This window comes from Bacillus sp. FSL L8-0528 (assembly GCF_038593085.1).
Taxonomy (GTDB): domain Bacteria; phylum Bacillota; class Bacilli; order Bacillales; family Bacillaceae; genus Bacillus; species Bacillus paralicheniformis.
In genome coordinates this window covers 1,371,049-1,428,719 of sequence record NZ_CP151961.1, presented here as the reverse complement: position 1 = coordinate 1,428,719, position 57,671 = coordinate 1,371,049, and the positions used below count along the sequence as shown (strand labels likewise).

Here is a 57,671-nt window from a genome sequence, read left to right as displayed (position 1 = left end):
TACTCTTCAAGCCATTTCAGCTGCTGTTTTTCCACTTCCTCACGGATGTCTTTGTTCGCTTTCATATAAAGGAACGGGATATTCAACGATTCAACGGTTTCTCTTGCCTCTTCATGATTGCTGATAACCGCGGCAATTTCCGCCATCAAATTGCCGCTCTGCCATTCCCATAGCAGTTCATGCAGGCAGTGAAGCTCTTTTGAAACGAAGATAGCGACGCGTTTCAGCTCGCTCGCCAAATTCATGCTCCACGTCATTTGGAAGGACTCCGCCACAGCGGCGAATGTCGCTTTCATCTGTTCGATCTTTTCGCGGATGCCTTCGGCTTCAAACTCAATCCTCAGAAAGAACCGGCCTCCTTCGGGGTCTGTCGTATACTGGCTCGATTCAATAATATTCGCGCCGTTTTCAAATAAAAATGAAGATACGGCGGCGACGATTCCAGGTTGATCCGGACAGCTGACCAGAAGGCGGGCCTTATCGTTATTGATTTCCTGATATTGCGATAACTGCTGTTTCATATATGCATTCATTTTCGTAAAACCCTCTTTGCTTGTAATTCGTAAACTATCTTTTCATTATACTGGAGTTTATTGAAAAATCAATTTACGGACGACCATTTGCATCAACCAGACTCTAGCTAATGAGTTTCAGACCGACGGCAGATCCCAAAATGAGCGCGATGAAAAAGATGCGTTTTCCGTCTTTCGGCTCTCCGTAAAACAGGATGCCGACAAGCGCACCTCCAACCGTTCCGATCCCTGTCCAAACTGCATACGCCGTCCCCATCGGCAGCGTCTCCATCGCAAGGGAAAGCAAGAAAAACGAAGCGGCAAAACCGATGATCAACAATAAGATCCATCTCATTCGCTTGTCTTTATGAAACTGGTTCATCATCGTCACGCCGAGCATTTCCAGCAAGCCGGCGGCGATTAGGCAGATCCATTCCATTATGACGCCTCCCCTTTCTCTTCATTTGTTACAAGCTTCAAGCCGATCACGCCGCATAGCAAAACACCGATCAAGGCAAGCTTGGCGATATTTGCCGGCTCATGAAACAAGACGATTTCACAGACGACCGTTCCCGCCGTACCGAGTCCGGTAAATACGGCATATACGGTTCCGACCGGCAGCTTCTCTCCCGCCTTCACCAGTATATAAAAGCTCATCACGACGGCCGCCGCCGTGCCGATCCATTCAAGAGCCGAATCAGCGTGTTTCAGCCCCATGACCCAGCCAATTTCAAACAAGGCTGCAAGTATGACACTGCCCCATCTCATCAAAATCCCTCCAATTCATTTTCAGCAAAAGAAAAAACCCGGGTTATCGATGAAAACGATACTCCCGGGCTTTTATCCCTCCGTGTGCATATGAACAAATCATATGTGTTTTCTCTCGGACCAGACCACATCCGAATGTGCGGAACCCTAGAAAACTTTAACGCTATGAAGTTTGCTAATTAGCATCATACCAAATCATTCGAAAAAATCAACTGTTTTGCTTGCGGTACTCCCCTAAGCAGGCCTGGATATGCGCCTGGTGATAGCGGTTATGATCAGACATATGCCAGATTCCCCAGCGGATCGTCGCAAATCCTCCCTCATACGGAACCTTCTTCAGCAAGTCTGTTTCCGAAAAGCCTTTAACGGTGCGTTTCAACATCTTCAGCACCTCATCATACCACTCGATTAACACGGATAAGGGTAAGCCTTTTACCTCCGGCAAACGTCCGTTTTCATCTGTCATCGGCCCGTATTTCTCTTCCAGCTCTTTTGGAAATTCTCTTCCCTTCAGCCTGTATACCCAGCGAATATCGACATTGATTAAATGATAGATCAGCTGGGCGATGCTGTTTTTGTCGCCATGCTCCCCCTTATATTCCAGCTCCTCCCGGCTGATGCCGGAGACGATTGATTTCAGCCGTTCGATGTTTTCATTGACCGCCGAAAAAAGCACCCCGACTGTCGGCGCCATCTCTTCAACTGGAGATAAATCCTTCAAAAACTGCATGTCTTCACTCCTCCTGTTTAAAGATATTTTTCAGCAGCCCTTCATTTTCAGGAGCGAGGAAACTGAAACCATAGTAGGCAGCGACAGCCGACACCGCTGTCCATACCGTGAGACTCCCCGTCATCCAGAGCGCCGTTTGCCTGCGCTTGGCCCCGAAGCCCATGCACATAAACGCGGTTAAGTGGGAGCCGATAAAGAAAGGTCCGACGAAAGAAAGGCCCGGGATGCCGTAGGTCAGCCATATTTTTTTCGCCCTGCTTTTCCTTTTTGAGAGCTTGTCGGTCTCCGTTCCCCGGTCCCCGCGTCTTCTTTCAAGCCACGCCTTCACTTTGTCAATTAAAAAAATAAGCAGCAGTAAGGTTAATAGATTTCCGAATAGTGCGATAATAGCGGACGGAACCGGTTTAAGCCCGGCAATGATCGCTAGCGGCACGACACCGATCACTTCAAACCACGGAATCGCAGCCAAAATAAAGACGAGTACATAGCCCCACATCATATCCATATATCGGCCACCTTTCATGCTCTGATCATAAACGTTGTGATCGCCAAAAGGCAAGAGTCTTTACCTTAAAAAATATAATGCTCTTCCGTATTTCATTCATATTGAGCCGTATTTTTGGCACGCTTTGTCTCAATGAACATGACGAGCAACAGCCCGATATAGGGAATATAAGTTTCTGCCATCATGGCTCCGGCTGAATCCCACTTCATATACTGAAACAAAAAATGCGTTCCGGCTAAAAACAGCGGCAATATGGACAAGGCTGCAGCTTTCAACCTGAAAGACAAAATGACGATCACGAGAAACGACAGAGCCATAATCAGCCAGCGGCTTCCCCCGTCAAACGAAAGAACAGGCGTCCCGAATTGCCGATCAATAAAAATAATCGCCAAAATCGGAAAAAACGTCAAAGCGGTGTACATCATCGTATACATGAAGGCCGTTTTCTTCCCTTTAAACGCTGAAACGCGGCCCAACAGCGGTAACATAGCCGCTGCCAGCAAAATATAAAGCGGATAGCCTGCCAGTACATAGACCGAATAATTGAGGCTGTCGTTCACCGCGTCACTGAATATAAAATAGGATATCGCGCCGATCAAAATGGCAAAGAACAACTTGGCGATCTCCCCCGGCCTTGATGAAAGCTCTTTTGACAGCGCTTGAACATATGACTTGGGAGAATCCCCAAAAATTTGCCGGACGGTTTTTCCTTCCTTTTCCCCTTCCAAGGCATGAACAGTCAGCTCATTCATGATCCCCTCAATTTCTTTGTCGCTTTTTCCTACAGACATTAAATACAATCTCATGTCGTCCAATACGTTTTGCATGTCCTTTGAAATCACGATTTCACTTCTCCTTCAGTTTTTTTTCGAGCAGCGCATTGACGTTCCCGGATAATGCTTTCCAACGCCCGATGAACGATTGAAGCTCCGCTTCGCCAAGGGGTGTAAGTCTGTAATATTTTCTCTTCGGGCCGCTCGCCGACCGTTTTAGTTCGGTCTCCACCCATTTTTCCTTTTGCATGCGGAGGAGAATCGGATAGATGCTTCCTTCGCTGATATCCGAAAAACCGTATCCCGCAAGCACCTTTGTCATTTCATAGCCGTATATCTCCCCTTCGGATATGACGGCAAGCAGACATCCTTCTAAAATCCCTTTCAGCATTTGCGTTGAACTCATAAGCCACCTCTTTTATGTATCTTGCAATACAAGATACAAGAATCATAACATACACTATTTTGCATTACAAGATACCTGAACAAAAAAAGCGGACATCCCATGTCCGCTTTGCGTGTGTTACTTCAGTTTTCCTGCGCCTGCCTGCGCTTCAACGATTGCCGGCACATCTTCTGCATCGTCGATTTTTTCAAACAGCGTCGGCTTCCAGCCGGCCGATTTTTTGACAGACGCATTGTTTGCTTCGTTGTATGTGCTGACAACGTCAATTTTTGCGACGCTTTTTTGGTCGTTTACGAGCGTATCTTTTTCATATAAAGCGTCACCTTTAAAGACCTTCATCAGTTTTTGAGGCTTCGTTCCTTCCGGCAGGTCGAAGTAGTTGTCCTCAGCATAAATTTTTGAAGAATAGCCTACACCCCATGAATAATTGTAGCTGTCTTTCGTGCTTTTAAAATAGTTGTTGTAAATGTGCACTTTTCCGTAGCGGACGCGCGGAGCCCGCTCTTTAATATTTTCGTAGAGGTTATGGTGGAATGTCACCCTTAAATGACCGTTGTCTGCTTTGTAGCTGTCGCTTGATCCGATAATCGTGTTTTTAGCATGTCCTGAAAATATGCTGTAGGATACCGTAATAAAATCCGACTGTTTTTTGATATCCAGCAGTCCGTCATGATGCTGGAATTCGCGGTCGAAATATGTTTCAGTCAGTTCATCAGGCTGATCTCCGTCATTGAATGAGCAGTGGTCGATCCAAATGTATTTGGACGTTTCAATCAAAATGTTGTCATATTCTGAATTCCAGTTTCCGCTGCTTCCGTCGGTCGGATCCCAGCCAGGAAAGAAATCGTACGCGTTTTCGAATTCGATATTACGAATAATAACGTTTTCCGCGTTTTTGACATAAAAGCCTCCACCGGTAATTTTCGCATCATCTCCGAGTCCGATAATCGTCGTGTTCGAACCGACTCTGATCAATACCCTTTCCCTCTGATTGTCTTTGGAGCGGAGCCTTGCCTCTTCAAGCTTTCCTGACGGCTCCTTTTCCCCCCATTTCTTCGGATCATAAGCTTTGAGATACGCTTCGATCGAGTATTCAGGGTCTTTATAATCTTCATAGCCTAAAGGATTGTTGTCATCATCAACACTAAGATTGATTGTTCCCTTCACATAGATGATCTTCGGCGTATCATTTTCGCCGTTCTTTTTGTTGTCTCCCCCTAACGCCTCAACAAGCTGCTTGCGGTTTTCGACCGTATATACCTGATCGGAAGAAGCGTCAGCACCTCCGGTCGTTCCTTTTCCGTAAGCGCCCCAGCCGTCTTTTGAGCCGAGAACGTCGCGTCCGTAGTCTGCCGCTTCGATTGGCACAGAAGTGCCGAGCAGCAGCAGGGCACCCAAAATCATTACATTAAAAAACCTTTTCATCAATTGCACCTACCATCAAAATTTTTTCACAAAAACTAATATATGCTATAAAAATACAGAAAACAACATATTTTCCTCCTATTTTTTGTGACACCATTTTCAACTTTTATGACATATGCCCTGTTTCATTTTACAGGCGAAGAAAAGAACAGACTCTTAATATTTTTCTGAAATAACACAAAATAAAAAAATCGCCTATTCGGCGAAAATTAATGGTCTTGCCCCGGTTTATAAAGATAGGGATCATCGGTTAACGGGCTGCCGGGATCTTCCGTATCAATCATAATTTCATTTTTTTCGTTCAGGGTGCCGAGTGTAATGGTTGGCACCCTCGCTTGCTCAATCCCTTGATCCTCTAATTTTTGAAACAGCCATTCTTTCGTTTTTTTCAAGTATTTTAAATTGTGTTCGATGATTTCGCCGTCTAAAATGAGCGGAATCGGCACGAAATTCCGCTTCGTCTCCAAGCTGAGGTCCCGCGGCTGCACAGGCCTCGCTTCCGATTTGGGAATCACGCTGATCTGGCCCGATTCTTCAATCAGGGCGATGTCGATATCTTTCGGGTCGGCATAGCCTTTTTCGCGCAATTTGCCGAGCAGTTCATTGACGGTCAGCCGCTCTCTTTTTAATCCCCCTTCATCAATATTGCCGTTTCGAATCAGCACAGTCGGGCTGACGACAAGAAACCATCGCCATTTATTGTGTAATGACAGCTTTTCAATCAACAAATAGAAGATCAGAAAAGTAAGTGCATAATAAATGGACATTGAAATTTTAGAAGTAAGAATCGGTTCGCTGATGATCGTTCCGATCGCAAATGTCAGCAAAAGATCGAAGTTCGTCATTTGCGAAACGGCTTTCTTCCCTGCGATTCGAAAAAGAATATAGGCTATAGAGAACACTAAAGCTGGCTTGGCTAAAAAAGTCCATACAAATTCAAGCATTTCACCCAAAACTTCTTTCCGTTTTTTGTCATTTATTTTGAACAGATATTGGTTTGTGTATTCATTACACAGCAAAACCCCGGCAACTGATACCTGAGCCGGGGTTTGATCGTATATTTACCAAGGTTTGTCCACAGCCAGCGCCTGAGCCAGCGCTTTGCTGTGTTTGCGGTGGTTTTTCCGTTCTTCGGCACGCTGACGGGCGGTCTGGTGCAGCATGATTTCTTCTTCAGACTGCGGTACAACTTGAGGAACGGCTTGAGGGTTGCCGTCTTGATCAAGCGCAACGAAGGTTAAAAAAGAAGTCGCCGCAAGCTTTCGTTCGCCTGTCAGCAAATGCTCTTTAATGACTTTGACGAATACCTCCATCGATGTTCTGCCAACCCATGTCACATAAGATTCAAGGCAGACGGAATCTTCCTGGCGGATCGGTTCGAGAAAATCGACGGAATCCATGGAAGCCGTCACGGTTTCACACCTCGAGTGTCTCGCTGCCGAAATCGAGGCGATATCGTCGATATAGCTCATCAGCTTGCCGCCGAACAAGGTGTTGTGGTTGTTCGTATCAAGCGGAAACACCCTGCTTGTTTTGACAACTTTTGATTCTTTGCAGTATCTTTTCTCAGGTCCATTCATCATCCATTACTCCTTTGATGTCTACTAAGATGCGTTTGTAAAGTGGATTTTTTCTTTATTAAACACTATTAGAATTCATTTGTCTAAACTTTTTTATCCGGGTGACTTGTCAGATTTTCTGGCTAAAATGTTTATTTTCCGTTGCAGCAAGGGAATAATGAAATGACTAAAGAGAGGACGGGGGAATGAAAATGGACTCAGCAATCTCGAAAGAAAACCGCGGCGCGGGCTGTGCAAGCGAATACGATGTCTTAAAAAAAGTGGTATTATGCAGACCGGAGTATATGGAGATCGCCGAAGTGATCAACGAAACACAAAAGTATTTCCAAAAAGATAATATCGATAAAGCGCTGGCCGTCCGCCAGCATGAAACATTGATAAAAGAATTGGAGAACCGGGGGATTGAAGTCGCGATTCTGCCTGCTTTAAGCCAATTTCCGGAACAGGTCTTCACGCGCGATATCGGGTTTACGATCGGAGACACCGTGTTTTCCGCTCAGCTATCAGCCGACATCCGCCAAGGCGAAGAAAACGTCCTCCAGGAATGGCTGGCAGAAGAACAGATCGCCTGGGCCACATTTAATGAAGGCTATCAAATCGAGGGCGGCGACATCCTCGTCGACCAAAATACCGTATATGCCGGCATCAGCCACAGAACGACGTTTTCGGCCGTCCAAGAGCTGAAGCGCAGGCTTCCCTCTTATGAAGTCGTACCGGTTCCGTTTGAAGAGACTTTCCTTCATTTGGACTGCGTCTTCAACATTCTTTCGCCGACAGAAGCGCTCGTCTATCCAAAAGCCCTGGGAGAAGGAGAATACGATGTCTTGAAAAAACGCTATGACATGATCGAAATTACGGATGATGAACAGTTCAGACTCGGCACAAACGTCTTGTCTATCGGCAATAAAACCGTCATCAGCCTCCCGGATAACCGCCACGTGAATCAGGAGCTCAGAGAAAGGGGCTATACGGTAATCGAAATCGACTTATCCGAGATCATAAAATCCGGCGGATCTTTCAGATGCTGTACATTGCCGATTGAACGTACTTCGACTGGATGTCACGAAGGCGGCGTCTGATCCTTGTTTCATTTGGCATGAGCGGCTTAGTGAATCCTGAAAAGCTGCCGGCAAACTGAGGAGCCCTGTAAAAAGGGCTCCTTTTTTTATATTCACCTCGCCTGCAGCGTCACCTTCAGGCTGTCCTCCTCTTTTCTCGCGTCGCCGTCATACAGATGGCAGGCGACAAAATGACCGTCATCGGCTTCTTTTAAGAGCGGTTTTTTGGCGGCGCAAATGTCCGTCGCGGCGGGACACCTCGTTCTGAAAACGCAGCCGCTCGGCGGATCGATCGGACTTGGCAGCTCGCCTTTCAGTATGATTCGTTTCCGCTTATCTTCCACATCCGGATCGGGAATCGGGATAGCCGATAAAAGGGCCTGGGTGTAAGGATGCAGCGGTTCTTGATAAAGCCGGCCGCTGTCGGTGATCTCGACCATGTGCCCGAGATACATGACGCCGATCCGGTCGCTGATGTGCTTCACCATGGAAAGGTCGTGGGCGATAAATAAAAACGTGAGCCCTTTTTCCTTTTGCAGCTTTTTCAAAAGGTTGACGACTTGCGCCTGGACGGAGACATCAAGTGCGGATATCGGCTCATCAGCGACGATAAATTCAGGCTCAAGCGCAAGCGCCCTGGCGATGCCGATTCTTTGCCTCTGTCCGCCGCTGAACTCATGGGGATAGCGATTGGCAAAGCTTTTGTGCAGGCCGACTGCTTCCAGGAGCTCGTCCGCTTTTTCAAGACGCGCCTTTTTCCCTCCGTACAGGCCGTGGATTTCCATGGGCTCTGTCATAATCTCCCTGACCGTTAGCCGCGGATTTAGTGAAGCATAGGGGTCTTGAAAAATCATTTGAATTTTCCGGTTATACTGGAATGATTCATCATCGCTCAAATTGTGGATGTTTTTCCCCCGATATGTAACCTCGCCCTCTGTCGGCTGATAAAGGCGCATCAGCACCCTTCCGGAAGTCGACTTGCCGCAGCCCGATTCTCCGACGAGCCCGAACGTCTCTCCTTCTTTAATATCAAATGAAATGCCGTCGACCGCTTTGACCGTTTTGCCCCTTCCGGCGTCAAAGTGCATTTTCAGACGGCTGACTTTCAATAAAGCGCCCGTTTGCATGCCAATCCCCCCGTTTGAATTAAAAATAGCGCCTGATGGCACACAGCTCTTTTTCATAAATTGTGCCTTTAAGAGGTATGACCTCAATCGATTTTCCCGTTTTTGGAGAGTGAAGCATCTCTCCGTTTCCGCAGTAAATGCCGACATGGTGAACTCGCCCTTTGCCTTCTTCATATGCGAAAAACAGTAGATCGCCCCGCTTCGGGCTGCTGAAGGACACCTCTTTTCCGCCGTTCGCCTGGTCGCCGGCATCGCGCGGCGCTGAGCGGCCGTTCGCCTTCAGCATATTGAAGACAAATCCTGAGCAGTCGTAGCCAAAACCGCTCATTCCTCCCCAAAGATAGGGCAGGTTCAAAAACGCCTCACCGGTTTGAACGATGTCGTCTCCACTGCCTTTTACAGGTGTTTCGATATCCGCATCTTCTTTTTTCAGCCATCTGCGGCCGAGCGGTGTATCGACCTCAAACCAAATGCCGTCCGAAGACAAAACGGGCAGCTTAGTGAGAAAGCTCAGCTCAAGAACTTTCATTTTCTTGTCATCATATAGAAAAGCCGTCGGTTTTTGAATGACGGCGCTTGTCTCAGACTTCGCCGGGCTTTTTTCGACCAGGCATTCCTTTGGTATCCAGCCCGGGTAGCCGCGTTCGTCTTTTGCAGACGGCTGCCCGGGAATGATGACGAAAGCCCAGTCTTCCCGCTCTTTTATAAGCTGCACATCTTCTCCGAAAAGCACCTGTGTTTGAACAAGGTTTGCCGTACACAGCTCAAGACGCTCATCGAAGGACAATGCGTCAAGCCAGCTTCTCACATGTACGGGATTTGACAGCATCAACCGATCAATGCGGCGCGGTGCTTCCGGACTGGTCCAGACGTTGGCGACCGAGACGGCTGTCGTATAAAGGCTCATTCGTCTTCCCCCTCTCAATGGTTGACTTTCGTGATACCGAGTCCGGGAGCATCCGGTATCGTGATCGTTCCTCCATGATAGCGGATGCCGCCTTCAACAATATCCTCCTTCAGCATGAGCGGCGCATCAAAATCGAATTTTGTCACATTTTTCTGGCTTGCTGCGAAGTGGACGGCTGCTGTGATGCCGATCCTTGTCTCGATCATGCTTCCGGCCATGCATTCCACTCCGCACGCTTCTGCCATGGCGTTGATTTTCAGCGCCTGGCGGATGCCGCCCGCTTTCATCAGTTTAATATTGATGAGATCGGCGCTTCTCGTTTTCAGCACGTGAAAAGCATCCCTTGGGGTAAACACGCTTTCGTCCGCCATAATCGGCGTATCGACGGCATCTGTCACCTGTTTCAAGCCTTCGAGATCGCACCGGTGGACCGGCTGTTCGACAAGCTCGATCGAAAGCCCCTCATCCTCCATTTTCCGAATCGCTTTGACAGCCTGTTTCGCAGTCCAGCCTTGATTGGCGTCCACGCGGATCCGGACAGCGGACCCCGCTTGTTTGCGGATTTCCCTGATCCGTTCGAGGTCTGTTGCCATGTCGTTTTTTCCTACTTTAATTTTGAGCGTACGAAACCCTTCTTTTACATAACGGGCCGCGTCTTTCCCCATTTCTTCCGGGTCATTGACGCTGACGGTAAAATCCGTCTCGATCTCCCGCCTGTATCCGCCCAGCAATTGATACAGGGGAAGACCGCAAAGCTGAGCCAAACAATCGTAGACGGCTGTTTCTACAGCGGCCTTTGCGCTTGTATTTCCAACAATCAGCTTGTCGATGTCATGAAATATCGCCTCCGCCATTCGCAAGTTGCGCCCGGAGAGCGCCGGTGCGAATATCGTGTTGACTGCCCCCTCAATACTGTCAAGCGTCTCACCGGTAATAACGGCAGTCGGAGGCGCTTCGCCCCAGCCTGTCATCCCGTTTTCAGCCGTTAGTTTGACAATGACAGCTTCCGCGGTGCGGACGGTTCGAAGCGCCGTTTTAAACGGCTTTTTCAGCGGCACGGCGATGCGGTTTGTCGTCATTTCGGCAATCTTCATGGCAGCCTCCTTTTTCCATCAAGAAATTCCCGGATTGATAGTAAGCTGTTTTTTGTCGGCGTCAAGGACGGCTTGCACCCCCACCGGAACAGCAATATTCGGTGAACAATGGCCGATGTTAAAGCCTGACAGCGCCGGTTTTCCTGCAGCGGCGATATAATCTTGGAAAACTTCTTTTAATGTGAGCGACTCACCGCGTTTTTTCGGAATGCAGTTATGAAAATCGCACAGCAAGATGCCGGCGGCGTCCGATAATTTCCCGGCCATTTTCAATTGATTCAGCATCCGGTCAATTCGGTAAGGCTCTTCATCGACATCCTCGATAAACAAAAGCTTTCCTTTCGTATCAATTTCATAAGGCGTACCGAGCGTCGTCACCAGAAGAGCAAGGTTTCCGCCGACGAGCTCCCCTTTCGCCGCACCGTTTCCGAGCGTTTCCAAAGGCGACAGCTCCTCTGTATAGGTGAGCGTCATTTTTTGAAACAGCTGCCGGAAGGAGCGCCGGGTGAGCGGATGCACGTCTTCTTTGCCGATGTCCGAACTGAGCATCGGACCGTGAAATGTAATAAGTCCGGTGTTTTGCCTGATCGCTGTATGTAAAAAAGTGATATCTGAATAGCCCCAAAAAATTTTCGGACGGCTTTTGATGAGACGGTAGTCAATTTTCTCGGCAATCCGCGCCGTGCCATAACCTCCGCAGGCACAGATGACAGCTTTGACCGAACGGTCTTCAAACATGTCGTGCAGATCCTCCAAGCGCTCTTCATCGCTCCCCGCCAAATAGCCGTGTCTTTCAATGGCTGAGCGTCCCACTTTGACTTCAAGCCCGAGTTCTTTTAAAAACCGGACGGCGCGGTCAAGCTTTTCGGGGACGGGCGGACTGGCCGGCGCAATCACACCGACCGTATCTCCCTGCATTAATCTTTGAGGCGCAATATTCAACTGAGACATCCCCCTTTATGAAAAGTCCGCCCGCCTCTGTGCGGTGGCGGGCACAAAGAAAGTGCAGACGGACAAGTTTGATCATGACGTTTTTTCGGCCCATTTCAGTTCAATGTAGCCGACCGGATGACGGACGATGCCTTTCACATTCTCCTTTTCCAAATGGACTTGATTGTAGAAGTGGATCGGTATGATCGGCATCCCTTCAAACAGCAGTTCTTCAGCCTGATGCAGCAGTTCGGTGCGCTTTTCTTCATCAGCTTCATTTTTCGCCGCCTTGATCAGCTCGTCATACTCTGAATTGCTCCAGCCGGTTCTGTTCATTGCGTTACCCGTTTGAAAGCTTTCCAGGAAGTTGATCGGGTCCGCATAATCAGCCAGAAAAGAGCTTTGGGAAAATTGAAATTTGAGCGCCTTCTGTTCTTCAAGGAATGTGTTCCATTCCATATTGGCGAGCTTCACATCGACGCCGAGTGTACTTTTCAGCTTCTGCTGAATCGCTTCCGCCATTTTTTTATGCTCCGGTTTTGTGCTGTATGTCAGCGTAACGGCGGGCAGCTTTTCGTAGTTTTCTTCCTTCATGCCTTTTTCGAGCAGCAGTTTCGCTTCATCGGCATCATATTTGAGCAAATCGCCGCCTTCCTCGCGAAAATCCTTGCCGTTCGGTCCTTTGATTCCCGGAGACACAAACCCGTGGGCCGGTTTTTCACCGTTTTTTGTGACATAATCGACGATTTCCTGCTGATCGACGGCCATCGCAAACGCTTTTCTGATCTTTTCATTCTGGAACGGTTCTTTATTAACATTGAACCTGTAATAGTAAAGACCTGCCTGATCGAACACCTTCACCTCGTCAGAACCCATCAGCTTCTCGCTCATTTCAGCCGGGACATAAGCCGTATCAAGCTCATTCGACTCGAACATTTGGTAGTCGGTATTTCTGTCATCGACCATCGACCATGTCACTTTATCAAGCTTCACAGTATCCCGGTCCCAATACGTATCGCTCTTTACCATCGTAAAGCTTTCATCATGCTTCCATTCTGTCAGTTTAAACGGACCGTTGCCGACGAATGTAGCAGCTTCTTCATGCCATTTCGGATTTTTTTCGGCGATTTTCTGAGGAACCGGGAAAAAAGCCGGATTGGCTACAATGCTTAAAAACGACTGCTGCGGACTTTCGAGCGTCACCTTAAGCGTTTTTTCATCCTCCGCTTTGACTTTGACATCATCTTTCGCACCTTTTCCGCTGTTAAAGGCCTCGCCGCCTTCGATAAAGTAGCCTAAAAACGCGGCTGAGGAGCCCGTTTTCGGATCGAGCAGACGCTTCCACGCATATTCAAAGTCCCCAGCGGTTAAAGGGTCTCCGTTCGACCATTTGGCATCATCACGGATTGTAAAAGTATATGTTTTCCCATCGTCGGAAATGTTCCACTTTTCGGCGGACGCCGCTTCCGGTTCATGGTCTGCGCCAAGCCTAGTCAAACCTTCCATCAGATTGTTCAGCGCCTGCCATGAGACATTATTAAAGCCGATCGGCGGATCAAAAGATGTCGGTTCATTTTCATTGTTCAGCCTCAGGACCTGTTGTCCAGCCGTTTCTTTCGCTTTCTTCTTCGTTTCCTGCCCAGCCTGTTCATTTGCCGTACATCCAAACAGCAGAATGACCGCAAATGCGGCAGCCAATACGCTCGCTAGCCTTTTCATCAAATCCCCCCATTGAAAATCGATTTCATGATTATGTCGTCAGTAGAGCCCGTTTCGCCCTTTCATCCTGAAGCCAGCAGCACACACGATGCCCCGCCGAGACTTCTGCAACGGCAGGATAAACCCTGCTGCACACTTCCATTGCATAGGAACAGCGCGCCGTAAACGGACACCCTTCAGGCGGAGAAAACAAGTCCGGCGGCGTCCCGTCAATCGGAACGAGATCCGCACCTTCGAGGTCAAGCCTCGGAACAGAATGCAGCAAGCCTTTTGTATACGGGTGCTGCGGACGGTAAAAAATATCCCTCCTCGCTCCCGTTTCCGCTATTTTCCCGGCGTACATCACGGCGATTCTGTCCGCCGTCTGTGCGACTACGCCTAAATCATGGGTGATTAAAATGATGGATACACCGGTTTTCCGCTGAATGTCTTTAAACAGCTCAAGAATTTGCGCCTGAATGGTAACATCAAGCGCGGTCGTCGGTTCATCCGCAATCAGAATCTCCGGTTCACAGATGAGCGCCATGGCGATCACGATCCGCTGCCTCATCCCGCCGCTGAATTGATGCGGATACTGCCTCAAACGCTCTTGCGGATTCGGAATCCCGACGAGCTCAAGCATCGAAATGACAGCTTTTCGAGCGTCTGTTTTAGATACGGGCCGATGTTCCAACAGCGCTTCTGTGAGCTGGTCTCCGACGGTCAAGGTCGGATTCAGGGCCGTCATCGGATCCTGGAAGATCATTGAGATTTCAGCCCCTCTGATCTTTCTCATCTCTTTTTCGGACAGATGGCGCAAGTCTTTTCCCTTAAAGCGGATCAGACCGTCTGTGATCGTTGCCGAAAACTTCGGCAAAAGCCGCATAATGCTTTGCGATGTCACGCTTTTTCCGCATCCCGACTCACCGACAATCGCAAACGTCTCCCCCTCATATAACTCAAAGCTCACGCCGCGGACAGCTTTAACCGTGCCGCCGTATGTCGTAAATGAAACATGCAGATTCTCGACTTCCAATACTTTTTTCCGCAAAATACATTACCTCCTCAGCTTCGGATCTAACGCATCCTGCAGCCCGTCTCCAACGACATTAAATGCGAACATTGTTAATGAAATAAAGAAAGCGGGAAAAAACAGCCGCCACCAATGTCCCGATAAGATCACCGGAAGGCCGTCGTTCGCCATGACACCCCAGCTCGCAAACGGCGCTTGAATGCCCAAACCGAGGAAACTGAGAAACGCTTCGGCAAAAATAGCCGACGGCACCGTCAAGGTCATCTGGACGATGATCGCTCCCATCATGTTCGGAAGGAGATTCCGCCTGATGATCCTTATCGTTTTCGCTCCGAAGGTTTTGGATGCGAGAACATGCTCATCATGCTTCACCTTCAAAACCTGACCCCTGACGATCCGCGCCATGCCGACCCAGCCGGTGACGGTCAGCGCCACGATGATTGTCCCGAGTCCAGGACCCATCATGACCATGAGAAGAATGACGACCAATAAATAAGGCAGTCCGTGCAGCACTTCGATGACCCGCATCATGACGTGGTCTGTTTTGCCGCCTTTATAGCCGGAGATGCCGCCATAGATGACGCCGATTGCAAAATCGATCAAAGCCGCCATCACGCCGACAAACAGTGAAATCCTCGCTCCGTACCACGTTCTTGTAAACACATCGCGTCCGAGCTCATCGGTTCCGAACCAATGCTCCGCCGACGGAGGCAGGTTTTGCTCGGAAAGCGTCTGCTGGGTGACGCTGTGCGGAGAAAGAACCGGTCCGAGAACAGCCATGATGAACAGGAAGATTAACACGCTCAATCCCGCCATCGCCAGCTTGTTTTTCCGTAAAATCCGCCAGGCGTTCTGCCAGTATGACAGGCTCGGCCTTGCGACGGATTCACGCTCATCCTGCTTTTGTTTTAGCGGGGCAAACCATTCAACAGGGATATCACTGCCTGAAGACGCTTCGTTTTCTGTGCGGACTGGAAGGCTCATAAGCTCACCCTTTCTTATGCAGTTTAATACGCGGATCCAGGATTCCGTAGGCCATGTCGACAAGAAACAACATGATGATGAGGATGATGCTGTAAAAAACGGTGGTGCCCATAATCACGGGGTAATCGCGGGAGTTGATGCTTTCAACAAAATATTTTCCCATGCCGGGAATCGCAAAGATTTTTTCGATGACGAAGCTTCCCGTTAAAATCGCAGCGGTAAGCGTCCCGAGAATCGTTACAACAGGCATAAGGGCGTTTTTCAAGGCGTGCTTCATGACAATTTTAAAATGGGAAAGCCCTTTAGCCCGAGCCGTTCGGATATAATCCTGTGTCAGCACTTCGATCATGCTGGAACGGGTCAGCCTTGCGATAATCGCCAGCGGCCCCATTGCCAAAGCCGCAGTCGGAAGCACCATATGAAGCGGGCTCGTCCATGTCGACGGGGGAAATATGTTCCAATTAACTGCGAATTGCTGTATCAGCAAAGTCGCCATAATAAAGTTGGGAACCGAAATGCCGAGAACGGCAATGGTCATCGCTATATAGTCGATGATGCCGTTTTGCCGCAGCGCGGCAAAGATTCCGAGTGCGATCCCGGAAATGACCGCCATAATCAGCGCCGTCATCCCCAGCTCAAATGAAACAGGGAACCCTCTTGACAGCAAATCGTTCACGCTTTGTGAAGGCTGCTTGATCGACGGCCCAAAATCAAAGGTAACGATCGACTTGACATAATACAAATATTGAACAAAGAGAGGCTCATCAAGCTGATAGTAAGCCTCAAGGTTGCGCTGAACCGCTTCATTCGTGTTTCTTTCTTCATTGAAGGGAGAGCCAGGAATCACTTTCATCATCACAAAGGTCAATGTCGTAATCACCAAAATGGTCGCCAGCATCGACAGAAGCCGCTTCATGATGTAACCCGCCATTTTCATCCCACCTTCCTAGGAGAATGTCGTTCTCATCGCAAGCTCGGTCATGACAAGCATCGCTTGATAGGCTTCAAGAATGTCTTTCGCTTGATAGCGGACAGTCGTCGTTTGCGGTTCGATTTCAGCACCCGGCATCAGACTCGCCCACTCGGCTTGGCCGTAATTGGCAAACTCTATCCGCAGCACCGGCCTGTCCGGAGGCGTGAGCGGCTTGACTTGACTGCGGTTTTGAATCGCATATGCCGTCCGCTCTCTTAATAGCTGCCCCGCTTTCTCTGGCGTCAGGCATTTGACCGCCGAACGGGATACCGTTTCCTTGACGGCCGCTGTCGTTACGTTCGGAATCAGCTCCTCCGCCTCAGCCGCCGCCTCGCTGTCACCGGTAACCATGAGGACCGGGACGCCGTAATAACCGGCAACATAAGCGTTGAAACCCAGCTCGCCCACCGCCTGGTCGTTTATGTAAAAATGTCTGACGCCGAAAATCATACTGTGCGACATCACGCCTCTCATCGATGCTCTCGCATGGTAGCCGACGAACACAGCTCCATCGCATGTATCGTCAAGTCCCTGGACCATCGAAAACGGTTTGACATCTCCGGAAATGAGCAGCGCTTCAGGATGGAGCCGCTCAATTAACAGGTTGTTCATTTTAGAGTGGCTGTCATTGACAAGCACCTCTCTGCATCCGCTTTTGAACGCTTCGTCAATCACATGATTGGCCTCGTCCGTCATGATCTTCCGGCCTCTCTCATAGTTCAGCTTGCTTGAATCGACGAACGAATCATCCGGAAGTCCGGTAATCCCCTCCATATCAACAGACATATACAGCTTCACAAAAAACCACCCCTTATGAAAAACGTCTCAAATTTTTTATTATTTTGGGAATATTCTAACAAATTATATTAGAATTTTAATAGAAATGCAATAACCATTGGTAATTTTAGAAATTTAATATAAAATTGGAATTTTGATGAATGTTGTCGAACGCAAATAAAAAAGCTGCCTGTGCAGGCAACTTTGGGATGTCCGGATATGTCGATGAACGCCGCGGCTCACTGCCGGCGGACGGCGTCTTTGATATCTTCATATTTCTTCATCGTTCTGGCGAACAGCTCGTCAAAGACTTCCGGCATGGTATTTTGAATGACTTCCGCTCCTTCTCCGGTGATGCCGCCTTTTGTCGCCACCCGATCAAGCGTTTGTGTAAACGTCATGTCTTTTTCCATTAACAGCTTGCCCGTTCCCAGCAATGAATGAATCAGAAATTGAAACGCTTCTTCTTTCGTAAGACTGCTGTTTCTGACGGCAGCTTGAGCAAATTCTTCAAAGATCGAAGCGATGAACCCCGGTGAAGAGCTTGTTAAATTGCTCGCAGCGTCAATATCTCTCTCATTGATCTGTTTGACTGTGCTGAAGGCGGAAAGGTATTCTTCCAGCCGGCTTTTGTCCGCCTCAGCAACCCGCTCGCCGTGGACAACAAGCGAAACGCCGATCCCGGCTTCAGATGTGAGGGTCGGAATGTATCTCGTCACCTGTCCGCTTGTCCAGTCGTGAAGCCGGTCAAGCTCGACCCCCGCGGCAATCGAAACAATGTGGACATCCTCCTGAAGAAACGGCTGTATTTTCTCAAGCGTTTCTTTTACCGCCATCGGCGGTACACAGATGAAGATCAGCCCGCACTGTTTGGCGAGCTCTTCGGTCGATTGACGGGCGACATTCGGATAAAGCTTTCTCAGCTCCTCTGTTTTCACGTCATTCCTTGAGCTGACGACCACCATGTCATCGCTGATTTTCTCCTGATCAAGCAGTTTCACTGCAATCATCCGCGCCATGCTTCCGTATCCGATAAATCCAATCTTTTTCAACGTTTAGAACACCTCTGACATGTCATATTATAAATAGCACCCTATTTATTCTATCCTTTTTCTTTGACAATTTCCCACAATGTTTTCATGTTTATCCCACAGTCTTTGTTTATGATTGAGGCATCAAAGGATATGATAACAATAGGAGCGTGAAAATGATGGAATATAATAGAGAAGATCAGCTTGAAACGAAAAACGAACTCATCGTCTCCGATCAAAAGCCCGACCAGGCGATAAAAAAAGCAGAACAGCAAAAGCGGAGATTCTCGTGGATGACGCCGATTCTCAGCGGCATCATCGGAGGAAGCCTCGTTCTCGGCGTCACGACATACCAGCATAGCAAAGACGAAACGGCCAATACATCCGTCCAGACACAAACTAACGAGACGTCGAACTCATCGGCTTCTTCCAATAAAGCGAACACCGAAAAATTGTCCAGCACCAATTCGTCTGACATTTCAACAATGGTGGAACATGTATCTCCCGCCATCGTCGGTATTTCAAACTATCAAAAACAAACGGATAGCGGTATGTTTGGCTTTGAAAGCAACAGCAACAACAGCAGTTCAAGCGAACAAGAAACAGGCACAGGCTCAGGTGTCATTTATAAAAAAGCAAACGGCAAAGCATACATTATTACAAATAACCACGTTGTCGAAGGCGCATCTAAACTGACGGTTTCCCTGTCAAACGGCAAAGAAGTGGAAGGAAAATTGCTGGGCAGCGATTCCTTGACAGACCTTGCCGTTGTTGAAATTTCCGCTGATCACGTCGAAAAAGTCGCATCTTTCGGCGATTCGTCAAGCTTGAAAGCGGGTGAATCGGTCATTGCAATTGGAAATCCGCTCGGCAAAGATCTGTCCCGCACGGTGACGCAAGGCATCATCAGCGGTGTTGACCGGACCGTTTCCGTTGATACGTCCGCAGGCCAAACCGAGATGAACGTCATTCAAACAGACGCGGCCATCAATCCCGGCAATAGCGGAGGCGCCCTTTTGAATACAAAGGGCGAAGTGATCGGCATCAACAGTATGAAAATCAGTGAAAGCGGAGTGGAAGGCATCGGATTTGCGATTCCAAGCAATGATGTCAAACCGATTGCAGAAGAGCTGATGTCTAAAGGAAAAATTGAGCGCCCGTTCATCGGAATCGGCATGATGGATCTTGAGCAGGTGCCGGAAAACTATCAAACAGGCACCCTCGGATTAAGCGGCAGCCAGTTAAACAAAGGCGTCTACATCCGCCAGGTCGCTTCAGGCTCCCCTGCTGATAAAGCGGGCCTTAAAGAGAACGATGTCATCGTCAGCTTTAACGGAAAAGAAACCGATACGGGAAGCGCGCTGCGCAACCTTCTTTACAACGATGCAAAAATCGGGGATACGGTAAAGGTTACCCTCATTCGAAACGGCAAAACAATGACAAAACAAATCACGCTTGACCAAAAAGAATCCGCATCATCTTAACAGCATGCCCCCCTTTTAGGCTGTCGGCTGCGCCGGATGTCTTTTATATAAAAAAACGAGGTCCTTTTCAGGGACCTCGTTTTCTATTGAATCGGTTTCAGCCGCGCTTCAATCTCTTTCCGCCGATGTTCCAAATACGGCGGAAGCGCAAGGCTCCGGCCGAGCTCATCGATCGATTCATCAACGGCAAAGCCCGGCCCGTCAGTTGACAGTTCAAAAAGTATGCCGTTCGGTTCTCTGAAATACAGCGCCTTAAAATAATAGCGTTCCACAATCCCCGAATTCGTAAAGCCGTTCTCGCTGATTTTCTCATGCCACTGTTTAAGTTCTTCTTCATCTTTGACGCGGAATGCGACATGATGGACGCTTCCTCTCCCGGGACGCTCTCTCCTGCCGTCATCTGACTCTTTCACATGCACTTCCGCGCCTGCTCCTCCTTCACCCGATTCAAAAATGTGAAGCGTTCGACCGGTTTCATCAGCCTGTTCCTCACCGATTTTATGAAAGCCGAGAATATCGGTCAGCACCGCCGCCGTCGGACCGGCGTCCCTGACAGTCAGTTCGACCGGGCCGAGCCCCCTAATCGCGACATCCTCAGGAATGACGCCGTTTTTCACAGGCACTCCATGATCTTTTCCTTTTTCATCAGCCACAAGCATCATGTTCTGTCCTTCATGGTCTAAAAAGCGGAGAACGCTCCGCCCCGCACGCGTCTCGATGCCGTAAGTCTCTGCGCCGAGCTCATGAAGCCGCCTCTTCCAAAATTCGAGTGCTTGTTCGCCGGGAACCCGAAGTGATACGGCCGAAATGCAGTTCGTCCCTTCCCGCCTCCTGGCAAGCATCGGAATTTCGAAAAAGGTCAAATCTGAACCCGGAGACGCGACTTCATCACCGTAAAACAAATGGTACATCGTCGGCTCATCCTGATTGACCGATTTTTTTATCAGTTTCATGCCAAGCCCTTTGACATAGAAATCCAGATTATGTTGGGCGTTTGCCGTTAAAGCGGATACGTGGTGGATGCCATTTACGTTCATTCTCTCATCTCCTCATTAAATATCTCGAATTCGAGATTTCTTCTTTCTCAAAAATAGGCGATTTGATTTGAAAAGTCAACCAAACCGTCTTACAGGACCTTCCCTTCCTGCCGATCCCTCAAAAAACTAACAATAAACCCAAAATCACTTATTAAGGTTCGGTTATTGTTGCCCCCTTCGGGTTTTACGACCTTAAAATGTTTAACATCAACAAGAAATACGAAAATCTGAAAATTTATTTAATTTTTCTTTTTTAAAAAAGGTATTACAATATAAAAATAGTTTTCTATAAAAGAGATTACATCAATGGGAGGCATCGCAATGAATGCAGAAGCAAACGGACTAAAAAAAGAGATAGGCTTGTTATTTGCGCTATCTCTTGTGATTGGAACGATCATCGGTTCCGGCGTGTTTATGAAGCCCGGCAGCGTGCTTTCCTATTCCGGAAACGCACAAATTGCTCTTTTCGCCTGGCTTCTTGGCGGAGTCTTGACGCTAGCCGGCGGGCTGACAATCGCCGAACTGGGCGCTCAAATTCCGAAAACGGGCGGGCTTTACACATATCTTGAAGAAATTTACGGCGAGTTCTGGGGGTTCTTATGCGGCTGGGTGCAGATCATCATCTACGGACCGGCCATCATCGGCGCACTCGGATTATATTTCGGCTCGCTAGTGGCCAACTTGTTTTCCTGGGATAAATCATGGACTGCACTCATCGGCATTATCACCGTCGCCTTTTTATGCATCGTCAACATCGTCGGAACAAAATACGGCGGAGCGGTACAGACGGTCACAACGATCGGAAAGCTGATTCCCATTGTATGTATAATCGTGTTCGGTCTATGGCAGGGCGATGAACATATTTTCAGTACAGTCACAGAGAGCATCGCCAGCCAAAACTTCGGAGCGGCGGTATTGGCGACGTTATTCGCGTATGACGGCTGGATCCTTCTTGCGGCACTCGGCGGAGAAATGAAGAACCCGGAAAAAGTGCTCCCGAAAGCGATGACAGGCGGCATACTGATCGTCACAGCCTGCTACCTGTTCATTAACTTGGCGCTGCTTCACATTCTTCCTGCCGATCAGATTGTAAAGCTCGGCGAAAATGCGACAAGCACAGCCGCGACAATGCTGTTCGGTCCGATCGGCGGCAAGCTGATCTCCATCGGAATTATCGTCAGCATCTTCGGCTGCTTAAACGGAAAAGTTCTGTCTTTTCCGCGCGTGATCTTTGCGATGGCTGAGAAAAAACAGCTTCCGTTCTCCCGCTGGATCTCGCATGTTCATCCGGCATTCCATACGCCTTGGATCGCGGTCATCGTCCAGATGATGTTCGCTGTCATCTTAATGATCATCAGCAATCCAGAAAAGCTGTCAGAGGTTTCGATTTTTATGATTTACATCTTCTATGTCATGGCGTTTTTCGCGGTGTTTATTTTGCGGAGACAGAAGAACGGCCAAGGGAGATCTTACAGCGTGCCGCTCTATCCTTACCTGCCTGTTGCAGCGATTCTCGGATCACTGTTTGTTCTCATCAGCACGCTTATCACTGACTTTTACAGCTGCCTGTGGTCGATTTTGATCGGCCTCGTCGGTCTCCCGGTTTATTTTTGGATGAAAAAAAGAAATAAAAACGGCTCAGCCGCCTGAGCCGTAAGCCGCCGGCTCAAGTGCCCGGCGGTTTTTTTTATCCCTTCACAGACCCGATCAGAATGCCTTTAGCAAAATGCTTCTGCAAAAACGGGTACACGGCTAAAATCGGAAGCGTCGCAATGACGATGACGGCCAATTTGATCGATTGTTCAGGCGGCACCGTTTCCATCATATCATTCGTCGTCCCCGTCAGATCCGAAAGAATCGTCACTTGGCGCAGCACCATTTGCAGCGGCCATTTCGCGCTGTCATTGATGTACAGCAAAGCATGGAAAAAGTCGTTCCAAATGCCGACCGCATAAAACAGCGCAAAAGTTGCAATAATCGGCTTTGACAGCGGCAGCGCGATCCTTAAGAACACGCCGATTTCTGAACAGCCGTCAATCTTTGCCGACTCTTCAAGCTCTTTCGGAAGCTGCTGAAAAAAGTTCTTAATAATAATGAGATTGAACGGATTAATCGCCATCGGCAATATCAGCGCCCAGTACGAATCGAGCAGTCCCAGTGATTTGACGACAATATACGTCGGAATCATTCCTCCGCTGAAAAGCATTGCAAAAATAACGAGATTCAAAAGCAGGTTTCTTCCCTTAATGTGCCGTTTTGCAAGGGGATAGGCCATCGTAAATGTAAAAAAGAGCTGGACGATCGTTCCCACAGCCGTAATGAACACAGACACCCCCATGCTCCTGATAAATGTCGGCGTTGAAAAAATATAGCGGTACGCGTCAAGCGAAAACGTCTCAGGAAAGATAAAGAAGCTCTTTTCCGCCAGCTCGGCCTCCGTGGCAAAAGATCCCGCGATAATATACAGAAAAGGCAAGACGGTTATCAGTCCGCAGCAGCCGAGAAAGATCACATTAAACCAATCGAATACCCGACCCGCTTTTGTGTTATGGATCGTTTCCGCACCGGACATCCTTTTCACCTCCATTCATTAAAACAGACCGTCCTGGTCAAACTTTTTCGCGATATAATTGGCGCCGAATATCAGAATGATTCCGACAACCGATTTGAAAAGCCCGACTGCCGTACTGTAGCTGTATGCGCCTTGCGTAATTCCGACAACATAGACATACGTGTCAAAGATTTCAGCCACGCTCCGGTTTAAGGAGTTGGTCATTAAAAAAATCTGTTCAAAGCCGATGTTTAAAAAACTGCCGATTCTCAAGATGAGTAGCACGACGATCGTGCTTCTGATGGCCGGAAGGGTAATATGCCACATTCTCCTTAATCTGCCTGCCCCGTCCATCACTGCTGCTTCATACTGCTCTTGGTCAACCGAAGCGAGCGCCGCCAGAAACAGGATCGTTCCCCAGCCCGTCTCCTTCCATATGCTTTGCAGCACAATCATCGGCCTGAACCATTCGGGATCTGAGAGAAACGCAATCTCTTTGCCCGTTATGCTTTGCAGCATTTTATTCATCACGCCCGTATCAACTGTGAAAAAGACAAACGTCATGCTGACGACGATCGTCCATGAGACGAAGTGCGGAACATATATAAACGTCTGAATGCACCGTTTATAGATGGCGTGCCGCAGTTCATTCAGCAGAAGAGCGACAATCAGCGGAGCCGGAAATGCAAAAATCAAATCGAGAGCGGCCAGCATAAGCGTGTTGCGGAGCAGGCGGAAGAAGTCAGGATTCATAAAGAAATCTTTAAAATACTCGAACCCGACCCATTCGCTCTGCCAAAATCCGAGATAAGGCGAATAATCTTTGAAGGCGATTAACACGCCCCACATCGGCCAATATTTAAAGATGAGAAAATATAAAACACCGGGAACAAGCAGAAGATAGAGCCATTTATCCCGTTTTACAGCTTGCAGCCCAGTCGGTTTCTTTTCTGGCTTAACAGCGGTTTTCCCTGTTTTTGCGGTGATTTCCACGTGCTGCATCCCCCCTTTCGTATGCCGGTTGAAGACCTGAGCTATTTCGTCTCCTTGAAGCGCTTGTTCAGTTCTTTCATCAAATCTTCGCCGCCGCTTTTATACCAAAGCTGAACGGCATCTTGAAAGCCTTTTTCATCGATGTCGCCGATGATAAACTGCGTTTTGGCATCGAGAATGATGTTGTCAAGCTGTGCCCCTTTTTGGGTGTATACATCTGAAACGAGCGATTCGGCCGGGTTGAATACGGCGATTTTCTCCCCTTCTTTAAGAATCTGTTCACGGTGTTTGAACAGCTTTGATTCTTGTTTTTCCACATAGTATCTTTGTTCCGGAATGCCCATGCTGAACTGCGCAAGACCTTCGTGCTCATAAAGCAGTTTTTTATTATTTTTTTCAAGGGACGTGTACGTTCCGTTCTCAAGCTTATAGTTGCGCCCTTTTATACCGTTGTTGGCAATAATTTGTGCCTCTTCATCGTTCATTTTGTCCAGGAAGCCGAGCACTTCTTTCAATTCTTTTTCCGTTTTGACGCTCGCTTTCGGAATGGCAATCATTCCGGCGTATCCCGATGTCGGGAATGTATACGTTCCTTTCGGGCCTTTGACCGTTCCGGTGACGTCGATCACATCCTTGTTAGCGGGATCTGCTTCTTCCATTGCGCTTTGAATTTGCGAGGCCCGCGAACCGGTATCGACGATCACACCCGCTTTTCCTTTGACGATTGGATCGTTCCACTTCGCTGAATCCATGACGGCGAAGTCTTTATTGATCAGCCCCTCATCATACAGTTTTTTGAAAAACCGCAGTGCTTCCATATACTCTTCTGTCGTGAAGTCCGGAATGAGTTCCCCTTTTTCGTCTATTCCGTAGCGGTTTGGTGCGCCGAACCACGTCTGCATAATATCCCATGGGCTGCCGTTGCCAAGCCCCATCCATTTCGGCACCACCATGCCGTACGTATCATCTTTCCCGTTTCCGTTGGGGTCTTTTTCTTTAAACGCTTTCAGCACGTCGTAAAATTCATCGATTGTTTTCGGCATCTCCAGACCGACATTTTCGAGCCAGTCCGTTCTGATGATGATCGAAGCGCGGATCAGGTCCCTCGCCCTGTAAATGCCGTAAATCTCGCCGTTGATGGAACTGTTCTTCATCACTTTTTTATCGGCCTTTCCGAGGTTCGGGTAGTCTTTTAAATAAGGTGAAAGCTCCCAAAACGCACCTGATTTGACAGACTTGATAAATCCCGGCGACTTGTCCGTGACGACGATGGCTTGCGGCAAATCTCCCGAGGCCATGACGATGTTGAATTTATCATTATAGGAAGAGTTCGGAACCCATGTCACTTTGATTTGTTTTTTCGTGTATGTTTCGAGCGCTTTTAAAGACGGGCTGTTTTCTCCCGGACTTTCCGGCGACAGGAGCGGAGCCATAATATGAATGGCATCTTTCTCTTTTCCTTTCCTGTCTTGATTGGCCGTCTCATTTGCGCTGCACCCCATCAAGAGCAAAAAGACAGCGGGTGCAGTGAGCCATTTGTTTCCCTTCAGCTTCAGTCTTGCCATTGTACAATTCCCCCTTTTAATCGTCTCAATTGTTCCACTCAAATTTAAAGCGCTTACATTTTTCCGGCAACCTTCATTTTTTGCCTTCACACGCGAGCGGGATGATCTTTCATTGCCTGAATGATCTTTTCTTGCATGTCCTGATCAGGCGGCATATCTTTGAGCAGCTCCAGCACGGCTATTGTGTTGAGGCACCATTGTGAGACGCAGTTTGTCGTGACCCAGGGGATTTCAGTGATCGTTTTCCAGGCATGGACCTGTTTTGGAGTGATCGGCAGCGGTGTATGGCTTTGTTTTTCATCGAGCAACAGGCGCCACGCTTTTTCGGCAAGCTTCCGGTCTTGGCGGAGCCGGGCAGCATAAGCGGCCATGGCAGCGGAGAACATCGGCCAGTGAAATAAATCATCGTGAAGCTTCCCGTCGCTCCTTTTGCGCTTTTCTTCATCAGTCAGCAAATAAAATTCGCCGAATTCCCCCAGCATCCCCTTCCATTCGATATCCTCAAGCAGTTCTGCAAGCTCCATCCATGTTTGCGGGGCGCCGAAGGCGATGACCATATGATAGCCGCCATGATTCCCGTCTCCCATATGAAGCAGATCTGAAGCTTCAGGATCGTATCCGAAAGTCGGTCCGGACAACAGACGAAGCGGCAGCGCTTTAAGCCGGCTGATCCCCCGTTTGATTTTATCAAGGTACGCTTCATCGCCTGTCCGCTCCCATTCCGTCAGCCAGTTGGAACAGAACGCCGCCCAGTCGGGTCCTACTCTCGCGTGGGCGGGGAACTCTTTTTCCGGATAATAGGCTCTCATCGGATCAAGCGTCTCAAGCGCTCGATCGGCATCTTTCACTTCAGATAACACGTCTCCCGTTCTCTCGTCCGCCGTCAAAAAGTAATAAGGCTTATGAAGGCCGGCCATGCTGATTCTCGCTTCCTTGCACCCGCAGCCCCAATGGAGGACATTGTGCCTTGAACCGAGGCCTTTATACTCCCCGAAATGGTAGCAGTCAACTTCGCTAGTGTGACGGGTCATCGCTTCCGCCATTCTGAAGACGTCTTCCCTCCCGGATCTGAAAAAAGACTGCCAAAGCCAGAGGTTCGGTACGAGTTCCGTATTTTGCCATGCATAGCCGCCAAGGTCGTACCGCCATACATGCCGGACGGCATCGTACGTATGCATCACATCGCCGTAATGCCAATAGCCGTACCAGCTCCGCTGATCGACTTCGTTCATGTAAAACTTGAGAGCCTCGTCAAGCTGATCTTCAAGCGCAGCCGAGAGCGGGCGCCGTTTATCTTTCAGGCTCCAAACGCCCAGCGCGCGGGTGTGATAATAATAGTCAGGCTCACAAATAAGCAGCGGGGGATTTTGCCATTCGTCCGCCGCTCTGTTCAGCTCTTCATCGCTCGGCGGATTCGCAAAACAGGCGAGGCTGACTTCGCTCGTATTGGCAATGCCGACGGCCGTTGATCTCATTTCGGCAAACCCTTCATATGCGCTTTCAACATGAGTGTCTTTTGAATAATGACGGAAGTCCATCGCTTCAGCTTCAGGAGGCCAGAACCATACCGCCAATTTCGTTTCGCCGCCGGCAAGACCTTTCGCTTCAAGCGATGACGGATATTTTTCAAAGAAGTTCCTGAGCCCGAGCGCGATGCCGCCGTTTTCCCCGCCTGCATACATCAGCCCTTTCGCTCTTCCTCCATGAATCGCGTCCACCCAGGCGCAGTCTTTGCCGGTTCGCTTTGTTAAGCGCCAGTGATGCGGGGAATCCTGGATGAGCTTAAAATCGTTCCAGACGGCGTTTCTCTCCGCATCGCGCACGACTTCCGACTCTTCCGATACAGGCTGTCCCGCAATCTGTCGTTCATAGAGCCCGTTTGATTCATTAAATCTTCTCGTCACAAGCAGCTGAGAAGCCTCTCCGTAAATCCCTCCGTCGGCCGCATAGCGGATATGCCTGTTTCTCGGCGCTCCGCTCAAAACCGCGCTCATCTCAAAACCAAGTCCTTTGATCCATTCCGTTTCTGCGTCACAGTCGATGAAAATCGTGTGCACGATCCGGATGGACGGGACACCGGCATAGAAAGACAGCCTGACGGTAAAAGGGAGCCAAACATCGATGCCTCCGCCGCGGTGGACGCCTTCAATTTTGACGACTGTCTTAACCGGACCGTTTTGTTCGATTGCCGTACGTTTGATCATGCTCTCAAACCGTTCAATATGATACATGCATTGTGAATCTGAGCCGCTTCTTTTTTCTTTTAAAGCGATGAGCCGTCCTTCTTTCGCCATCATTTCCCCGGAAATGGAAATCGAACGGATGAGTTCCGGCCCCGATTTCCCAAGCCTGCAGACGATCGCGCCCGTATTCACCTTGATTTCATCTTTCTGCTCACTGACATTCATGACGGTTTTGGGGACACCGGGCTCCCCTTTTTTCAATGTAAATTGGCTGTCGCTTTCTTTAGGGAATACTGCGGCATGACCCGTCCATTTAAGCGAGCCGTCAGGCCAATACGCGAGCGGCCATGTTTGCAAACACGGGGCGTTTTCCGCAGCAATGGCGACCGTCTCTCCTTTTTGCAGCACTCCTCTTGCCCAAGGCACACCCCAAGTCACCCCGCCGAACGCGGCAGGCGCCCTATTCAGCCATTTTAGTTCAGCCTGTGCTTTCACAAGCGTTCCTCCTTTCTGTTCAACCGATTGGTCAGTGAACATTTTCCTGTTTAGCCTTTTGACCGTCAATATTCCTTTTTTGCTTATGATAGAAAGGTGCCTGCTCTTTTTTTGCAAAACGAAACAAAAAAGCCGCGGGCAAGCGCCTGCGGCGATTCATTTATTCTCTGAAAACAAAATCACGCGGTATTCGTGCGGGCCGAGTGTCACGCGTCCGGATACGGGCCTGTCGGACAATAAATCGGTTCCGTTTCCGTCAAGTGTCACTGCGCCTCCTTTGCCGTCCATATTGATCGCGACCCAAACGAGACCGTCTCCTCCTTTCCGGGGCGCGACGACTGTTCCGGTAGTGGCCTCGGTTTTCTGTGTAACGCCCGCTTCTTCTGCATAATGGCTGATCAGCTTTTTCATCATGATGTCCCCCGCTTCGCCTGCCGGCATCGACCCGAGCATGACGATTTTTCCTTTTCCGCATTTATGTTCTGTGATGAACGCTTTGCCTGACGCCGGGCCTTTTTCAATTATCCCGACAGCCTCGGTGCCGCCGGCTTCAAAAACAGCGCTCCACAAGCTCAGCGGCGCCTTTACGCCAAACGCCGTTCCGCTCGAGTTCCGCTCATCCATCGGAAATGTATAAAGCGTTTTGACACCGGAACATTTTTCCAATTCGCCTAATCCGCAATCAGTGTGAATCGTATGGTGCTCTGTTCTTCCGCCCGTCAGCGGACCCGCAATCCAAATGCCGCCCCTTTGTGCAAACGCTTCGGCTTTTTTGATAAACGCAGGCGGAAGATAGTGAATAAACGGCGTAAACAGCAGTTTATAGCCGTCAAGCGGACTCCCTTCAATAATGACATCTCTGTGAATGCCCATCTTTAACAATCGGTCATAAAACTCTGTGATCAGTGTTCTGTAGTGAAGACCCCGATGTGGCTCCGTTTTCAAAAACACCTTTGCACGGTCCGAATAGACGACGGCTGTTTCAGCCTGCAAAGGAGCCGTAGCCAGCATGATGTCCTCAATCTCCCGTCTCGCCCGCTCGACTTCGAGCACATTATCATATCCCACATCAGGCTTCCCCCATGCGCTGAGCACCGATCCGTGCGGCTGTTCGGACCCGGCTCTCTGCTGGCGCCACAGCCAATAGCAGAACGCAGCTCCGCCAAGAGCATAAGAAGAGACCGCTTCAGCTTTCAAATAGCCGTTTTGATGAGGTACCGCATAGCTTTCAAGCGAAGCGCTGTAGGAAGGGCTCGTCTCCATTATCCAAAACGGCCGTCCTTTTTTGATATTTCTCCATAAATCACAATTAAACAAAAAGGCGGCACTGTTTTCCTGACTGGCGTACGTATCAAACGAGGCGAAATCAAGGCTCTTGAAAAGAACTTCATGATCAACGCCGAACATGACGCTGCTGTTATGGGTGATCGGGGCGTTGGAGTATGCTCTGATCACCTCAGCCTGCTCACGCGCAAATTCAGCAATCTTCTCCATCGAAAACAGCTGATACATCGTCCTTAAAGAAGAATTGTGCAAAAACGGGGTCGGTCCGGGCTGCGGGACTTGCTCGAAGCGCTGATACGTTTCGCTCCATACGCCCGTACCCCAAGCCTCATTCAGACGTTCAATCGTCTGATAGCGGTCTTCCAGTCATTTGTGCCATAATGTGTTGCACGTTTCACACATGCATTCTGCGACATGGCATTTGAATTCATTGTCAAGCTGCCATCCGACCAATCCCGGAAGTTGTCCGAGCTCTTTGGCGATATGTTTGATGATCAGGCGGGCCCGCTCTCTGAAATACGGATGGTTTGTGCAGGCATGCTGCCTCGACCCGTGTCCCATCGTCTCCCCTTTTTCATTCACATGCATTCTTTCCGGGTGCCCGTGGGTCAGCCAGATCGGCGGTGTCGCAGTCGGTGTGCACATGACCGTTTCAATTTTGTTGTCGTGGAGCTTTTGGATGACGCCGGCAAAAAATCCGACATCGATCCTCCCTTCTTCCGGCTCCATCCTTGACCAGGCAAACTCTCCGATTCTGACGACATTGATCCCGGCTCGCTTCATCATCCTGATATCTTCATCCAGCACATCCTCGTCCCACAATTCGGGATAAAAGCAAGCGCCGTGGTACAGTTTGCCGCTCATCTTCATACCGTCTCTTTAACAAACGGCAGCCCGAGCTCTCGAATGCCGATAGCGACAAGCTTCGCCATTTCCCGGGCCCCTTTTTTCGTAAAATGTGTGTAGTCGTTGACATTTTCCGAGATCATAAAATATTTAAATACCTCGCTGTACCCTTTTTCCGCAAAATGCTGCAGGCTTTTGTCCATTAAATCGATCAAACGGACATTTTCTTCACTTGCCACCTGCTTCATCGCGATGCAGTAGTCCGGGAAGTCGTTCAAAAAAACGCCGTCCTTGTAATGGAGCCTTGCGACAGGCGTGATGAGAAGCGGTGTGGCTCCTTTTTGACGCGCGCCGTCGACGTACATTTTCAAGTATTGTTTATACGTCGTATACGGCTCTGTATAGCGTTCTGGTTTGTCTTTTGACGAGTCATTGTGCCCCATCTGAACGAACAGCCAATCGTCCTGTTTGATCACATCCAAAATCGATGCAAGTCTTCCTTCTTCAACGAACGTTTTTGAACTCCGGCCCCCGATGGCCCGGTTGATCACCTGTACATTTCCGGATACATAAGTCTGGAGAAATTCGCCCCAGCCTCCCTGAGGCGAATCCGCCTTATAATGCTGCACGGTCGAATCACCGGCCAGATAGATGCTGATTGTCATTATGACCACTCCTTTTTATGAAAGAATTTTATCAATTGTGTCGAGCTCTTCAGCTGAGAATCGAGCAGACTTAAGAGCAGCGGCATTTTCTTCGATCTGTTCGGTTTTGCTTGCGCCGATCAGCACCGAGGTGACGCGCGGATCTTTTAAAAGCCAGGCGATCGCCATTTGCGGCAGGGATTGGCCGCGTTCGGCCGCCACTTGATTCAGCTTGCGGACTTTGCCAAGCACGTCTTCTGTGATGCCCTCGGCCTGCAAAAACGGACTGTTCACATCAGCGGCTCTTGACCCGGCGGGAATCCCGGTCAAATATTTCGTTGTTAAAAGCCCTTGGGCAAGAGGTGTAAACGCGATCGCCCCGGCTCCTTTTTTCTGCAGCACTTGCAGCAGGCCATTTTCCGGTTCTCTGTGGAACATTGAATATTTGGGCTGATGGATGAGGAGCGGAACCCCGTATTCTTGCAAAATATCGGCCGCCTTTTCGGTCTGTTCAGCGCTGTAGTTCGACAAACCGACATATAAAGCTTTTCCTTGCCTGACGACGTGGGCGAGCGCTCCCATCGTCTCTTCCAGCGGTGTATGTGGGTCAGGGCGGTGTGCATAAAATATATCGACATAATCAATGCCCATTCGTTTTAAACTTTGATCAAGGCTTGCCACGAGGTATTTTTTTGACCCCCAATCGCCGTATGGCCCAGGCCACATCGTATAGCCGGCTTTCGTGCTGATGACCATTTCATCGCGGTAGCCGGCAAAATCGGTTTTCAGCGCTTTTCCCAATGTTTCTTCGGCAGAACCGGGGGGCGGACCGTAATTATTCGCCAAGTCAAAGTGGGTGATTCCCAGATCAAATGCTTTTCTTAACAGCGCTTTGGCATTTTGAAACGAATTTGCTTCTCCGAAATTATGCCAAAGCCCTAAAGACAGAGCAGGCAGTTTTAATCCTGAATGTCCGCAGCGGTTATATTTCATATTTTCATAGCGTGAATCACTCGCCTGATACCCCATACGAATCCCTCTTTTCATTTTGTAATGAAATCGCTTACTAATCATTTTATGGGAACAGGCTGTGAGATTACAATCATCCTTTTTTGTATATTTCATAATCCTGCCGGTGCCGCCGGTCTCTGTCATTCTTCATGTCTCTTAAAAGGAACGGTATAAATATTCGGCCGGGGCGGCTTGTCCATTCCGGTTCCTAAATAAAATCCGGGGTGAGGCGGCTGATTGTAAGCGACATTTTGCCAGGCTACCCCCAAGCGGTAAACGGGATCGTGCATGAACGTATAGAAACGATGTTCAGTCAGCTCGGTCGTTGTGTATATTCGCAGAGCATCGTTTCGCGCGGTGCGGAACACGACATCTTCGCGCCAATCGCCGAATAGATTGGCCTGAAGCACAGGCGTCCCTTTCGTCCAATTGTTAGACAGCGTTCCCTCAGCAGTAAGCAGATTGACCAGCCTGCCGCTGTGATAGTCCCATTTATCAATTTTCGGGATGCCGGCAGGTTCTTTCCAATCGTGGTCAAGCAGCTCACGGAGAAGATCGCCGTCCCACCAAATCGCAAAATTGGCCGAAGCCGGAGCGGCGTCGCTGAGCTTTTCTCCCTTACTCGTATAGAGGCCGTATGATTTGCCTTCATTACCCGGGGGATCGATCGCCCAGACAAGCGCGCCTTTATAGCGGGGATCGATATGCGCGGCCATTCCCCGACCAACATCTGTATCGGCCGGCACTCCCCAGAGGATTTCCCCTGTACCCGCATCGCGAAATGAGAGGCCGTACGGAAGGCGCGGGTCTTCATGCACTTGAAAGACTTCCAGCCCGGGCCGATCCGGGTCAAGATCACTCACATGCATGGCGTCACCGTGTCCAAGCCCTGTCGTATAAAGTCCTGTTCCGTCATGATCCACAACCATCGCGCCGTAGACGATCTCATCTTTCCCGTCATCGTCGACATCAGCGACGCTCAGACTATGGTTTCCCTGCCCTGCATAGCCTTCGTTTCCGGGCTTGTCGCTGTCAAATGTCCATAGCTTAGTGAGCTTGCCGTCCCGGAAGTTGTAAGCGGCAAGCACCGTTCTTGTGTAATAACCGCGCGCCATAACAAGGCTCGGCCTTTCACCGTCCAAATAGGCGATGCCTGCCAAAAACCGGTCCATCCGGTTGCCGTATCCGTCTCCCCAGTCCTCAAGCCTGCCCCGCGGCGGATCGTAATCCACAGTTGCCAATTCCCTTCCCGTTTCCCCGTGAAAAATCGACAAATATTCAGGCCCGTCCAAAATTCGTCCATCTTTATTTCTGTAATCGGCAGCCTGATCGCCGATCACCCGTCCGGTTCCGTCAACCGTTCCGTCAGCCGTCTTCATGGCGATTTCCGCTTTTCCGTCGCCGTCAAGATCATAGACCATCAATTGGGTATAATGGGCGCCCGCGCGGATGTTTTTCCCGAGATGAATCCTCCACATGAATGTCCCGTCAAGCTTATAGGCATCGATGATGACTTCTCCGGTATAGCCGTTGTGCGCGTTATCTTTCGAATTGGACGGGTCCCATTTGAGCACAATTTCGTATTCTCCGTCGCCGTCAAGATCTCCGATGCTCGCGTCATTGGCGCTGTACGTATACTGTACGCCGTCAGGAGTTGTCCCGCCATCAGGCTTGTTTAACGGAACATCCAAGTACGGCTTCTGCCAGACAGCTGTTTTGTGCGACTGCTCGACTTCCTTATCTTCGAGAACCTTTGTCACATAATAGACAGATTCTCCGTTTCCGTGTTTATCAAGAAAGTTGGTCGATGATGAAACGGGTGTTGAGTTGATTCTGTGACCGTTGCGATATAGGTTAAAAGCCGTTTCTTCCGGATCGGTTCCTAAGAGCCGCCAGCTGAGAAAAACCCCTTTTTTTGTTTTTATAGCCACAAGTCCGCGGTTTAAGCGTTCCATTTGCCTCGGTTTTGCCGTCGTTTTCAGCGGCCGAACGCGTTCAGCTGCTGCATGTACGTCTTTTTCTCCCATCGTCCTCTCTCCCCTTTACGGTTTGGAATGGCGAACGGGAGAACCGGAGACCGGCTCTCCCGACACCTTATTTCTTGAGCGAGCGTTTCAGCGGATATATGTTCAAATCGGAGATTTCTTCTGTCACGAGCCTTGCCAACTGGTTTGCACCGAACTCGTGAAAATGCACCCTGTCCTGGATTCCGTCTGGATAATTCAGGCTTTCTCCCGGCTCTAAAAACATAAATACGTTTTTAGTCGCTTCAACGCCGATCTCGTTGTAATATTCAATGCTTTTTTTGTTTAAATCGATCACCGGAACGTTCATTTCCCGTCCCAGCTGTCTCATTGCGTTCGGATATTCTCCGATGCTGTTGTAGAAAACGCCCTTTTCATCATAGGTACGTTTGCTTTGAGAAGTGACGAGCACATGACGTCCTCCTTTTTCGCGGGCTTTGTTAATGTATGTTCTCAAGTATTCCTGAAATGTCGTATACGGATCTGTATGGCGGGCCGGATCTTGCCCGGCGTCATTGATACCGAACTGAATCAACAAATAATCGCCCCGTTTCATCCGGTTCAAAATCGTATCCAGCGACCGTTCATCCACAAAACTTTTCGCGCTTCTCGCGCGTTTCGCCTGGTTGTCGATGACGATTTCATCCGAGAAATAGCCGCCTAAAAATTGCCCCCAGCCTGCCATCGGCGCATAACCTGGTTCATAATCGGAGACCGTGGAATCTCCCGCCAGAAAGACCGTCGTCTTGTCATCTGTTACATGATAAGCCGTCTTCGTCAAGACCAGCGCATTGAGGCGCGGCGCTGTTCTCGCTGTTAAGGCTTGAATGGAAAGGCGGCCGCCGGAAATCTGAATCGGAAACGTTTTTTCGTTGTATCCGCCCGCTTCCGCTCCAAATGAATACAGCTGAAGCATGCCGTTTGCCCGTACATCCATGTTCGTTTTTGCCCGGGCATCTCCGGTGATCAGCCGGACATGATACAGACCGTCAGGCAAATCGACCGTAAACGCCGTCCCACCCGGTATGCAAAAGTCTGAACGAAGCGGATCGGCCGTGCCGCGGTCCGGACAAGTCACCTTTGCTGTGTCGTCAAATCCGTAGCCTTTTAGAGGAGTATAAGCCGATTGTGCGCCTACCGGAATAAAGCCTGAAGCAAGAGGCCCGTCACCGAAATCAAACCGATATACCTTCGAAATTTCGACGGCATACACTTTTGGCTGAGGTCCTTTCCACTCCAAATCGAGACGCCCGTCTTCCACCGTAACGGTGAACGATTTTTCGGCTGAACTTCCCTTTGCTCCGGCCGGGATCGTTCCCATTTCCTCTCCTTCGGCATAAAGCTTCAATTCACCGCGGGATGAGGCAAATACGGTTACGCGGTATTCGCCTGGAGAAAGATCCGCCAGAAAAGCCGTCCGGTTCACGACACAATAGTCTTTCTTGAGCGCTTCTTTTTTTTGCGTCTTTTTGCACACAGCGCTCCCTGCCCGTGAAAATCCGTAGCCTGCACCATTTTGATACGCGGAGGCCTCGTTCACTTTCACATAATCCTTTTCAGCGGGACCTTTTCCAAAATCGAACAGAAAAAGATCCTGATTGTGATGTGCGAGAGCGGCTTTCGGCTGCACAGGTCCCCCCATTCCCGTGCTGAAGAAGAAAAGGAGGAGGATGACCGATACGCAGCGAACATATCGCTTCATTATGCAGCTCCCCTTTTCATCAGCGTGTATAAATGTTCGGTTTCTCAGGTGTCTGCATGCCTTCGCCTAAATAAAAGCCGGTGTGCGGCGGCTGGTTGTAGCCGACATTCTGCCAGGCGATTCCGAGGCGATAGACGGCATCATGCATCAGCGTATACAAGCGGTGTTCCGTCACATCTGTCGTCGTGTAGATGCGCAGTTCGCTGCTGTCATCTGCTCGCCAGACCACTTCTTCGCGCCAGTCTCCGAGAATGTCAGCCTGCAGGGACGGCGTCGCTTTTGTTCCGTTATTTGCCGAAGCTCCGGATGCTGTCAGCAAGTTAACGGTTCGCGAATTTCGATAATCCCATTTATCAATTCTGTTGCTGTCCAGAAGCTCTCTTTGGAGATCACCGTCCCACCAAATGCCGAAGTTCGTTGATGAAGGCAATGTGCTCCCGATTTTTACACCTTTTGCCGTATAAAGACCGCCGTTCGCCCATACTTCCGCTCCTTCGTAGCGCGGATCGATATCAGCAGCCATCCCGCGTCCGACATCCTTGCCTGCGTGAACTCCCCAGATGATCTTTCCCGTTTTCGCGTCCCGGAAAGACAATCCATAAGGAGAATTGCTGTTTTCATGCACTTGAAAGACTTCGAGTCCCGGTCTTGACGGGTCCAGGTTTCCTGTATGCATGGCATCCCCATGTCCCCATCCGGTTGAATAAAGACCTTTACCGTCATGATCGACAGCCATTGCTCCGTATATGATTTCGTCCTTTCCATCTCCGTCAACATCAGCGACGCTCAAACTATGGTTGCCTTGACCGGCATAAGCGCCATTTCCGGGAGCGTCCGAATCAAACGTCCACAGCTTGGTCAGCTTTCCGCCTCTGAAGTTATAAGCGACAAGCACTGTTCTCGTGTAATACCCGCGTGCCATGACAAAACTCGGCCGCTCCCCGTCAAGGTATGCGACACCGGCCAGAAATCGGTCAACTCTGTTGCCGTAGCTGTCTCCCCAATCGGCTACATTTCCCCGGGCAGGTTCGTAGTTGACCGTTGTAAGCTCAGCGCCTGTATCGCCTTTAAAAACCGTCAAATACTCAGGGCCTGACAAAATTCGGCCTTGGGCATTACGATAATCGGCGTTTGCATTTCCGATCACCTTTCCCTTGCCGTCTTTCGTCCCGTCGGCCGTCTTCATGGCGATTTCCGCTTTTCCGTCGCCGTCAAAGTCATAGACGAGAAACTGTGTATAATGGGCGCCGGCGCGAATGTTTTTGCCAAGGTTGATTCTCCACATCATGGTCCCGTCAAGCTTGTATGCGTCAATCAGCACGTCTCCCGTGTATCCGTCATGTGAATTATCCTTTGAATTGGAAGGGTCCCACTTGAGAATGATTTCATATTCGCCGTCTCCATCAAGGTCGCCGACGCTCGCATCATTGGCGCTGTATGTGAATGACACCCCATCAGGCGTTTTTCCTCCGGCCGGTTTTTGCAGCGGAACAGATTTGTATGGTTTATTCCAAACTCCGGCGGTTTCAGAAGGAGCCTGCTCCACACCGTTCAAAACAGCGCGCACCTGGTAAACGGCATTCGAATCCCCGCCCGCATCTTGATAGTTTGTACTCGATGTAATCGGGGAACCGTTCAGCTTCTTTCCGTTTCGATACACATTAAATGAAACAGAAGCGGGCTCGGTTCCGAGCAGCCGCCAGCTCACAAAAACACCGTTCCCCGTTTTAACAGCGACAAGCCCCCGGTTCAGCGATTCCATTTGCCTTGCCTGCGCAGCCGTCCGCCCGTCTGCTTCCGCTTGTTCCGAGAAGCCGGTCACAAGCGTAATCAATAAAAGAGATGACGCGGCCAACAGTTTCTTCCACCTTTTCTTTCCTTTTTTCATCATCTTCTCCCTTCGCCTTTTTGTAAGCGCTTACTTAAAAAGGGATTCTATTACGGCTTCCATTTTTATTCAATTGCACTTTTTTGCCGAAAGGAAAAGATGTGTTCAAGTCCGATTTTAAGCGGTTCAGCTAGCCTTCCAGACGCAAAAAACAGCGATGTGCGATGAACATTGATACAAGAGCAAACAAACTGACACCATAAAATGGGATCAGTCCCGGAACCGTTAACAGCACATAAGCGACAAAGCCCCCAGCAGCAGCCATTCCGGCCGTCGTCAAAGGACGAACGAGACCGATCAGTGCAGCCTGTGAAAAATAGCGGGCAAACGGCAGCTGAACGTGAACGTAAAGCGGAAAAATATACACGAAAACTACGACATACATGAGCCCGGCCATCAGTGTGGCATAGCTGATGATGATTGAAAATAAATCCTCACGGACGCGGAAAAATTGATAGTTTACAAATAAAATTGTGCCGGCGGCGATGAGGATGAAGCCAATTCCGTTTGTTTTGAAAAACTCTTTTTTATACGTTTGATAAAACGTTTTGAATACCGGTGCGTCTGTCCGGCCGAGCAGCCACTTGCGCACGACCGTGAACATCGCGGCCGTGCTCGGAGCCCAGCCGAAAACAACGCCTCCTCCCAGCGTGAATAGAACCCAGAGCGCGTTCAGCCAGGCGATTTTCATGATCGCTTCACAAGCGCCGTACATCATCGCCATCACGCCTTTTTCCCGCATGTCCGATCCCCCTTTCAGTCGCGCAGCAGCCTGCGCACTTCAAAGTTGGCGTAGGCTGCTTTCAGCGGAGCCATTTGCCTGAAACCGATTTTTCCTCCTCCGTAAACCGGGCCGAAACGCCTGCCGTCATCCTCCCATTCCAAAATGGGCAGCCCGTTGATTGAAAAATGAACGGATGCCCCGTCTTTTATGAGCTTCATCCGGTAGGGAGGCAAAGCGTCAGCAGCGGGCGGAAGCGGATCGGCCCCCTCACAGACGAGGTGAAAACCGCGGCTTTTCCTGAGGTTGCATGTTCGGAATGCTCTTTCATCAGCATGCTTATGTCTGAAATACGACAGGTGCAATGTGTTGATGTCCCCTGAATGATATTGCGGATAATTTCCTGTTCTCTCCGCCAGCCGTCCGTCGAATAAATCTTCCCCATTCATGCCGGTTGCTGCAAAAAATATCATGCATAAGCCGGGCTCCCGCACAGGATAGAAATCCCACTTCACAACTATTCCATCAGGGAATGTCTCAGGACACCAGTAAACAAAATGGGCATCGTCCCCATATTGCTCAGCGTCGAGTTCGTTCTCCATCTGCAGGCGGCCGTGCGGAAAACGAACGATTCCTTTCCCTTCCATCACCCAGCCGCGGAGATCTTCAGGAGATGATAAAGGGTTTCGATACATCAGGCTTCCTTCTCTTGCATTACACGCCGGCACGGAAATCGCTCCTTTCACAATGAAGATAAGCCGCTAGAGGCAGACCGAGCTCTCTGATTCCTTCTGTTACCAGCCTGGCGACTTGACGGGCCCCCGCCTCGGAAAAATGGGTATTGTCTTCGATTCCATTTGGATAATGAGGGTGTTCATCCGGCTGAAAGTGGACGAACAGCCGTTTTGAGCCTTCCATTCCGAGAGATTCATAGAGCGCTTTTGTTCTGGACCATAAATCGATCAACGGCACTTCGAAGCGGTCAGCGAGCGCCTTCATCGCTTTCGGAAAATCCCCGAGTGTATCGGCGGGCTTTCCGTTTTGATCAAAGCGTCTGCGCTCTACAGAAGTGATCAAAACCGGAGTCGCAAGTTTTTCGCGAACCGCTTCCACATAGCGGACAAGATGCTCCTGATAGGTTGTATACGGGTCTGTTCCGTACGGCTTTTGATCGTTGTGGCCGAACTGGATCAACACATAATCACCAGGCGCAAGCCGCTCCGTCATGTCATCGAGCCGGCCTTCATCAATGAAGCTGTTCGAACTGGCCCCGCCTTTTGCCATATTCACGACCGCAGCTTCATCTGAGAAAAACAGCGGAAGCATCTGTCCCCAGCCGGCCATCGGCGCTTCATGCGGGGGACAGTCTGCGACGGTCGAATCCCCGGCCAAATATACTGTCACTTTTGGCTTTTTGTCTGTTTGTTTCATAACACTCTCCCTTTCACGAAGATTCCTGATGAATCTGCCTGTAGCGGCTCGGCGGAATGCCGACCTGCTTCTTGAAAATCCGGTTGAAATAGCTGTGTCTGTAGCCGACCTCTTCAGAAACGTCATGGATTTTTTTATTCGTTTCAAGAAGGAGCTCTTTCGCTTTTTCGATTCTGAGACGGGTAACATAGTCGATAAAATTGATGCCGGTTACTTGTTTGAAAGCTTTGCTCAGCGTATACGAATTCGTCCCGGCTTGATCAGCGCAGCTTTCAAGCGAGATATCGTTCATATAATGCTGATGAATCATCTCAAGCACCTGTTCGACAAGCCGTTTTTGCTGTCTGTTTTTCCTGCCTTCCATTTCTTTAAGATACGGGCTTACGACACGCTCCATCATCCAGCCGACGGCCCTTTCCGGCTCCCTCAGCTCTGAAAGCTCCTGCAGCAGATTTTTTCGGCTGAACAATTCATAAGGGTGAAGGCCGGAATGAAAGATCTCTTCCTGGATCTTTGCCAACAGCTGCATCATGCCCGGCTGGATGCGGATTTCCGTCTTTCCTTTATCGGACAGCTCCCGGATGAACAGCCTGATCCGCCTTTCGACTTCATCCCTTTCTTCAAGCCGCAACGCCCTGACGACCTCTTTTTCAAGGGTGAACGGATAGTATGATTCAGCGGGAGGCATGTCTTCCCGCCGGCTTAAATCGATCACCTGGCTGGCGTTTTCGAACTGTCTGTAATGCCTGCCTTCTTTCACCTCTTCATACATGCCGGGAATGTCTTTTAACATGTCAGCGGTTTTAGATACCGTCACTGTGACGTGGAGCCTTGATATGCCGCAGATCACATCCGTCAGCTCACGCACAAATTGGGCGGTTTCTTCCTTGAAGGCTGTTTTCCTGCCGCTCATCAGCAGCACAGCGAGCGATAACGAACGGACATCGGTCATATAAATATGTTTGAATGTCCTGCCAGCCAGTTCGCGCGTAATGTTGCCCAGCAAAAAGCCCGCCAGACTTTCATCCTTTTTTGTAAAAGCTCCGTTCCCTTCGTAGAGACCCGTCAGCTGGATATCGATGATGGTAAACACATTGTCTTTCGCTTCCCAGCCCCACCTTTTCAGACGATCTCTCAAATTCCTCTCTGATTCATCTGCAAAGTATCCGCCGAGAAGGCGCTGAAAAAAAACGTTTGCAGCCTGGGGCAGTTCCTTTTTCAGTCTGCCGCTTTCCTTAGTCAGGTCTTCCCAGCGCTTCTCGAGCCAATGAAATTCATCCGGAAAATGAGCGGCCTTACCCTCTCCTGAGCAGAGCTTGATCAGCCTTGCGACAGGTGAATAAATTTTGTGTGACGCATACCATGACAGAATGAAGGCAAGAACGATCCCGGCGATGCTGACCGACGCGACGAGCTTTGATAAAAACAACACCGGAGCCGTAATCGCCGACATCGGTGAAGCCGAGACATAGGTCCATTCCTGGTTTAATCTGTCCATTCGTCCGTATGAAACGGAATACGCCCCTCCGTCCCAATCCATCACAAAGGAGCCCTGTTGATTTTTTTGTTTCTCAAGCCTTTCTTTTAAAACGCTTTCAAAATCAGCTTTGCCGCGTTTGCTCCAAGAAACAGGCTTCTGATTATGATGAAAAAGAAGCGCTGTTCCCTTTGAATACGGTGAAAGGCTTTCCAGCAAATGCCCCATTTCTTTTTCGTCAAGCGTCAAAATCAGCGCGCCGAACGGCTCTGAGATGCCTCCCGGAATTTTGTGGACAAGCGCCATTCCGTACGGCGCGCGGCTCATGTCTTTCCAATAAACGTTTTGACCGCCTTCAAGCAGCGAATGATAGGCCTTTAAGATGTTCCGGTCGGTCATTCCGCTGTATTCCGGGTTTAAGAGAATCGGCTCCTTCCCTTGAATAAACAGTTCAACCTTGTGAATGAGCGGATTTTGATCCTGAAGCAAAAACAGCGATTTTGAGAGCTTGTACGTCGTTTGAAAATCCGTTTGCAGATCGGCATCGGCCAGACCGTTCATCAGGCGCGGATCATATGCAAGCTGGGAGAGCATGATCTCAAGCCCTTCCAGCTTGTCATCGATTTGGCTGATTTGGCGTTTCACCTGGTTTTCGTGCATTTGTTGGAGCTCTTTTTCAATTTTTGCAGCGGAAAACAAATAGATTCCTGCACCCGTCAATAAACCGGGAATACACGCAATCAGCAGAATCAGCACAAAGCTTTTTTTGAAAAAACTCCCTTTTCGCCGTGAAACATACCTTTGATGCAGCTTTTTCATCCCTCTCCCCCCACTGCAATGAAAAGAATGTTTCTTTTTCAATTTCTATTGGAACGCACGCGACTTGGAGCGGACGACGTCGGCCAAAAAAGTCAGGGCAAGCCCCTGTCCCCAGCCTTGAATCCGTTTATACGGAACGTCTTTGTAACCCCGCGCATCCCGCATCACCGCTGTGCCCGCTGAAACGCGTTCCACCCTTCCGTCAGGCGCGACCGCATCTGTTATAGCTGAGAGCGCCTTCTGAACGGATTTGTGGTATAGCGAGCCTCTGGACAGCAGGCCGGAAGCAATTCCCGCAGACCCCGACACTTCAAGATATGAATCAGGGTCCGTCAGTACGGTGTGCCATAAACCAGAAGGATGCTGAAGCCTGACAAGCGCGCTCAACAAGTCTCGGAGCGAACCGTCAATGATCATATATGAAGGATGCGTAACATCGATCAAAGGGAGCGCTTTTGCCATCGTCAAAGCTGCCCATCCGTTTCCCCTTCCCCAAAATATGCCTGACAGATTGTTTTTGGCCACATGGTCCCATCCGTGATAATAAAGATTGGTCTCCATGTCCTGCAAAAATTCTTCATGGCCGTGATACTGGCGCAGCCCGTCTTCAAAATATTCCTCGCTGCCGACAAGTTTTCCGATTCGGAGAAGGAACAAGCCCGCCATCATCATCGTATCGACCCATGCCTGTTCAGGGAATACATGTTTCTCTGAGTTGACGGTGTGCTGCAAAATCCCGTCTGCGAACCGGGGCGCTTCGCGGAGCACATAGTCCGCCATTTGCCGGGCGGTGTCAAGATAACTGTCATCTCCTGACGCCTGGTAGAGCGACAGAAGGGTATGCCCGATGGATACCCCGTTGATCGACAGCTTAGGCAAGCCGTCTTCAAGTTTTTCATCCGTCCAGTTTTTCAAAAGTTCGAGGTATTCGTCATTTTCGGTTGCTTCATACGCCTCAGCGACGCCGTAAAACGCGACGCCGCCCGGCCAATCCCATTCGAAATCCATCTCAAATGTCCGCTTGACGATTCTGTCGATCACTTCATTCAGTTTTTCTTCATCAAAAACAAGCTTTGTCATGCACTTTTCTCTCCTTTGTTATTTTAATCCGCTCATGCTGATTCCTTGGACGATTGATTTTTGAAAAACGAAAAACACGAGGATTACCGGGACGAGTGAGACGACTGACATCGCAAACATCGCCCCCCAGTTAGACGCCGTTTCCGTATCTAAAAACAGCTTTAGTGCCATAGAAACCGGGTAAAGCTCCGGCTTGTTCAAGTAAAGAAGCGGATTGATCAGCTCCTCCCACTTCCAGTAAAACGAGAAAATGGCGGACGTCGCGAGCGCCGGCGCGATCAATGGCAAAATGATTCTGAAAAAGATGCCGAGACGACTGCAGCCGTCAATTTTTGCCGCTTCATCGAGTTCTACCGGGATCGTCCTGATGAACTGAATCATCAGAAAGATAAAAAACGCGTGCCCGAAAAATTGGGGAACAACGATCGGCTTGAATGAATTCAGCCAATCCAATTTTGCAAAAATGATGTATTGCGGAATCATCAGCACCTCGTGCGGCAGCATCATCGTCACCATCATGCAGCTGAACCAAAATGCCTTCCCTTTAAACGGAATCCGCGCGAATCCGTAAGCGATGAACGCTGAGGACAAAACCGCGCCGACCGTCGAGAGGCCGACGATAATAAGCGAATTTTTAATAAATGTGATGAACGGCTGTCCGGCGATCCCTTTCCAACCCTCCGTATAATTGGACAGGATCAAAGGGTCCGGGATGAGCGAATGGGATGTGGCGAATATGCTCGCACTTTCTTTAAACGAGCTTGCAATCAGCCAGATAACGGGATACAAAAGGATGATCGCAAGACTGGCAGTCGCGATATGAAACACGAGATGCCCGGCTCTTTTCTTTCCCTTTCCTGTGGGAAGCGGGGCAGGCGCTGCCCGCCCCGAAATGTCTTTTACCGGCTTCACCAGCTACCCCTCCTTCGATTCGTAATGCACCCATAAGGATGAAGTTTTGAACAATATGAATGTGACAAGGCCGATCAGGATCAGCATCACCCATGCCATCGCCGATGCGTAGCCCATTTGGAAAAAGTTGAAGGCCCGCTGGAACAAATAGAGGGAATACAAAAGCGTCCCGTCAAGCGGACCGCCTTCCCCTTTTGAAATAATGTAGGCCGGCGTAAAGGTCATGAAGGCTGAAATGGTCTGCATCACCAGGTTAAAAAAGATGATCGGGCTGAGAAGCGGGAGCGTAATGAGAAAAAACCGCTGAAATCTGTTTGCACCGTCGACACTTGCCGCTTCCTGATACATCGGCGGGATATTTTTCAATCCGGCAAGAAAGATCAGCATGGAAGAGCCGAACTGCCACACCGACAAAAGAATCAAGGTCCACAATGCGCTTGTCGGGTCCTGATACCAAAGAATCTTCTTGTCAAAACCGAGGAAGAATAAAAGCGCATTGATAACACCGTCATTGCCAAATACATTTCGCCACATAATCGCGACCGCCACGCTGCCGCCGATAATGGACGGGAGATAAAAAAGCGTCCGGTAAATGCCGACACCTTTTTCGGCTCTGTTCAAAATCACCGCGATGAAAAGCGCAAACGCGAGGCGCAGCGGAACACCGGCGAGCACGTAATAAAACGTCACTTTCAGCGAGCCCCAGTACTTTTCATCATCTGTCAGCATTGCCTTATAATTGTCAAGGCCGACCCATTTGGGCGCGGTGAACAGATCGTAGCTTGTAAAAGACAGAAACAGCGAGGCTCCCATCGGAATGACGGTAAAGCATAAAAATCCGATAATAAACGGGGAAATAAAGGCGTAACCCGCCAAATTGTCAATTCTTTTTTTTCGCTTCACGTTCACTTCCTCCTGCATTTGATGAGCGGCCTTCCTCCACTTGCCCCGCTTATCATTGTTGGTTTCTTTTCAGTATCGCGTCCGCTTCTTTTCTGAACTTCGCGGCTCCTTCTTCAGGCGTGATCTTTTTAAACAAAATCTGGTCTGACGTGTCTTTTAGCAGTTTGATAACTTCGGCGCTGCCGATCGGTTCAGGCGGTTCCGCTTCTCCTGCGGACTCCGAAGCCCGTTCGACATATTCGAAAATCTTTTTCTCCTCTTCGCTCAGTTCTTTCTTCACCGTTTCCGCAATTTTGGAGGAAACCGGCACGCCTCTTTCTCCTTTGATCAGGGCATTGGCTTTTTCATTGTTAATAAAGAAGTCGATGAATGCAGCCGCTTCTTTTTTTTGCTCGGAGCTTTTCGGGATTGAAAACAGCATGCTCGGCCTTAAAAACAGCGCTTTTTCTTTCGCCTGTTCAGGAGGCAGCTTTAATGAAAGAGGCGCATCGGTCAGCTGTGCGAACGCCGAAAACTGATTTGAATAATTCCATGTTGCAGCCGTTCGGCCTTTAACGATAAAATCGTCCTCCATTCCCTTCACTTGCGCGCTTTCATCAGGTGTCGGCGATGCTTTTTCATCAACGAGCTTCACCTGCCGCTTGAAGTAATCGACAAACAGCTTGTCGTCTGAATAAGCAAGGCCTGTGCCGTCCTCTTTATAAAAGCGCTCGCCCTTCGTCCTCAAGTAATAAGGGAAAAAGACATCAGGCGGATGCATGCCGTTTGAACCGTATTGCCCCGTCTTCTCCTCGACCTCTAGCGCCAGGTTTTCAAAATCGGTCCACGTCCAGCTGCCGTCGTCAATCTCAACGCCCGCTTCTTTTAGCATGTCGTCATTTGTAATCACCGACAGCACATTCACACCGAGCGGGAAGCCGTATAACTGATCACCGATTTTGCCGCCTTTGATCGTCTTTTCATCAATCGCTTCGGTATTGATGGTCCCGTCCTTGACGTACGGAGTCAGATCTTCAAGCTGGCCTTTCTTGCCGTATTGGGATAAATACGCCATATCCATCTGAATCACATCTGGCAGCTGACCCGCCGCAGACATCGGGGCAAGCTTTTTCCAATAATCGTCCCAATTCGCAAACTCCGCTTCGATTTTGACATGCGGATGTTCCTTTTCATACAGCTCGATGATTTTTGATGTATAATCATGCCGAGGCTGTCCGCCCCACCACGCGACCCTCAAGGTAACCTTCTTTTTGCCGTCCGCACCGGCCGCCTCTTCAGTGTTTGAACTGCATCCAAACAGGCCGAGCGTCAGCAAAACGCAAAATGAGAAAAACACAAATCTTCTCATCAACATTTCCCCTCCTTATTTTGCAAGTGCTTACATTTCATTTTAAATTCAACTTTTTGTCCCAGAAACTCAAAAAACAGAGAAGAATGTTAAAAAAACAGAGATTCCGTCAATACGCAAAAAACCGCCGGATATACCCGGCGGCATTAAAACGTGTTTTCTTCTTTTTTTCGAAATTCTGACGGGGTGAGTCCCGTGTATTTTTTAAAAACAAGGCTGAAGTATTTCGGATTATGGCCAAACCCCAGTTCCTCTGCCAGTGCGCCGATGGCCGTGTTTTTAGACTTCTTCATTTTCGCGATCGCTTTTTCGATGCGCACCTTTGCGACATAGTTTGAAAACCTTTCACCGGTTTCCTGTTTAAACAGCTTGCCGAGATAATCCGGATTCATGTACAGCATGTTGCGGGCTGCCCATTTCAGCGAAAGCTTCGGATTTGAGGCTTCCTTTTCGATGAGATCGAGCATCCTCCCGATTAAAACCGATGTCTCTCCTTCATCTTGGACGATCTGTGCGTATGCCTTTTCATACATCACGGAGGCTTCGCTGATACTGCCGCTTTCGCTGAGTGATGCTTCAGGTTCAAATTGAAGCAGATGGCGTGAAAGCTCTTGGACGCTTTTCATTTTTTCCTCAAGCACGGCGGGAGCCAATGCTCCGTCTACTGCACAGACAAGCACTTGTTGAACGCGGGCCGAAGCGATGACAGAACCGTTCAGCACCTCATCCGCAATCGACTCAACGCCTCGTGCATAGTCTTTGTCATCCCCGTCCCGGACGGAAAACAGGATCAGCCTGATGACCTTTTGCTCTGAAAAGAAGCGCAGGCACGTTTCATCCTCGATGCGGCCGCCCGTGACCAGCTCTTTTAGCATCTGCTTCATAAGATGCGGTTTCATCATCTCCAGATCGGTTTTCACTTTTTGCGCCGATTCCTCTTTTTTCAGCTCGCCGATCACGCTTTGAAGCGAATCTGTAATGTGGCTTTCATTGCAGGGTTTGAGCAAATAATGCCTGACTCCGTATGACATCGCTTTTTTTGCATATTCAAACTGGCCGAAGCCCGTCAGCAAAATAAACCGGATTGACGGGTGGTCGCGGGATACTTTCTCGATCAGTTCGAGTCCTCCCATCCCGGGCATTTTAATATCGCTGATCACAATATCCGGCCGCTCTTCCATAATCAGGCGGTAGGCGTCAATCCCGTTTTGCGCGGCTCCGATCAAAGACGTCCCGAACGAATTCCATTCGATCATGCTGGAGATGCCGTCGAGAATAATCCGTTCATCGTCCGCCAACAGCACTTTATACATCATCACACCCCGCTTTGAAATGGTATTTTAATCATCATTTCGGTTCCCTTGTTCTTTTCGCTTGAAATCGTCAAGCCATACCCTTTGCCAAACATCAGCTGAATGCGCTCATCGATATTTTGCAGCCCGATTCCTCTGTCTCTTGTCCGGACAAGCTCTTTTCTCGCTTTTTCCAAAAAGTCTTCATCCATGCCCGGTCCGTTGTCAGCAACCGTTAAATAGACAAGCCCGCCTTTTTTATATGCTTTAATGTGAATATGGCAAGGTTCAATGAAGGGCTCGAGACAGTATGTAATCGCATTTTCAGCCAAAGGCTGGAGAACAAGCTTAGGCACGCGGCATTTTTTCACCGCCGGCTCAATGTCGAGCTCAAAAACGAGCCGCTCCTCAAAGCGAAAACGCTGAATCGTAAAATAGTGGAGCACAATTTCAGCTTCTTCCTCGATCGTCAGCACGTCGGTTTTCATATTGATGGCATTCCTGAGCAAAAACCCGAGAGATTCAGTCATCTTTGAAATTTGCGGCTGATGGTTCGTTTTTGCCAGCCAGTTGATCGACTCGAGCGTGTTGTATAAAAAGTGGGGGTTGATTTGCGCTTGGAGCGCTTTAAATTCCGTCTCTTTCAGCATCAGCTGCTTCTTGTAGTTCTCGGCAATCAGTTCATTGATCCGTTCAAGCATCGTAAAAAAGTTGCGGTTTAAGACGCTGACTTCATCCTGCCGGTCTGAAGGAGCGCGAGTGAGCGGCGCCAGTTTAAAATCGCCGTTTTGGACATTTTTCATGGCTGCCACCAGCTTCTCAATCGGACTCGTAATGCCCCTGGCCATTTTTCTTCCAAAGAGGACCGCAATCAGAAAGAAGAGGATAAAAAGGGAAATCAGGATCGTCTTCATCGCAGAGATTTTCGAAAACATAGCGTCAAAGGGGATCAGGCTCCAATACGTCCAATTCTTATACGCTGATTTGACATATGAAACGAAAAAGCGCTGGCCGTTTTCCTCCACAATGTCATATCCGTTTTCAGCATGGGAAGATAAACGAAGTCCATCGGTTTGGCTGAAAGGCATTTCAGAAAAAAACAGCTCCCGCCCGTCCGACATCGCAATCTTGCCCGCGCCTTCCCCCCAGTCTTTCGGAAGATCGCCAATCACCCGTTTTAAATCGGCGACAATCACCACTGTTCCCAGATGGTCAAGGTTTAAACGCTCATAGGAGCGGATTTCCCGGACGGATAACAGCTCGCCGGTTTCACCCGGCATGGGCTCCCACGTGTTGCTGCCTTTTTGGCGCGACGCTTTTTCGATCAGCGCATTCTTTTGCTCCCGCAATGCTTCGGTTAAATTCGCTCCTGCGGAATACTCGGTGCCGGAAGCATCAAACAAATGAATCGATTTAATGTACCGCTTAGAGCCGGTATATTCGGCAAGCTTATCCCAAATTTTGCTTTTCATCCGGTAGCGCCCGTATTTGTTTTGGCCGCGGCCGGCTTTCAGAAGGTTCGCTTGGATGTCAGCGTCAGTGGTCAGTTGATATGACACATCCTCAATCTTTTTCAATTCATCTTCAATGCTTTTTGATGATAGCATCAGCACCTGTGACGACTTCCTGTAAATCTGCTGGTCATATACACGGAACGCGTATTGAACGCCGCTCAAGATCAGGATGAGCGAAACGGCCATGATCAGTGAAATCAAGATAAACAATTGATCTTTAATTTTTAAATGCTGATAGCGGTTCACCGAACGAACACCTTCATTTCAAGCGTGTGACGGCAGCCTGCTTATCTGTCCGGCGCCCGTCGATTGCTCGGAACGCCTGAAACGTGAGCTTCGTCAAAATGAAGCTTAAAGCGCTGCCGCTGAAAAACAGAAGAAATGTGACATGAAATAAAGCGAGCAGAATCATGCCAAACGCGCTGATCAGCATGAAAAACGAGGTGAGCGGACGGGAAAAGCCGATGATAAAGCTGTATTTCAGCACTGCACTCCGTTTTAAATCGTAGTGGACATCAATTGGAAAAGCGTATAAGAGGATGATGGCGTAAATGATAAACAAACTGATGAACAGGCTTAAGATAACCGGCTGATCGTGAAAATAGACGGCCGCAATTTGAAAATCAACAATCAGCAATAAACCGACCAGACCCAATATCAAACCGAGAACGCTTGCTTTGGCCCATTTCTTTTTAAACGCCTGAAAAAACGTCTGAAACACCGGGATATCCGTCTTTCCCAGCGCCCACTGTCTTGTCACAGCGAACATCGCGGCAGTCGCCGGCGCTAAACCGAAGATGACCGCTCCCGCCAGCGTGAAGCCGATCCACAGCAGATTCAAATAGGCGAGCCGCATCACCCACTCGCAAAAGCGGTAAAATCCATTTGCCAACGTGTGAATCATGGTCTCCCTCCTTCGCAAATTTAGTAAACGCTTACAAAAAATATATTTCTCTTCTTTCGAAAAAAATCCTTTTTTCCCCGCTGACAGACGGAAGAAGGCTTGATCTAAAAGCCTTAGACCAAGCCCCTTGCTTCCGCTATTTAGCCGATGTCTTAATGTTGACGCCGACCGCCGTCCCGTTTCTGCTCGAATCGGCAACCCCCATAAATGTTTTGTTCTCCCGGTCAATGAAAATGCTTTGGACATTGCCGATTTCAACCGGATTCGCGCCGAATCTGTGGCCGAAGTCATTGAGCTTCAGTCTGACATCCTTCGGCATTCCGGATTCATAGCGGTACGAAGTCAGGCTGTTCGTATAGATTCTCGGCTCTTCAATCGCATCCTGAAGGCTCATGCCGTACTCAAAGTAATTCAAGATCGTCTGGAAAACGGAAGCAATGATCGTCGTTCCTCCCGGGGAACCGACAGTCAGCACCGGTTTTTCGTCTTTAAACACGATCGTCGGCGTCATGCTTGAAAGCGGCCTTTTATTCGGCTGGACTTCGTTCGCTCCGCCTGGAACCGCATCAAAATCGGTCAGTTCATTGTTTAAAAACAGTCCGTAACCGGGCACTAAAATCCCCGTTCCAAAAAGCTGTTCAATCGTAGTCGTATAAGAGACAACATTGCCCCACTGGTCCGTGACGGTAAAATGTGTCGTCTCCCCGATCGTCTTATCTTCAGGCTGAGGCACGATTTCATAATTCGGCTCTCCCGCCTCGTATTTCCACGGATCGCCCGCTTTCACATCGCGGTTCATCGAATCAAGGCTGATCAGCTGCTGCCGCTCCTTAATATAATCGGGATCGAGCAGCCCTGAGAGCGGAACATCGACAAATTCCGGATCGCCTGCATATGCCGCCCTGTCCGCATAGGCGAGGTGCATCGTTTCCGCGAGCAGATGATATTTTTCAAACGATTTTGGATCGTATTGCGATAAATGAAAATCGTCAATTAATTTCAGCATCTGCAGCATGAACACTCCGCCTGAGCTTGGAGGAGGCATGCTTGCGATATCATAGCCGTGGTACTCGCCCCAGATCGGCTTATCTGTTGTGACCTCATAGCGGGACAGGTCATCAGGTGTCATCGAACCCCCGAAATCCTGCACGACATCCGCAATCGCCCGGCCGATTTCTCCATCATAAAAGGCTTTTGACCCATCTTTCCGTATTAATTTAAACGTCTTGGCCAAATCCTTTTGTACGAGAATATCGCCTTCTTTTAAAGGTTCACCGTCCGGAAGGAAAATATCCTTTGCGGCCGTTTTGCTCAGCTTGTCCTGATGGTCCTTTATCGCATCGGCTAAAACCGAATCGATCGGGAACCCTTCTTCTGCAAGCTTAATTGAAGGCGAGATCAAGTCTTCCATTTTCTTTGTTCCCCACTTTTTATGCGCTGCTTCGAGCCCTTTCAGCGTTCCCGGCACACCGACCGCATTTCCGTGTCTCGACCTTTCTGAAAAAGGAATCACCTTTCCGTCTTCATCCAAAAACATGTCAGGTTCGGCACCCTCTGGAGCACGCTCCCTGCTGTTGACGATCGACGTTTCCTTCGTCTCGCCGTCGTAGACCATCATGAATCCGCCGCCGCCGATTCCCGACATCATCGGCTCCGTTACATTCAGTGCATACTGAATCGCAATTGCTGCATCAATGGCATTCCCGCCCTTTTTCAAAACCTCGGCTCCGATTTTTGATGCAAGCGGATGGGCCGTAGCCACCATACCGTCTTTCCCGACGGCGACTTTATCACCATCTCCGCCGCTCATGACCCCTTCTGCTTTTGACACCGGACTGAACAAGCAACCAACCGCCAAGCAAAACGCAACAACTAAGAAAGCTAACCGTCTCATCAGATCACCTTCCTTTCCAGTTTATTACTACTATAACAGGAAAGTGAACTGAAAATAAGGAAAACTCCCAATTTTCTATTTTTTTGAACCTAAACTCCCAAATTCAACAAAAAAACCCTGTCATTCGTTCTTTTGACACAATTAGCTGAAAGGAGAAAACACCTATTATCATCATAAAATCCCGGATGCAGCTGGTGCTTGCGCCCATCTAAAAGATGTGAATATCTAAAAATTAAATGGTTTTTTTCGACTGCACCTGTTTTTTTTCGACAAAAAGTTATATAATATTTTGATGTGTGCATTGTCTTATTTAAACAATGGAGGGTTACAAATGTTGAAAAGAAAAAAAGACAAGTTTTCCGTGCTTTTGATGGAAATTGCAAAAAATTTAGACGAAACAGCTGAGTATTTTGTTAACTATAAAGTGACGAATCAGACAACCCTTAAAGAATTCGCGGATACCTTAAAAGAGTATGAGACAAAAGGAGATAATTATGTACATACGATGATTAAGGAGCTGAACAAAGCATTTATCACGCCTATCGAACGCGAAGACATCCTTCAGCTTACAAACAGCCTCGATGATGTACTCGACGGCATCGAACACTTTTCAGCCATGATGGAAATCTTCTCGATCACATCTTCAGATGAGCATATTGATAAATTCAGCGGCTATATCAGAGAATGCGCAAAAGAAATTCTGCTGACGATTGAATTGCTGGCGGAAAATCGCCTGAATGAAATTCAGCCGCACGCCATTAAAATTAAAGAATACGAACATAACTGCGATAACCTGCACCGCAAATCGCTGAAGAATCTTTTTGGAAAAGAGACCGATCCGATTAAAGTGATCCAGTACAGGGAAATCTATGAGACGCTTGAAGAAATCGCAGATTCATGCCAAAGTGTAGCAAACAATTTAGAAACCATCATAATGAAAAATGCGTAACGAGGGATTATAATGGATCTTTTATTTGTATTAACCATATTGATTGTCATCTTTGCTTTGGCATTTGACTTTATCAACGGGTTTCATGATACGGCAAATGCGATCGCCACCTCGGTATCGACAAAAGCGTTAAAACCAAGGCACGCCATTATAATGGCGGCTGTCATGAACTTCGCCGGCGCCATGACGTTCACAGGCGTAGCGAAAACCATTACGAGCGATATCGCCGACCCTTTCAAACTGGAAAACGGATCGGTCGTGATCCTTGCAGCTCTTATCGCGGGCATTACATGGAACCTGGTGACTTGGTATTTCGGCATTCCCAGCAGCTCATCCCACGCGATCATCGGAGCGATTGCCGGAGCTGTCATTGCATCGGAAGGATTCGCCGCGATTAAATACCACGGATTTATTAAAATTATCGAAGCACTTATATTATCGCCCATTTTGGCGTTTGTTTTAGGATATTTGATCTACAGCATCGTCAAAGTCATTTTTAAGAACAGCAATCTGGCCAAAACGAATAAGCGGTTCCGGCGCGTTCAAATCGCGACAGCTGCCATACAGTCCTATACGCACGGCACGAACGATGCACAGAAAGCGATGGGTATCATTACGATGGCTTTAATTGCGGGTAACTTGCACAGTACAACCGATATCCCGTTCTGGGTGCAGTTTGCATGCGCCACAGCCATGGGACTCGGAACATCTGTCGGCGGCTGGAAAATCATCAAAACCGTCGGCGGAAAAATCATGAAGATCCGTCCCGTCAACGGTGTCTCTGCAGATTTGACGGGAGCCCTCATCATCTTTGGTGCGACGATCGTCCATTTGCCTGTCAGCACGACACACGTCATTTCTTCATCCATTTTAGGCGTGGGCGCTTCCCACCGGGTGAAAGGCGTTAACTGGGGCACCGCAAAGCGGATGTTGATCACATGGGTCATTACCCTTCCCATTTCGGCAACCATCGGTGCATTTGCCTATTTCATACTTGATTTATTCTTTTAATCAGCACACTCCCGTCCGAATCCAGGACGGGAGTTTTCATGTTTAAAAGAAAGCCGGCATAACAATAGAATAGGAACTGCACTATTTCTCGGGAAGAGGGAAACCAGTTATGCTGCTATTTTATCAATTCCTTGTTTGGCTCATTGTTTTGGCGCTGGCTCTGTATGTAGCTGCCGTGTGGCGTTTTGAAAAAAAGCTCACCGAAAAAACGGTCGCGATCCGAAAAACGTGGTACCTGCTTTATGTTATCGGCGCCGTAATTTATTGGACGCACGATCCGCAGTCGATTTTCACGAACCCGCTTCATTACCTGATTGTTGCCGTTTTTTTCACGCTGACAGACGCTTTTATTTTCTTAAACGCCTACTTTAAAAAGCTCGGCAGCTCCGAACTCGCGACAGACACAAGAATGCTTCTCGAAGAAAACAACGACCTCCTCCACACGTATCAAAACAGGCTGAAAACGTTTCAATACCTATTGAAAAACGAACCGATCCACATCTATTATGGAAATATAGAAGCGTATGCAGAAGGGATCGAAAAGCTCATCAAACGGTTTGCCGAAAAAATGAATATATCCGCTGCACTTTGCGAATATAATTCAGAAGAAAGCAAGGATCATTTGCTTGAGCATATGGAAAACCGGTTCGATGTTCAAGAAAAGCTTGAGCGCAAAGACGTTTATTATGAAGAAAACGGAAAAATGGTCCTCATTCCTTTTTCCATCCACGATTTTGACTATGTCATGAAGTTAACCTCAGAAGACCTTGTCACAGAATTTGACTACCTCCTGTTTACTTCTTTAACAAGCATCTATGATCTTCTGCTACCAAACGAAGAGGAAGGTGACGACTGATGGAGCCTGCTTTTCAGCAAGACCATGAAAGCGCAAAAAAGCGCCTCGCCTTTAAAATGTTTAAAAGGCAATCCAAAACCAATATCGCGAAATACGAAGTCAGCCCCCATACCGAACGGATTTTCCGGCAAAACGAACGGCTGATCGGCGAGTATAAAAGAAAAAAAGCTTAACGAGGACGGGAAAATTCTCCCGTCCTTATTCCGTTTTCCCGTTTCATACATACAATAAACCAATCAACTAAAAGCGCTGAATTAGGTGATGCTGTGAAAAAACTGAAAAAACAAGTCAAACACGTCGATTTCGCAAAATTTGGCCTGTCAGACTATACCTCTCTTCTCAGAAGAAGAAGCGAGAAAATCATTAAAACGCTGAACAAAAGAAAAAACAAACCGTGAAGCTTGGACTTTCCCCCTCCTTCCCTGCTGAGTAGGGGGGGTTTTTTATGCCTCCAGCAGCAGCAAGTGCATCATAAAGGATGCCCCTGTCCGCCTTCTGCAACAGATTGAGGCAGCTTCTCAGAACGTATCGGTTTCACAAACAAAGCGACGCAAATAGAACCTGCCACCGCCAGCCCTCCCGCAAGCAAAAAAGCGCTTGTGAAAGCCCCGGTATACTCGACGATGTACCCTGTAACCGTCGGACCGATAATACCGGACGTATTGGCAAGAAAATGCATGAATCCGCTCACGCCCCCGACCCTGTCCGGATGAACGATATCCTGTATAATCGCCCAGTATGTGATGCCGGTCAAATACAAAAAGAAAACCGATAGTGCGACAAGGGCAACAGCTCCAAACGCAGTCGTGACAAGCCCGGCAAACCCAATGCATACCGCCGCAGCCAAAAGGCAGCACACAAGCACGGCTTTTCTCGAAAACATCTGTTTGCCCGTCAGCTTGAACAGATAATCCGATATAAATCCCCCAAGCGCGAGACCGAGAAATCCGACAACCCACGGTATCATCGTTGCCACGCTCATATCGTGTATGCTCAGCCCCCGGGCTGACGTTAAATAGCTCGGAAACCACGTTAAGAAAAAGAATAAAATATAGTTGTAAGAAAAGAATGCGAACGCCGTAAACAGCACGGTCGGCTGCTTCAAATAAAAAGACAGCGGGATCCCGGTATCCTTTTTCGGACGCGCTTCTTTTTCAGGGGACAAACTGCGGGAATCGTCCGGCTTATCTTTCATGAATTTCATCCAGAACCAAGTCCAGATAAGCCCGATGATCATGATCAACACAAAGGAAGCTTTCCACCCCCAATGGATCGCGATCAATCCGACGATCGGTCCTGAAATGGCTCCGCCGAGCGGCGTTCCGCACATCGTCATGCCGAGCGCCCTTGCTCTTTCTTTTTGCGGAAACCAATTGTTGACCGACTTGCTCGTTGCAGCTGACAGCGGACCTTCCCCCATGCCAAAAATGACGCGGATGATAAACAGTGAGACGAAATTATATGTCAGTGCAATGGCGCCGCTGAAAACCGACCATACGACCATTGCAGCCGACAGCGTATGTTTCGCTCCATACTTATCTGATGCCCAGCCGCCGATAAAATTAAAGATGGCATATCCGATGAAAAAACTGCTGAACAGCATGCCCATCTGCGCCGGACGTATGTTCAAATCTTCCTGAATAAAAGGAGCGGCGACAGACAATGCTGAACGATCCAAATAATTAATCACTCCCGCCAAAAAAAGCATCACGATGACAAACCCGCGGCCGTTTGAAAACATGGGCAACCCCCTCTTTCCGGAATTTAGAAAACGTTTTCATTTTATGCGTTTTTACAGATGGATCAACACTTTCACAGGATTGGTTTCCGGAGCAAGTGCTGATTGAAATCCGTCAACAACATCGCGGAACGCAATCTGACCGGTAACAAACCGGTTCGCATCCGCTCCGCCATCCCTGATCGCTTTCATCACCGTCTCAAAATCGCTTCTTAATGCGTTGCGGCTGGATAAAATGGTCAGCTCCCGCTTGTGGATTTCAGGATCGGGCATGACCAGATGGCCGTGAACCAGTCCGACATAGATCAGCCGGCCCCCGTGGGCGGCGTACTGATAAGCGCTGTTCATCGATCCAAGGTGCCCTGTCGCGTCAAAGACAGCCGCCGGATAGTCGCCGTTCGTCAACCGTTTGATCTCATCTGCCGCATGTTCTCCCGCTAATACAACTTCATCGGCTTCAGCCCATTCACGGCTAAATGTGAGACGCTCATTTCTGACATCCATCGCGATGACTTTCGCCCCCTTCAATTTTGCGAATCTCATCACGCTGAGCCCGATAGGCCCCGCTCCAACGACAAGCACCGCTTCCCCTTTTTTGATATTTGCCCTTTCTGCAGCGTGGGCGCCGATGCTCAAACATTCAATGACAGCGGCTTCGCTGAGCGTCAATCCTTCTGTTTTTAGCAGGTGGTCTGCCGGGATGTTTATGTATTCCCGCATTCCCCCATCTGTATGGACACCGAGGACGTTCAGATTCACGCAGCAGTTGGGTCGGCCGTTCCGGCAGGCGATGCATGTCCCGCA

At 49.0% G+C, this 57,671-nt stretch carries 52 protein-coding genes, 1 pseudogene and 1 riboswitch (2 of these 54 only partly in view); of the genes and pseudogenes, 8 read left to right on the top strand and 45 right to left on the bottom strand.

The genetic code is table 11. From position 1 onward, the window contains the following. From purU to MHI30_RS07215, 10 genes are all read right to left on the bottom strand, one after another. Window positions 1-533: the 5' portion of a formyltetrahydrofolate deformylase gene (purU, locus tag MHI30_RS07260; protein ID WP_075753171.1), read on the bottom strand. 370 nt of this gene lie to the left of the window's left edge; only the first 533 of its 903 coding nucleotides appear in the window; the start codon lies at window positions 531-533; its stop codon lies off the left edge, out of view. A gap of 103 nt (window positions 534-636) precedes the next feature. Then, the gene (locus MHI30_RS07255; protein ID WP_075753173.1) at window positions 637-951 is read right to left on the bottom strand and encodes a multidrug efflux SMR transporter; all 315 of its coding nucleotides are present in this window, start codon (window positions 949-951) and stop codon (window positions 637-639) included. Next, a complete protein-coding gene (locus tag MHI30_RS07250; RefSeq protein ID WP_073425569.1) occupies window positions 951-1,280 on the bottom strand; it encodes a multidrug efflux SMR transporter in 330 nt (109 codons plus the stop codon). The genes MHI30_RS07255 and MHI30_RS07250 overlap by 1 nt, the downstream gene beginning before the upstream one ends. A gap of 59 nt (window positions 1,281-1,339) precedes the next feature. Further along, a riboswitch (guanidine-I (ykkC/yxkD leader) is annotated at window positions 1,340-1,442 on the bottom strand. 46 nt (window positions 1,443-1,488) lie between these two features. Continuing rightward, window positions 1,489-2,010 carry a DinB family protein gene (locus MHI30_RS07245; RefSeq protein WP_075753175.1) on the bottom strand — a complete coding sequence of 174 codons (522 nt, stop codon included), beginning with the start codon at window positions 2,008-2,010 and terminating at the stop codon, window positions 1,489-1,491. A gap of 4 nt (window positions 2,011-2,014) precedes the next feature. Beyond that, window positions 2,015-2,515 (bottom strand): small multi-drug export protein, encoded by a 501-nt coding sequence (locus MHI30_RS07240; RefSeq protein WP_075753177.1) that lies wholly within the window; start codon window positions 2,513-2,515, stop codon window positions 2,015-2,017. A 92-nt stretch (window positions 2,516-2,607) separates the two neighbouring features. After that, window positions 2,608-3,357: a DUF1129 domain-containing protein gene (locus MHI30_RS07235; RefSeq protein WP_075753179.1), complete on the bottom strand. Its 750-nt coding sequence runs from the start codon at window positions 3,355-3,357 to the stop codon at window positions 2,608-2,610. A gap of 4 nt (window positions 3,358-3,361) precedes the next feature. Continuing rightward, window positions 3,362-3,694: a PadR family transcriptional regulator gene (locus tag MHI30_RS07230; protein ID WP_075753181.1), complete on the bottom strand. Its 333-nt coding sequence runs from the start codon at window positions 3,692-3,694 to the stop codon at window positions 3,362-3,364. 117 nt (window positions 3,695-3,811) lie between these two features. Further along, the gene (locus tag MHI30_RS07225; RefSeq protein WP_075753183.1) at window positions 3,812-5,119 is read right to left on the bottom strand and encodes a pectate lyase; all 1,308 of its coding nucleotides are present in this window, start codon (window positions 5,117-5,119) and stop codon (window positions 3,812-3,814) included. Window positions 5,120-5,328: 209 nt separating this feature from the next. After that, a complete protein-coding gene (locus MHI30_RS07220) occupies window positions 5,329-6,063 on the bottom strand; it encodes a DUF421 domain-containing protein (RefSeq protein WP_075753466.1) in 735 nt (244 codons plus the stop codon). Window positions 6,064-6,180: 117 nt separating this feature from the next. After that, window positions 6,181-6,699: an acyl-CoA thioesterase gene (locus MHI30_RS07215; RefSeq protein ID WP_023856769.1), complete on the bottom strand. Its 519-nt coding sequence runs from the start codon at window positions 6,697-6,699 to the stop codon at window positions 6,181-6,183. 191 nt (window positions 6,700-6,890) lie between these two features. Here MHI30_RS07215 and MHI30_RS07210 point away from each other — a divergent pair, with 191 nt between their 5' ends. After that, window positions 6,891-7,778 carry a dimethylarginine dimethylaminohydrolase family protein gene (locus MHI30_RS07210; RefSeq protein WP_075753468.1) on the top strand — a complete coding sequence of 296 codons (888 nt, stop codon included), beginning with the start codon at window positions 6,891-6,893 and terminating at the stop codon, window positions 7,776-7,778. Between the two features lie 92 nt (window positions 7,779-7,870). Here MHI30_RS07210 and MHI30_RS07205 read toward each other — a convergent pair whose 3' ends face one another. From MHI30_RS07205 to proG, 10 genes are all read right to left on the bottom strand, one after another. Next, a complete protein-coding gene (locus tag MHI30_RS07205) occupies window positions 7,871-8,884 on the bottom strand; it encodes an oligopeptide/dipeptide ABC transporter ATP-binding protein (protein ID WP_075753185.1) in 1,014 nt (337 codons plus the stop codon). 19 nt (window positions 8,885-8,903) lie between these two features. Continuing rightward, on the bottom strand, window positions 8,904-9,791 hold the full coding sequence (locus MHI30_RS07200) for a C40 family peptidase (RefSeq protein ID WP_075753187.1): 888 nt from the start codon (window positions 9,789-9,791) through the stop codon (window positions 8,904-8,906). Between the two features lie 14 nt (window positions 9,792-9,805). Continuing rightward, complete coding sequence (locus MHI30_RS07195; protein WP_075753189.1) at window positions 9,806-10,885, bottom strand: dipeptide epimerase; 1,080 nt, start codon at window positions 10,883-10,885, stop codon at window positions 9,806-9,808. Window positions 10,886-10,903: 18 nt separating this feature from the next. Further along, a complete protein-coding gene (locus MHI30_RS07190; RefSeq protein WP_237562666.1) occupies window positions 10,904-11,836 on the bottom strand; it encodes an LD-carboxypeptidase in 933 nt (310 codons plus the stop codon). A gap of 72 nt (window positions 11,837-11,908) precedes the next feature. Then, complete coding sequence (locus tag MHI30_RS07185) at window positions 11,909-13,534, bottom strand: peptide ABC transporter substrate-binding protein (protein WP_075753193.1); 1,626 nt, start codon at window positions 13,532-13,534, stop codon at window positions 11,909-11,911. A 31-nt stretch (window positions 13,535-13,565) separates the two neighbouring features. After that, entirely contained in the window at window positions 13,566-14,564 is a 999-nt protein-coding gene (locus tag MHI30_RS07180) for an ABC transporter ATP-binding protein (RefSeq protein WP_020451081.1), read from the bottom strand. Between the two features lie 6 nt (window positions 14,565-14,570). Beyond that, the gene (locus MHI30_RS07175; protein ID WP_075753195.1) at window positions 14,571-15,530 is read right to left on the bottom strand and encodes an ABC transporter permease; all 960 of its coding nucleotides are present in this window, start codon (window positions 15,528-15,530) and stop codon (window positions 14,571-14,573) included. A gap of 4 nt (window positions 15,531-15,534) precedes the next feature. Then, complete coding sequence (locus MHI30_RS07170; RefSeq protein ID WP_075753197.1) at window positions 15,535-16,461, bottom strand: ABC transporter permease; 927 nt, start codon at window positions 16,459-16,461, stop codon at window positions 15,535-15,537. 15 nt (window positions 16,462-16,476) lie between these two features. Then, window positions 16,477-17,301, bottom strand: coding sequence for a M55 family metallopeptidase (locus MHI30_RS07165; protein ID WP_075753199.1), 825 nt, complete (start codon window positions 17,299-17,301; stop codon window positions 16,477-16,479). 218 nt (window positions 17,302-17,519) lie between these two features. Then, window positions 17,520-18,332: a pyrroline-5-carboxylate reductase ProG gene (gene proG, locus MHI30_RS07160; RefSeq protein WP_075753201.1), complete on the bottom strand. Its 813-nt coding sequence runs from the start codon at window positions 18,330-18,332 to the stop codon at window positions 17,520-17,522. Window positions 18,333-18,490: 158 nt separating this feature from the next. Here proG and MHI30_RS07155 point away from each other — a divergent pair, with 158 nt between their 5' ends. Next, complete coding sequence (locus tag MHI30_RS07155) at window positions 18,491-19,795, top strand: trypsin-like peptidase domain-containing protein (RefSeq protein WP_075753203.1); 1,305 nt, start codon at window positions 18,491-18,493, stop codon at window positions 19,793-19,795. Window positions 19,796-19,878: 83 nt separating this feature from the next. Here the strand turns inward: MHI30_RS07155 and MHI30_RS07150 are convergent, their stop codons facing one another. Then, window positions 19,879-20,832 (bottom strand): ring-cleaving dioxygenase, encoded by a 954-nt coding sequence (locus tag MHI30_RS07150; RefSeq protein ID WP_075753205.1) that lies wholly within the window; start codon window positions 20,830-20,832, stop codon window positions 19,879-19,881. A gap of 321 nt (window positions 20,833-21,153) precedes the next feature. Between MHI30_RS07150 and MHI30_RS07145 the strand changes: the two genes are divergently transcribed. Next, window positions 21,154-22,482, top strand: a complete 1,329-nt coding sequence (locus tag MHI30_RS07145) for an amino acid permease (protein ID WP_075753470.1) — start codon at window positions 21,154-21,156, stop codon at window positions 22,480-22,482. 37 nt (window positions 22,483-22,519) lie between these two features. Here MHI30_RS07145 and MHI30_RS07140 read toward each other — a convergent pair whose 3' ends face one another. The 22 genes and pseudogenes from MHI30_RS07140 to ggt form a co-directional block, all read right to left on the bottom strand. Further along, window positions 22,520-23,404: a carbohydrate ABC transporter permease gene (locus MHI30_RS07140; protein WP_075753207.1), complete on the bottom strand. Its 885-nt coding sequence runs from the start codon at window positions 23,402-23,404 to the stop codon at window positions 22,520-22,522. Window positions 23,405-23,422: 18 nt separating this feature from the next. Beyond that, a complete protein-coding gene (locus MHI30_RS07135; RefSeq protein WP_075753209.1) occupies window positions 23,423-24,376 on the bottom strand; it encodes a sugar ABC transporter permease in 954 nt (317 codons plus the stop codon). A gap of 41 nt (window positions 24,377-24,417) precedes the next feature. Further along, complete coding sequence (locus MHI30_RS07130) at window positions 24,418-25,932, bottom strand: extracellular solute-binding protein (protein ID WP_142238615.1); 1,515 nt, start codon at window positions 25,930-25,932, stop codon at window positions 24,418-24,420. A 95-nt stretch (window positions 25,933-26,027) separates the two neighbouring features. Then, window positions 26,028-28,661, bottom strand: coding sequence for a hypothetical protein (locus MHI30_RS07125; RefSeq protein ID WP_075753213.1), 2,634 nt, complete (start codon window positions 28,659-28,661; stop codon window positions 26,028-26,030). Window positions 28,662-28,775: 114 nt separating this feature from the next. After that, window positions 28,776-30,767 (bottom strand): annotated as a pseudogene (locus tag MHI30_RS07120) (beta-galactosidase). 2 nt (window positions 30,768-30,769) lie between these two features. Beyond that, the gene (locus MHI30_RS07115; protein ID WP_075753217.1) at window positions 30,770-31,414 is read right to left on the bottom strand and encodes a rhamnogalacturonan acetylesterase; all 645 of its coding nucleotides are present in this window, start codon (window positions 31,412-31,414) and stop codon (window positions 30,770-30,772) included. Window positions 31,415-31,429: 15 nt separating this feature from the next. Continuing rightward, the gene (mgrA, locus tag MHI30_RS07110) at window positions 31,430-32,422 is read right to left on the bottom strand and encodes an L-glyceraldehyde 3-phosphate reductase (protein WP_075753472.1); all 993 of its coding nucleotides are present in this window, start codon (window positions 32,420-32,422) and stop codon (window positions 31,430-31,432) included. Between the two features lie 122 nt (window positions 32,423-32,544). After that, window positions 32,545-34,431, bottom strand: a complete 1,887-nt coding sequence (locus MHI30_RS07105) for a rhamnogalacturonan lyase (RefSeq protein ID WP_075753219.1) — start codon at window positions 34,429-34,431, stop codon at window positions 32,545-32,547. A 67-nt stretch (window positions 34,432-34,498) separates the two neighbouring features. Then, window positions 34,499-36,130 carry a rhamnogalacturonan acetylesterase gene (locus MHI30_RS07100; RefSeq protein WP_237562665.1) on the bottom strand — a complete coding sequence of 544 codons (1,632 nt, stop codon included), beginning with the start codon at window positions 36,128-36,130 and terminating at the stop codon, window positions 34,499-34,501. A gap of 19 nt (window positions 36,131-36,149) precedes the next feature. Then, complete coding sequence (locus MHI30_RS07095; RefSeq protein ID WP_154495652.1) at window positions 36,150-38,018, bottom strand: rhamnogalacturonan lyase; 1,869 nt, start codon at window positions 38,016-38,018, stop codon at window positions 36,150-36,152. A 130-nt stretch (window positions 38,019-38,148) separates the two neighbouring features. After that, window positions 38,149-38,760 (bottom strand): YesL family protein, encoded by a 612-nt coding sequence (locus MHI30_RS07090; RefSeq protein WP_075753221.1) that lies wholly within the window; start codon window positions 38,758-38,760, stop codon window positions 38,149-38,151. A gap of 14 nt (window positions 38,761-38,774) precedes the next feature. Then, window positions 38,775-39,434 (bottom strand): YesU family protein, encoded by a 660-nt coding sequence (locus MHI30_RS07085; RefSeq protein WP_075753476.1) that lies wholly within the window; start codon window positions 39,432-39,434, stop codon window positions 38,775-38,777. 19 nt (window positions 39,435-39,453) lie between these two features. After that, the gene (locus tag MHI30_RS07080) at window positions 39,454-40,170 is read right to left on the bottom strand and encodes a rhamnogalacturonan acetylesterase (protein WP_075753223.1); all 717 of its coding nucleotides are present in this window, start codon (window positions 40,168-40,170) and stop codon (window positions 39,454-39,456) included. Window positions 40,171-40,183: 13 nt separating this feature from the next. After that, entirely contained in the window at window positions 40,184-42,466 is a 2,283-nt protein-coding gene (locus MHI30_RS07075) for a helix-turn-helix domain-containing protein (RefSeq protein WP_075753225.1), read from the bottom strand. Window positions 42,467-42,511: 45 nt separating this feature from the next. After that, window positions 42,512-43,546, bottom strand: a complete 1,035-nt coding sequence (locus MHI30_RS07070; RefSeq protein ID WP_075753227.1) for a glycoside hydrolase family 88 protein — start codon at window positions 43,544-43,546, stop codon at window positions 42,512-42,514. An 18-nt stretch (window positions 43,547-43,564) separates the two neighbouring features. Further along, entirely contained in the window at window positions 43,565-44,374 is an 810-nt protein-coding gene (locus MHI30_RS07065) for a carbohydrate ABC transporter permease (RefSeq protein WP_252606914.1), read from the bottom strand. A gap of 87 nt (window positions 44,375-44,461) precedes the next feature. Continuing rightward, complete coding sequence (locus MHI30_RS07060; RefSeq protein WP_041817190.1) at window positions 44,462-45,379, bottom strand: sugar ABC transporter permease; 918 nt, start codon at window positions 45,377-45,379, stop codon at window positions 44,462-44,464. A 34-nt stretch (window positions 45,380-45,413) separates the two neighbouring features. After that, window positions 45,414-46,715, bottom strand: a complete 1,302-nt coding sequence (locus MHI30_RS07055; protein WP_075753231.1) for an ABC transporter substrate-binding protein — start codon at window positions 46,713-46,715, stop codon at window positions 45,414-45,416. Window positions 46,716-46,855: 140 nt separating this feature from the next. Beyond that, window positions 46,856-48,022: a response regulator gene (locus MHI30_RS07050; RefSeq protein WP_075753233.1), complete on the bottom strand. Its 1,167-nt coding sequence runs from the start codon at window positions 48,020-48,022 to the stop codon at window positions 46,856-46,858. Between the two features lie 2 nt (window positions 48,023-48,024). Beyond that, window positions 48,025-49,761 (bottom strand): sensor histidine kinase, encoded by a 1,737-nt coding sequence (locus MHI30_RS07045; protein WP_075753235.1) that lies wholly within the window; start codon window positions 49,759-49,761, stop codon window positions 48,025-48,027. 13 nt (window positions 49,762-49,774) lie between these two features. Further along, window positions 49,775-50,419 (bottom strand): YesL family protein, encoded by a 645-nt coding sequence (locus MHI30_RS07040; protein ID WP_154495648.1) that lies wholly within the window; start codon window positions 50,417-50,419, stop codon window positions 49,775-49,777. A 136-nt stretch (window positions 50,420-50,555) separates the two neighbouring features. Then, window positions 50,556-52,313 carry a gamma-glutamyltransferase gene (ggt, locus tag MHI30_RS07035; RefSeq protein ID WP_075753237.1) on the bottom strand — a complete coding sequence of 586 codons (1,758 nt, stop codon included), beginning with the start codon at window positions 52,311-52,313 and terminating at the stop codon, window positions 50,556-50,558. A 331-nt stretch (window positions 52,314-52,644) separates the two neighbouring features. Here ggt and MHI30_RS07030 point away from each other — a divergent pair, with 331 nt between their 5' ends. From MHI30_RS07030 to MHI30_RS07010, 5 genes are all read left to right on the top strand, one after another. Beyond that, window positions 52,645-53,262 (top strand): DUF47 domain-containing protein, encoded by a 618-nt coding sequence (locus tag MHI30_RS07030; RefSeq protein WP_020451049.1) that lies wholly within the window; start codon window positions 52,645-52,647, stop codon window positions 53,260-53,262. Between the two features lie 12 nt (window positions 53,263-53,274). Continuing rightward, window positions 53,275-54,273 carry an inorganic phosphate transporter gene (locus MHI30_RS07025; protein ID WP_075753239.1) on the top strand — a complete coding sequence of 333 codons (999 nt, stop codon included), beginning with the start codon at window positions 53,275-53,277 and terminating at the stop codon, window positions 54,271-54,273. A gap of 109 nt (window positions 54,274-54,382) precedes the next feature. Continuing rightward, window positions 54,383-55,129: a type II toxin-antitoxin system SpoIISA family toxin gene (locus MHI30_RS07020; protein ID WP_020451047.1), complete on the top strand. Its 747-nt coding sequence runs from the start codon at window positions 54,383-54,385 to the stop codon at window positions 55,127-55,129. After that, window positions 55,129-55,302, top strand: a complete 174-nt coding sequence (locus MHI30_RS07015; RefSeq protein ID WP_020451046.1) for a type II toxin-antitoxin system SpoIISB family antitoxin — start codon at window positions 55,129-55,131, stop codon at window positions 55,300-55,302. Before MHI30_RS07020 ends, MHI30_RS07015 begins: the two co-directional genes overlap by 1 nt. A gap of 93 nt (window positions 55,303-55,395) precedes the next feature. Continuing rightward, window positions 55,396-55,527 (top strand): hypothetical protein, encoded by a 132-nt coding sequence (locus MHI30_RS07010; RefSeq protein WP_023856733.1) that lies wholly within the window; start codon window positions 55,396-55,398, stop codon window positions 55,525-55,527. A gap of 71 nt (window positions 55,528-55,598) precedes the next feature. Here the strand turns inward: MHI30_RS07010 and MHI30_RS07005 are convergent, their stop codons facing one another. Continuing rightward, window positions 55,599-56,870 carry an MFS transporter gene (locus MHI30_RS07005; protein WP_026579844.1) on the bottom strand — a complete coding sequence of 424 codons (1,272 nt, stop codon included), beginning with the start codon at window positions 56,868-56,870 and terminating at the stop codon, window positions 55,599-55,601. 51 nt (window positions 56,871-56,921) lie between these two features. Then, window positions 56,922-57,671: the 3' portion of a zinc-binding alcohol dehydrogenase family protein gene (locus MHI30_RS07000; RefSeq protein ID WP_145699683.1), read on the bottom strand. 264 nt of this gene lie beyond the right edge of the window; 750 of the gene's 1,014 nt are visible here — the last part of the coding sequence; its start codon lies off the right edge, out of view; the stop codon is at window positions 56,922-56,924.

Bases quoted from the DNA above. Each gene is read 5' to 3' on its own strand.
- MHI30_RS07115 (WP_075753217.1), bottom strand. From the start codon at position 31,414: ATGACAATCAGCATCTATCTGGCCGGTGATTCGACCGTGCAGCATTAT.
- MHI30_RS07140 (WP_075753207.1), bottom strand. From the start codon at position 23,404: ATGTCCGGTGCGGAAACGATCCATAACACAAAAGCGGGTCGGGTATTC.
- MHI30_RS07040 (WP_154495648.1), bottom strand. From the start codon at position 50,419: ATGATTCACACGTTGGCAAATGGATTTTACCGCTTTTGCGAGTGGGTG.
- MHI30_RS07050 (WP_075753233.1), bottom strand. From the start codon at position 48,022: ATGTATAAAGTGCTGTTGGCGGACGATGAACGGATTATTCTCGACGGC.
- MHI30_RS07085 (WP_075753476.1), bottom strand. From the start codon at position 39,434: ATGTATCGAAACCCTTTATCATCTCCTGAAGATCTCCGCGGCTGGGTG.
- MHI30_RS07060 (WP_041817190.1), bottom strand. From the start codon at position 45,379: ATGCAGGAGGAAGTGAACGTGAAGCGAAAAAAAAGAATTGACAATTTG.
- MHI30_RS07145 (WP_075753470.1), top strand. From the start codon at position 21,154: ATGAATGCAGAAGCAAACGGACTAAAAAAAGAGATAGGCTTGTTATTT.
- MHI30_RS07030 (WP_020451049.1), top strand. From the start codon at position 52,645: ATGTTGAAAAGAAAAAAAGACAAGTTTTCCGTGCTTTTGATGGAAATT.
- mgrA (WP_075753472.1), bottom strand. From the start codon at position 32,422: ATGGGGTATCAGGCGAGTGATTCACGCTATGAAAATATGAAATATAAC.
- MHI30_RS07125 (WP_075753213.1), bottom strand. From the start codon at position 28,661: ATGTTCACTGACCAATCGGTTGAACAGAAAGGAGGAACGCTTGTGAAA.
- ggt (WP_075753237.1), bottom strand. From the start codon at position 52,313: ATGAGACGGTTAGCTTTCTTAGTTGTTGCGTTTTGCTTGGCGGTTGGT.
- MHI30_RS07025 (WP_075753239.1), top strand. From the start codon at position 53,275: ATGGATCTTTTATTTGTATTAACCATATTGATTGTCATCTTTGCTTTG.
- MHI30_RS07055 (WP_075753231.1), bottom strand. From the start codon at position 46,715: ATGTTGATGAGAAGATTTGTGTTTTTCTCATTTTGCGTTTTGCTGACG.
- MHI30_RS07070 (WP_075753227.1), bottom strand. From the start codon at position 43,546: ATGACAAAGCTTGTTTTTGATGAAGAAAAACTGAATGAAGTGATCGAC.
- MHI30_RS07185 (WP_075753193.1), bottom strand. From the start codon at position 13,534: ATGAAAAGGCTAGCGAGCGTATTGGCTGCCGCATTTGCGGTCATTCTG.
- MHI30_RS07215 (WP_023856769.1), bottom strand. From the start codon at position 6,699: ATGAATGGACCTGAGAAAAGATACTGCAAAGAATCAAAAGTTGTCAAA.
- MHI30_RS07175 (WP_075753195.1), bottom strand. From the start codon at position 15,530: ATGAGCCTTCCAGTCCGCACAGAAAACGAAGCGTCTTCAGGCAGTGAT.
- MHI30_RS07255 (WP_075753173.1), bottom strand. From the start codon at position 951: ATGGAATGGATCTGCCTAATCGCCGCCGGCTTGCTGGAAATGCTCGGC.
- MHI30_RS07220 (WP_075753466.1), bottom strand. From the start codon at position 6,063: ATGCTTGAATTTGTATGGACTTTTTTAGCCAAGCCAGCTTTAGTGTTC.
- MHI30_RS07190 (WP_237562666.1), bottom strand. From the start codon at position 11,836: ATGTCTCAGTTGAATATTGCGCCTCAAAGATTAATGCAGGGAGATACG.
- MHI30_RS07155 (WP_075753203.1), top strand. From the start codon at position 18,491: ATGGAATATAATAGAGAAGATCAGCTTGAAACGAAAAACGAACTCATC.
- MHI30_RS07240 (WP_075753177.1), bottom strand. From the start codon at position 2,515: ATGGATATGATGTGGGGCTATGTACTCGTCTTTATTTTGGCTGCGATT.
- MHI30_RS07200 (WP_075753187.1), bottom strand. From the start codon at position 9,791: ATGAGCCTTTATACGACAGCCGTCTCGGTCGCCAACGTCTGGACCAGT.
- MHI30_RS07225 (WP_075753183.1), bottom strand. From the start codon at position 5,119: ATGAAAAGGTTTTTTAATGTAATGATTTTGGGTGCCCTGCTGCTGCTC.
- MHI30_RS07075 (WP_075753225.1), bottom strand. From the start codon at position 42,466: ATGAAAAAGCTGCATCAAAGGTATGTTTCACGGCGAAAAGGGAGTTTT.
- MHI30_RS07195 (WP_075753189.1), bottom strand. From the start codon at position 10,885: ATGAAGATTGCCGAAATGACGACAAACCGCATCGCCGTGCCGCTGAAA.
- MHI30_RS07150 (WP_075753205.1), bottom strand. From the start codon at position 20,832: ATGAACGTAAATGGCATCCACCACGTATCCGCTTTAACGGCAAACGCC.
- MHI30_RS07095 (WP_154495652.1), bottom strand. From the start codon at position 38,018: ATGAAAAAAGGAAAGAAAAGGTGGAAGAAACTGTTGGCCGCGTCATCT.
- MHI30_RS07100 (WP_237562665.1), bottom strand. From the start codon at position 36,130: ATGAAGCGATATGTTCGCTGCGTATCGGTCATCCTCCTCCTTTTCTTC.
- MHI30_RS07210 (WP_075753468.1), top strand. From the start codon at position 6,891: ATGGACTCAGCAATCTCGAAAGAAAACCGCGGCGCGGGCTGTGCAAGC.
- MHI30_RS07205 (WP_075753185.1), bottom strand. From the start codon at position 8,884: ATGCAAACGGGCGCTTTATTGAAAGTCAGCCGTCTGAAAATGCACTTT.
- MHI30_RS07230 (WP_075753181.1), bottom strand. From the start codon at position 3,694: ATGAGTTCAACGCAAATGCTGAAAGGGATTTTAGAAGGATGTCTGCTT.
- MHI30_RS07080 (WP_075753223.1), bottom strand. From the start codon at position 40,170: ATGAAACAAACAGACAAAAAGCCAAAAGTGACAGTATATTTGGCCGGG.
- MHI30_RS07245 (WP_075753175.1), bottom strand. From the start codon at position 2,010: ATGCAGTTTTTGAAGGATTTATCTCCAGTTGAAGAGATGGCGCCGACA.
- MHI30_RS07250 (WP_073425569.1), bottom strand. From the start codon at position 1,280: ATGAGATGGGGCAGTGTCATACTTGCAGCCTTGTTTGAAATTGGCTGG.
- MHI30_RS07005 (WP_026579844.1), bottom strand. From the start codon at position 56,870: ATGTTTTCAAACGGCCGCGGGTTTGTCATCGTGATGCTTTTTTTGGCG.
- MHI30_RS07105 (WP_075753219.1), bottom strand. From the start codon at position 34,431: ATGGGAGAAAAAGACGTACATGCAGCAGCTGAACGCGTTCGGCCGCTG.
- MHI30_RS07090 (WP_075753221.1), bottom strand. From the start codon at position 38,760: ATGCGGGAAAAAGGCGTGATGGCGATGATGTACGGCGCTTGTGAAGCG.
- MHI30_RS07170 (WP_075753197.1), bottom strand. From the start codon at position 16,461: ATGGCGGGTTACATCATGAAGCGGCTTCTGTCGATGCTGGCGACCATT.
- MHI30_RS07020 (WP_020451047.1), top strand. From the start codon at position 54,383: ATGCTGCTATTTTATCAATTCCTTGTTTGGCTCATTGTTTTGGCGCTG.
- MHI30_RS07015 (WP_020451046.1), top strand. From the start codon at position 55,129: ATGGAGCCTGCTTTTCAGCAAGACCATGAAAGCGCAAAAAAGCGCCTC.